A 47,369-nucleotide genomic window follows, 5' to 3' on the forward strand; every position below is an offset into this window, starting at 1 on the left:
CTACTAATAACCTCATTAAGGTCATCAAGCGCAATGCTTTTGGCTTCCGGAACTTTGAAAACTTTAAAACTAGAATCCTCATTGCTTTGAACATCAAAAAGGAGAGAACCATGTTGGTCCTCTCCAGATTATAACTTTTCATCAACCCACTACAGTTGACAAAGAGCCAAAAAACATAAACTTCTTAGTTTTTGTCTGATTCTTCGAATGGTGAAACTTCTACAACTTCTTCAGTTTCATTGATGGTTACTACTTCTACTTGTTTCGTTGGCATGGCTAACAAAACTAAAAGAACAAGAGGTCCAACCATCGGAATAAAAATGATAAAGATTAGAGCCCAGTGGAAACCAGCATCACGTAGTCTACGAACTGTCAATGCAAGTCCAGGTAAGAAAAGTGCTATACCGAAGATCATATAGATAATAGCAATTCCACCCAAGGCCATAAGAACCGCCTCATTTCTTGGATTTGCGAGTGCCTTAAAATATACTGAGTAAAAAGGGACAAGGAGAATCATATTTCCTAGCCAAATCCACCAATACTCTGAGCGTGTTGAACGGCCTGTAAAATCTACATAACCTTTAAAGAAATTCTTATATGCGTTAATCATAAGTTACTCCCTATTTTTTTAATTCATACGAAATGAAAATGAAAGAGCAAATTAGAAAGTTCGTTATAAACCATATCTAAGTACAGTCAAACGATGCAGACCTCATTTACTTTGATTTTCAAATAGTATAAATTTAATTTACCATAAATGTTCAACAATAACAAGTTTGTTCAAAAAATTGGTGAAGGAGTAGCAGTTATCAATAAAAGGTATGATTCCACTTACCTCTAACATGAAGCTAGGAATCATACCTTTTTTCTTTTTTAATGAATGTGAGTTGTTTCGTTAGCAAAACCGATAATAGCTTGCTTCAACTCTGAACCTTGCAAGGCACGGAATTCTTCAATCTTTTGATTAATGACTTCAAGTGGCATGACATTAACCTTACCAACAAAAATCTTATCCATGACTTGATTATCAACTAATTCAGTAGATACCAACAACTCCTCATAGAGTTTCTCACCTGGACGAATCCCCACTTCTACAATCGGAATTTCATTTTCAGTACGTCCGCTGAGAAGAACCATTTTCTTGGCCAAATCATAAATCTTAACTGGTTTGCCCATATCAAGGATAAAGACTTCTCCATCTTTAGCATAAGCTCCTGCATGAATCACCAAACGGCTAGCTTCTGGAATGGTCATAAAGTAACGAGTCATACGGAAGTCTGTCACAGTCACTGGACCACCCTCTGCAATCTGACGCTCAAAGACTGGAATCACACTACCACGGCTACCAAGAACATTCCCAAAACGAACCGCACAATAGGTAGACTGACTACGTTGATTGAATCCTGTAACAATCAACTCTGCCACACGTTTGGTAGCTCCCATTACGTTTGGTGGATTAACGGCCTTATCGGTCGAAATCATAACCATCTTCGGTACCTTAGCAGCATCAACTGCCTTGGCAACATTATAAGTTCCGAGGATATTATTTTTAAAGGCTTCTTTTGGATTACGTTCCATCATTGGCACGTGCTTATGGGCAGCAGCGTGGTAAACAATGGCTGGTTGGTACTGCTCAAATACTTGAAGCAAGCGATCGTAGTCTTGGATGTCTGCAATCACAGGAACATAGTCAATTCCTTGGAAGCTACGAATCAATTCATGATAGATCAGATAAATAGAGTTTTCCCCATGCCCCAAGAGAACCACGCGCTCTGGATTAAAGCGACTAACCTGACGGCAAATCTCAGACCCGATAGAACCTCCTGCACCTGTCACTAAGATAGTTTTTCCAGTAATTTCTGAGCCTAGGCGTGACTCATCTAGTTGAATTTCTTTACGTCCCAAAAGGTCCGTAATATCGATTTTTTGGAAACCACCTACCTGAGGATGCAATCCTTGTACAACTGACTCAATCTTGGGCATCTTATAACACTTCAAGCCAAGTTGGTTACACATTTTTAGGATGCGTTCATATTCTGATGGATCGAGAGAAGGAATCGCAACGATAACTTTTTCAATCTGATGACGTTTAGAGAGTTCTGGCAACTGTTCATAAGATCCTAAGACTGGGATTCCACCTAGTTTTTGACCTTTTTTCTTTTCATCATTATCCAAAATACCCACTAACTCAAGATCACTCGTAGGATGTTGGTAGCTGTTCATAAAGAGAGCTCCACCGTCTCCTGCACCAATCAAGAAGGTACGACGATGTTCCCCTTCTCCATCACTCTTTTTACGTCTTGAATAGATCAACTGCCAAGTAATACGTGGGAGCAAGATCAAGAAGGTGCTGAGCAAGATAAAGAGAACGATGAAACGCACTGAGAAAAGTGGCAAGAAGGCATAGCAAAGGAGATAGGACAAGACACTGCTGACACTTACTCCGATGAATATCTTCATAAAGTCTGTGATTTTGCTATAGCGGCTAATACTAGCATTGAGCCCCCAGAAGCCAATCATGATTTGATAGAAAAGGAAGGTCAAGCTTGTATAGATGACATAGTCCACAGGAGTTGGATTGATCAATCCATAAAACAAGATATAAGAAACAATGATTGAGGAAATCATGCTGGCAGCATCAAAAATCCCCCAAAAGACTTGTTTTTGTTGTTTATTTAACACTTCAACCAGATCAATTACATAATCTGTCATTTTTTTATTCATGTGAATGGTATCCTCCTACACAAAATCACATTTTCTAGTAATTACTAGAGGTTTTTTTAACTGATTAGCTATTTACTTTTTCTCAATAGTTTTAAAAATATAAACTGTCGGACAAATCCTGGACATAGGGCAACGACAACTTGGATTAAGACACTTTTCAGATATTCGCCATAAGAAATCTGTCCACGCGCGTGCATTCTTTGACGTGCTTGGCGATAGAGTTTGAGATAGCGAAGGCCACCACGGCGTTCAAACATCCCCGCTCCCACGCGCACCTTACACAGAATCTGATCCACATTCCCAGTTCGAGCTCCAGCGCTAATCATATTAAGCCAGAGCAAATCGTCTTCCATATAGAGCCCATCTTCGTAGTTACCTGCCTTGAGAACCATCTCTTTTTTAAACATAACCGTCATATGATTAAAGGCACTTCTCATACGTTGGTAGGCGATAATCTCTTCGTGCTTAGTCGGCACACGACGGTAAGAAACAATTTCATCAGGTTGATCGATGAATTCTGCGATATGGCCGCCTAGTAGAGCCAAGTTTTCCTTTTCCATCAAGTCAAACTGCTGTTCAAAACGATCTTCAACAGCAATATCATCCGTATCCATACGGGCAATGATGTCATACTGGCACTGCAAAACACCATACTGTAGTGCCAGGCCTAGGCCACGGTTTTGCTCCAGTGGACAACGTTTGATTGGAATACTTGACTGTGCTGCCAATTTTTCCAACACTTGATATAGTTCAGGTGTCAGTGGACCGTCTTCAACGATAACCACTTCACTAGGTTTGAGCGTTTGATGTAAGATACTTTTTACAGCATCTTCTAAAAAGACAGGATTTTCTTTGATGTAGACTGACATCAAGACGCTAAATTTCCTATTTTCAGACACAGTTTTTCTCCAATGTATATATTTTCTTTCACTATTTTATCACAAATTTCCTGACTTTCCTATTTTTATTTGAATCCCAGAAAAAAACTAGTAAATCTCTCCTTCTTTTTACCCATGATTTCACTGAGCTAAATAGCCGATTCCCTCACACCATCTTGACATCTATGGGAAAAAGCCTTAAAATAAGCTGTTATCAAAATCAGTTTATTGAGGTGCACATGAACAAACGATCACTCTTTTTTATTCTAGGAATTATCTTAATCGGAGCGGTCTTAAGAGCTCCTTTTACGGCCTTACCAACTGTTTTGGGAGATATTGCTCAAGGTTTAGGAGTTGAGGTCAGTTCACTTGGGGTTTTGACCAGCCTTCCTCTCTTGATGTTTGCTCTTTTCTCCTCTTTTGCGACGCGTTTGGCTCAAAAGATTGGACTTGAGCATCTTTTTACCTACAGCCTCCTCGTCTTAACCATCGGTTCAGTGATTCGTATCTTCAATCTTCCCCTTCTCTATCTGGGAACCTTACTCATCGGAGCAAGTGTCGCTATTTTTAACGTACTTCTTCCTAGTATGATTCAGGCAAACTACCCACAAAAGATTAGCTTCCTGACAACGGTTTATGTTACGACTATGGGAATCGCGACAGCACTAGCTTCCTACCTCTCTGTACCCATTACTCAGGCAACATCTTGGAAGGGGCTGATTCTCTGCCTGTCCATGGTCTGCCTGCTAACCTTATTGGTCTGGTTCCCCAACCATGGCCACAATCATTTTCTAGAAGGGCATGAAGAGAAAACAGAAAAAGAGAATATCCTAAAAAGCAAGCAAGTTTGGGCTATTATTGTCTTCGGTGGACTACAGTCCTTACTCTTCTATACCAGTATGACCTGGTTACCAACCATGGCCATCAGTGCAGGGCTAGCTCATACGGACGCTGGTCTTCTGGCTTCTATCTTTTCACTGATTAGTATCCCCTTCTCGATGACCATTCCAAGTTTAACAACTCATTTGTCCAATCGTCACCGTCAAATCATGCTGACAGTCATCTCTCTGGCTGGTATGTTAGGAATTGCCATGATTTTATACCCAAGCAATAGTTTCCTTTACTGGTTAGTAGCCCATCTCTTGATTGGTACTGCTTGTAGCGCTCTTTTCCCTTACCTCATGGTTTGTTTCTCCATCAAAACCAGCTCTCCTGAAAAGACAGCCCAATTATCTGGGTTTGCCCAGACTGGTGGTTACATTCTAGCCGCCTTTGGTCCTACCTTGTTTGGCTATAGTTTTGACATGTTCCAATCTTGGGTCCCAGCTGTAATGGCTCTCCTCATCATTGATATCATCATGACAATCGCCCTCTTTATGGTGGATCGAGCGGATAAAATCCTCTAATCTTCTAGTTTTTGCTAGAAGATTTTTTATATATAAAAATTTTACACATATTGCTTGACAAGGCTTACATTTAGATGTATGATGTATGTGTAGAATAATTATATATAAAATTTTTACATACTAAAAAGGAGGTGCCCCATGTATTTTCCAACATCATCGGCCTTGATTGAATTTCTCATCTTGGCCATCCTAGAACAAGGGGATTCCTATGGTTATGAGATTAGCCAAACCATTAAACTCATTGCCAAAATAAAGGAATCCACCCTCTACCCCATCTTGAAAAAACTGGATACCAACCGCTATCTGACTACATACTCTCGCGAATACCAAGGTCGGATGCGGAAGTACTACTCCTTGACAGAAATCGGAGAGGAGCAACTCTTTGTCCTTCGAGAAGAATGGACACTCTATACTGACACTATCAACGGCATCATAGAAGGGAGCATTCGCCATGACAAGAACTGAATATTTGAATCAGCTTGAAGCCTATCTGATGAAGCTTCCTCAATCTGATCGCATTGAAGCCATGGATTACTTCAAAGAACTCTTTGATGATGCGGGTCCAGAAGGTGAGGAGGAGCTTATCGCTAGCCTGGGAAGTCCAAAAGAAGCTGCCCATGATGTCCTGACTACACTTCTTGATAAGAAAATCAACGAAGAAAATTCCAGCAAGAACGACCGCCATATTTTACGCATCGCTCTACTAGCCCTTCTTGCAGCTCCTATCGGAATTCCAGTCGGAATTGCTCTTCTCATGGCTATCATCGGGATTTTTATCGCTGCTGTCAGCGTACTTATAGCCTTCTTTGCTGTATCAGTAGCTGGACTAATCCTAGGAGGCGTTCTCCTATTTGAAAGCTTCTACGTTCTAGCTGAATCGACATCTGCTTTTATACTGATTTTTGGTGGAGGTTTACTGGCAATCGGAGCTTCGTCCCTAGTTTTGCTAGCAACTTCCTATGTAGCACGTTTCTTTGGATTACTAGTCCTTCGACTTATCCAATGGATTCTTAATAGAGGAAAGAGAGGTGAAAGACATGCGTAAATGGACAAAAGGATTTCTTATCTTTGGTATTGTTACTAGTATCATCGGTTTTTCAATGATGATCATCGGCATCCAAACAGACGGTGTCAGAAGCCTCCTTGCAATGTCACAAAAACCAGTATTTGAAAGTCGAATGGAAGAGCTCGTTTTTGACCAAGATATTGAAAATCTAAACATGTCACTGAAAGAACATTCGCTCGTCATTACGGAGTCAAACGATGATAAGATTCACCTTCAGTATCACCCGACCATCTCTGAAAAAGAAAATCTTCAACACTCTATCAAAGAGAAAAGTCTTGAAATAACTGATACCAAATCAACTACACGTCGCTCTATAGGTTCTAGTATCGAAGGTATCCTCTTTATAGCAAGCGGAATTTCTAGCCGCAATGATGAAGTTGTTCTCTCATTACCAAGAGAAAGAGAATTAAAAAATCTAACTGCCCAGGTAAACCATCGTATCCTTTCAATTGCCAATGCAAAACTCAGCAATGCCAAGATTCTGTCAAATGGATATCTCCTTCGTATCACTGATAGCGAGATCAAAAATAGCCAACTGATCACAACTGGAATTGTCAATGTATTTGAAACCAGTCTAACAGATAGCCGCATCCAAGCAGACCATGAACATATCTCTGCTGAGGATATTCAAGTACATGGTAAGGTAGAGCTAGAGTCAAAAAAAGATATGATCATCAAGCTAGCTAAAAAAGAACTTGAGAGAATTAATGTAGAACTTTCTTCTGACCATGGTTCCATCTATCATCGTAGTCGGGAAGGATATAATCCAAACGAGGAAAACATGGAAGATGAAGAGTTCTCTAATCCTTACAAATCAGAGAAAAAAGATACACAAGATTTACTTGTCGCAAAAGCTGGTCAAGACATCAATCTACCAAAAGAGGATGTTCGCTCGCCATCTTATAGACATCATGAATAAAAAGTTACTAATCAAAAAGGAGGTCTCATCATGACTCAAGAATGGTTCGAAAGTGCTGATTTCGAGAAAACAGCCAACAATGAGAAAAAAGATAACCCATCTGACCCAGTCATTCCCCAAGAAGAGTTAAAAGAAAAAGAAGAGTTGCCAGTAGTTGAGGAAAATTCCCAAGCTATTCCAAAAGATAAGGAAACTAGTGAGGAAACTGTAGAGACTGAAGAGCTCGCTGAAAAATCAGAAAAGATAGATAAGTCAGAAGAACCTGTAGAGACTGAAGAACAAGAAGAACTGGCAACAAAGACAGACCAAGCAGAAAAATCAGTTAAGGAAGCACCTCAGCCTAGAAAATCTTTGGAAAGTCCATTTATCCCAGATCCTGTCCCTACAAAAACTGCAATCTTCAAAGAAGAATTGGCTGATTTTTGGGTATGGTTACAAGGTGCTCTTAAAGAGCCGACAGCTCGTTTTGATACAGATAAAAAAAATAGTTACACCGCCTTTGCCCTCCTAACTATCTTTTCTGCTACGAGTTTCCTCTTTACTGTTTACCACGCCAAGCATACCTACTACGGTCGCATGGCAAGTATCGATGCCGACTTCGTGGAACAATTCCCATCTCTCAATCTCTTCTCGGTCTTCTCCATCCTAGTAGCGACAAGTCTCTTCTTCTTTTCAATTCTCATGGGTGGATTTGTAGTCAAACGTTTTGTCGATCAGGACAGTGATTGGACATTGGAAAGAGCCTTTCAAGAGTACAGTAGGCTCTTCGCCCTTCCTATCCTACTGATAGGCGTCGCTAGCTTCTTTGCCTTCTTTAACGGCCTACGCTTTGCAGCTCTTCTCAGCCTCATTAGTCTGGGTATGGTCCTACTTGCAAACCTCTACATCATCTCAAGACCGAGTAAGGATAGTAAAACTGATCCTTTCTACCGTCTTCTCTTCGCAGTCCTCGTCAACGGAAGCATCCTATTTCTCTTCTTCCTAGCAGAAATGGCACTGATTTCTGATTATCTCCGAATTCTAGCTTTTATGTAAGATAAAATCCTGTCACTCTGACAGGATTTTTCTATGTCAAAAAAGCAAGTCGATTGACCTGCTTTACGTTTCTTGTGCTAATGCTTTAAGGATGGGTTGTATCCCTAGACTTCAGTAGTATGATAACGTTGCTATGAAGTTCGTTATTCCAAATATTATGCAAACTAGTTATATGTCAAACTAAGATTAAAAACCACCAATCTCCATTTTTTAACTTTTAATGAAATTCATCCATATTAATAACTTTGCTTGCTCTAGCAATAACATCCTTATCATGAGTCACGACAATAACAATCTTTTCCTCGTTCACTAATTTCTCAACCTCATTTAGAAATAATTCAGTTGAGTTTCTGTCCAAATTTCCTGTAGGCTCATCAAATAGATAGATGTCCTTTTCTTGCGATAAACTCCTCATGAGTAGAATTTTTTGTTTCTGACCTTGCGAAATATTGGTGGCTTTCCCATCAATCTGATGACTCAGAGCTATATTGAGGTTCAGACTATCAAGATTATTTGATTCATAGTTTTCCTTATTAAATAGGGTGAAATTAATATTTTTTGAAACACTTCCAGGGAACACATGAAATTCAGATGAATACACGCTTAAATAATCCAAAATATTAGTCTCCTCTAAAGTTGAAAAACTTTTCATCCCATTCAGTACAATATCACCCTCTGTTGGAGAAGATAATCCCTGAATAATATTCAAAAGAGATGATTTCCCAGTTCCATTACCGCCTGTAATAACGGTTAATTCACCACTATTAAACTCAAAATTTAATTTAGTAAACACCAATCTTTCATCCCATTTTTTACATAAATTCCGACATGACAATTGTTCAATTTTAGATACTGGAATAGTAGCAAGATTACTTTCCATCCCTACTTCCTCTAGTCCAATAAACTCAAAAGAATATTGACTTTTTTTCAATGCTACCCAAGATGTAATTAATGAACTTAAAATGCTGGATAACAGTAGTAGAATCAAAATACTATTCGAATACTCATATAAACGTGCATAGTCACTAATAGCATTTACAGTAGCAATCAACAATGATCCAGTAAGAGCAATAAATATTTGAGTAGAGGCTAATAATCTATTAGTAATCTGTGAAGTATCTAATTTAGTTCCTAAGAGTTCCTCTAATCTTTTATTAAATTCTTTTATAAAATCGTTAGATTTTTGGAAACTAATAATATCTTGCAAACCATAAATTGTATTTTCTACAAGAGAGCTAAAGTTAGAACTATTAGCGATGAATTCTCGCTGATTTTTTACAACCTTGCGCATCTCAAAATTGACATATAAACCAAGAATAGCTATACATAAGCATGTAACTGAAAAAATAATGATATTCAATTTTAATAGCAATAATAGTAGCAAGAAAAACACTAAAAGCTGGACCTGTAAGTAAAATTTTTGCACAATACCTGTTGCTGATAATAACAAATTCCAAAAATAACTACTAACATACTCATAATTTTTCATTAGAGAAAAATCATTTAATTGGTCCTGATAAAAAGAGGACAGAATATCATTTAAAAAATCATTTTCAATCTTTCCTTTTAATCTCGTTTCCAAAATAGAGAACTGCCAATACAAGTATGAACCTAATATTATTGAAGCTAGGATAAATAGCTGAATACTAAACTGAATGTTAAGTAGACTAGACATTGTTATTTGTAGTAAAAAAGCAATAGCAATAGGCAAACTAATTTTAGCTAGTCCCAAAAAAAAGATAGCAAATTTTTTCCTCCAACCAAGTGAAGCTATAAATCTCTGATACAACTTGTCTGCATAGCTTACAGTAACGATATCTTTTCTATCTTCTAAATTGACACATTCTCTCTTTTTTGGAATTAATACAATTCCTACACTCTGACTAAAAAGTTCTAATTTTGAAATTTTCTTAATTTCCTCATTTGCAGGATCAGAAATAGTCAATGAACTACTGTCTCCATCTAATACAACAATATAATGAGGTAAACCAGCTCTTTCTACTACCATCAAATAAGGAAACGATACGTTATTTAACAAACTAGGAGTATCAATTTGATAAGACTCTGCATCAATACCATATCTTTTTAGCATACCTTCTATTTCAAACAAAGACAGTCCTTGGTGGTTATTATTATCAAATTGTAGACTATCTAAATGTTCTAATTTTGGGAAATAATAAGAAATGATTGTCTTTACACAAGCCATTCCACAATCCAGCAAAGTTGCTTGTTTATAGTGACTAACCATTATTTTCTCCTTTTTCAACACTTATCTTACTATAGCCATCAACTTCAATGATGCTATTCGAAGTTTGATTTGTGGTAGGAACCCTTAAAATTTCTCCTGTATTGTTTGTATGTAAAGTATAAATCCCATCAAAATCTTGAGGAACTGTAATAGATACATCGCCAACAAGAGTATCTATAAATATTTTTTCGAAAGTAGCATTTTTCCCTAAGGAAATGGTTACATATAACTTATCTTTCCCTTCTGAACTCAGAGCCAAATTAAAACCATGTTGTGAAAATGGTAGATATAGACTATCTGAACTCATTTTAACGTTTTTAGATATATTATTCGCTGATTCCTCGGAAACTTTTCCTTCTATTTGAACAGTTGTTTCATCTGAGTCACTCTTTACAACTTTAACATCAATTGCTTGCTTTGAGCCATAAAACTCTAACGTCTTAATACTTTTAGCAGAAAGAGTCCACGATTGTTTTACACTGATTGTCGTCTCTCCTCGTTTTAAGGTTAATAAAACTCCAGCTACTACAAACAATAACAACAGCCCAATTACGATTCCTATTTTTTTCATCACTAGTCCTCCTACTTAAATTCTTTTTTACTAAATACAGCTAAGGCAAGTACAATCACTACTATACTTACCAATACAGGATAGCTTACATTCGTAAGGGTAAATTGACTTACTCCAGGGGAAGCTTTCAAATTTAATGTCATGAGCAAATAGTCCTTCACACTCTCACCAGAGTTTGGAAGAACATAAACCAATAGGTTATCAAACAGTAAAATATAGATTGTATAAATCATACATGATTCATAAACCTTATCAAATATTTGAAAAATTAATAACGAGATACTGATAATAACCAAATAGTAGGGCAGCTGATGTAAAAATGTCGAAACAATCAACACCAAGTCTCCCTCCAAATAGACGAGAGCTGTTAAGCTATAAAAAATAGTCACATACAGGAAAGATAAACAAATGGTTCCCAAAGTTTTATATAAAAATAACTTCCAACGTTGTTTTTCTTTTGTGAGCAGAATATTGATTGTACGGAAACTATAATCTTCTCCCCAGAAAAATAAATTGGCAGAGATAAAAAGCAAAGGAATAAAACCACTCACATTTGAAATTAATACTCGAAATGCTGGTTCATCTTCATTCGATGACTTAAAAAATAAGGAGAATAACAAAATCAATAATCCTATCAACAAACTAGGAAGTACTCCTCTTTTTTCCCAGTAAAATTTATACATATCTGCCTTAAGAGAATTCATGACTCTCCTCCTTTCTTAAATCATCAGATAATATTACGCAAATAGTAGTCCTCAAAACGTTCCTTCTTAATATAAATATCCTGTATCACTAGATTTGAAGCAACACTATATTCCAAGATAGCCATTAATTTTTCCTTTTCTGGCATAACCAGATAGTCATCCTGCTCAAAATGAACAATGTCCTCTTCTTCTAAAAACATTTTTAGAATCTGATTATCACTCGTCGTTAGGAAAATTTTTTCAGATAGATTGTTCGCTAGCATTTGTGAACTCATCACATTTAGAATCTTTCCTTGTTTCATGATAATATACTTATCTGTTATAAACTCCAACTCTGACAGGATATGGCTCGAGATTAAAAAAGTAACTCCCAACTGATCCCTTAAATTCAAAATCATTTTTCTTAAATCTGAAATCCCTTTAGGATCTAAACCATTCACGGGTTCATCTAGGATAATGAGCTCTGGATTATCCAAAAGCGCAATCGCTATCGATAACCTCTGCTTCATTCCAAGAGAATAGTTTTTTACTTTTCGATCCCATGACGGTTCAGGCAAGTGAACTAATTTCAACATTTTTATGATGTCTGTCTTTAAACCAAATCTGGTTTTATAATATTGTAAGTGTTGGCGTCCGGTCAAGTTTGGATAAAGGGCAGGTGATTCGATAATACTGCCGATCTTATGCTGAGAAACACTCTTGATTTCTCCCTTATCAGATTGAATTAGTCCTAAGAGAATTCTCATTAATGTTGTCTTTCCAGCACCATTTTCACCGATAAGACCACATATTGCCCCTTGCTCAATATCAAAGGAAATATTATGGAGAACCTGTTCTTTTCCATATGTTTTATTGATATTTTTAAGACTTAAAATCACACGATTCATCGTTTTTCTCCGTTCATTATATTAAAAAGTCTCTGACAAGGAATGAACCCTGCCAGAGATTTTTAGCTTACATTAACTCCAGCAGAAGAATCCAATACCTGTTAGCATTCCATAAATACCGAGTGGTGAAACAGCACAAAATTGACCTGCCACAATGTATTTTTTATGTTTATTACTTAGTTTTTTCATCACTTAACCCTCCTTTTAATCCCAACAAAATATACCTACTCCATATCGAAGACCGATAATACAAAAGCGACCTGCTACGATGTGCTGTTTATTTTTGTTACTTAGTTTTTTCATCACTTAACCCTCCTTTTAATCCCAACAAAATATACCTACTCCATATCGAAGACCGATAATACAAAAGCGACCTGCTACAATGTGCTGTTTATTTTTGTTACTTAGTTTTTTCACTACTTCATCCTCCTATTTAATCCCAACAAAATATGCCTACTCCATACCGAAGACCGATAATACAAAAGCGACCTGCTACAATGTGTCTTTTGACACGTCCAGTTAGTTTTCTCATCAGAAAACCCTCCTTTTAAAAAATTTTTTTATAATAACTAAATGAGATTCTCATTTCAGTTATTTATTAACTGTTTTAAATCTTTAGATAACATTTCTTCGCTTCCTTGTTCTACATAAATTTCTTTCACTATCCCATCTTTATCCACTATAAAGATAGTTGGAATAGCTTTTACATCAAAAAACTTAAAAGCTTGTAAATCTTGATCTATATAAACTGGAAAGGTAAAACCCTGATCCATTAAAAATTGATGAGAGGTTTCAAGTGTTTCACGTTCCCCATCGACTATATCCACCATAAAGAAATCAACTTTATCTTGATATTTATCATAAAGGTGCTGAATGATTGGGAGTTCTTTTTGACAATCAGGACACCAACTAGCCCAGAATACTACAACCTTTGGTCTAAATTTGTAATCTGATAATTGAACCTGTTCTCCCTCATTGGAGGTTAACAATACATTCTTGAATGTTGTATTTTTAGTTTTTGAAATATATTGTTTTATTTCCTCTTCTTTTTTTAAGAGAAGCTCTTGTTTTGTTTCTTCTTGATGATGAGATTCTTGGTTTTTATAGTAAAATCCTGCTAAAAATAAAGATGCTATCACAAGAAGAATCATTGTCTCTACAACATGTTTTTTCGACATCATGGATTGTCCTCCACCTCTGAAATTTTAAAACTTTCGATAATAGATAATTCTTCTGGTAAGATTAAAACTCGCTCTTCGCCAGCATCTAAAATTGCTAAACGGAATGGTTCCTTGTTCAACTCTATTTGTACCAACCTTTGCTCAGTCGTGTTATTTCGAATTATCAAACTGTGGCGAGTTTGTGTAAAAGTCTCTAGTGAGATACTAAAATCTTCCATTTCCATCTCCTATCCAGAAAACCAAAAACTAAGACTTAAGAATACTGCAAATCCAAGCATTTTTCTTTCCTCCTTATCTCTTGTTCTTTATGGTTAAAGTATAACGCTTTCAAAAAGAAAAAAACATGACAAAAATGTCATGTCAGCTCTTCATTTCCTCAAAAGTTTTTAAATCTCTTTCTTTTTCTCCCAATATACGCGCTTCTAATACTGAGTCCCCAAATGCTTGAGCACAAACAATAGCTCTGTCATATAATTGGATAGCTTTTTCCTTATCCTGTTTATGAAATAAGGTACACATAGCTTCTAGCATATCAACAATTGGCTTGTTTTGAAAATCCTGCGATATAGTCATCAATGCGTTCATTGCCTTAACATAAGGCTCAAAAGTAGAGTAAGATTTTTCCATCCATTGAACAGCTAAAGAATCAAGCACAGTTCTCTTTAACATATAGGCTGTCTCTAAATCTGATGAATTTGTTTCTCTCATAAGCTTTTTAGAAAGCATCCAAAATAGTTCAGGATTATACTCAGTCGGTCTTGCTAAACATGAAACAAAGTACAGCTTTATCAAAAGCAAATCATTCACCGAATAGTTTTTCCTTATCTTTACTTGTTCAAAATATTCATCAAGCAAAGCATCGCCAAACCCTGCATCCTCACTTACAAAGACATCAAAACTAGCTTGTAAGGCACTAACTGCAATCTGCTCATCCTCAGGTAGACTGTCATAATAGTGTTCGTAAACTCTGTCAAACAACTCTTCCTTAACCTGGATTCTATCATCATCTCCATAAGTTTGGAACTTAATGAGTTTATCCTTTAATATCAAGTACTCTGAGGGTAAAATTATATGATCCATATCTACTATATGTGAAATTGGACAACCTAGTTTATAAGCTATATACTCTACCTTGGGTAAACTTGGAGAAGATTGACCTGATTCAATTCGTGCTAATTGACGTACTGTTATCTCGCTTTCATCATCACAAATAGCTTCACGAGTGAGATGTTTCATCTCTCGCAACATTCGGATTCTTTTGCCTACTTCCTTCTTAATATCCATATGCTCGATCTCCTGATAGTCTTTTGACAAACAATAGCATCTCTATTTTGTTATATTATACTGTCTTTTGCTAAGATAAGCAATGTTTAAAATCTCGTATTACGAAATATCACTAAGCTACTCTATCAATAAAATAGGATTGCATTCTAAGATATACTGTGAAAACCTAGACTATGACTTTTGCCTATTTTTTCACATTTACTAAAGCTTCAAAATCTTCCCCCAAAACAGGTCCTACCACTATTTGGTTGGCATCCAAATCCTGACAAAGTTCCTTTGGAAGAACTTCTAAGAAGGTTTGATAATCCAGTCTGGCTACTGCTTCATAGTCTTCAGGCTTAGAACCATCTCCAGAGATTTTTACCAAGTCAATCTCCCAGACAAGGTTCTTACCAGCCAACTGTTCAACATAAGGAACAGGAACAACAGGACCTTTTGGCAAAATAGTCTTAATCCCCTGAGCCAGGTGATAAATGCCATGAACCTTACCCTCACTATCTGGGTAGAATTTCGCACTTGCAGGATAAGCATCTGACCCTTGAACCTTCTTAACTAACTCTTCAAAACGTGCCAAGCCATCTTCTTCTAGGAAACTTTCTAAATCCTTCTTATCAAAGTAAATAGTTGATAGAATACCCTGACAGAAACCTAAACGAGCAGCCTTATCAGCTAGATAGTTCTTAACCGTTTCTTGGAAATAGTTTTCCAAATCAAAGTCTGCCAAGCCTTCAACTGCTTCACCAACCTTGCTAGACAAAGTCCGCAAGAGCTCTTCTACTATCTCCCAGTCAGCTCTTGTAATCAAGTCAGGAATAATTACTTGATAGCCGTTTTGAGAGTCAAGGTAGCGAACTTTAAAGAGAAACTGAGATTTTCCCACAACAGCACACTCGATATACTCAAGGCGATCAAGGGGTTGACGGAGGTAGACAGCATCATAACTATGCGACTCTAGGCCTTCTACTAAGCCTAAAATTGATTTAGCTGTAAGAATCTCCTGTTGTCCTAAAATACTTTGTTTATTTGGAATAAAAAATGTTTTCACCATAAATGGACTCCTTTGAAATCGTTTACATATAGTATACACCATTTTCCTGAAAGATGCAGAAACAAATTTAAGATTTTTTGGTCAAAAGCATAGAAAAACAGCCCTTTAGGACTGTTAATGTTTATTATATAACTTCAGAATGGTCTAGGCTCTCACCAATTGCTGCTAGACGCTCGATGACTTGATCTTGTGTCAATTCATGTTCTAAAACATAACGATTACGTGGGTGAACACGACACTCATGTGAGCATCCACGAAGGTACTTGTCTTCATTGTCTTCTGATGCCAAGATACGGCGGTTACAGAAGGGATTTCCACAGTTGACATAACGTTCACATGGTGTTCCATCAAACCAGTCTTTCCCTACGATGGTTGGGTTGACATGGTTGACATCTACGGCGATACGCTCGTCAAAGACGTACATTTTCCCATCCCAAAGTTCACCTTGGACTTCTGGGTCTTTACCGTAAGTTGCGATTCCTCCGTGCAATTGGCCGACATCTTTGTAGCCTTCACGGACCATCCAACCTGAGAATTTCTCACAGCGAACGCCACCTGTACAGTAAACTACGACACGCTTGTCCATGAATTTTTCTTTGTTATCACGAACCCATTGTGGTAACTCACGGAAGTTGCGGATGTCTGGACGGATAGCCCCACGGAAGTGACCAAGATCGTACTCGTAGTCATTCCGAGTATCAAGGACCACTGTATCTTCATCTAGGAGGGCTTCTTTAAATTCTTTTGGAGACAAGTAAGCACCTGTTGTTTCAAGTGGGTCGATGTCGTTATCAAAGTTATCATCCTCTAAACCAAGGTGGACGATTTCCTTTTTATAGCGAACAAACATCTTCTTGAAGGCTTGCTCACTTTCTTCGTCAATCTTGAACCAGAGGTCTTCCATACCTGGAAGGCTGTGAACATAGTCCATGTATTTTTGCGTTGTTTCGTAGTCTCCAGAAACGGTTCCATTGATCCCTTCGTCTGCGACTAGGATACGGCCCTTGAGCCCGATAGACTTACAGAAAGCCAAATGGTCTGCAGCAAATTGTTCCGCGTTTTCGATGGGAACATATTTATAGTAAAGTAAAACTCGAATATCTTTTGTCATAAGATTGATTCTCTTTTCTAAGATTAAATTATCAGAATTTTTCATTCAACTATAACAGTATACTCCCTCAAGAAAGCGAATGCAATTTATTTGACTGAAAATTGAAAACAAGACCCATTTTCAGATCTTGTTTTAACTAAATATTCGGTGAAGAAAAGTTAACAAAAATGGCAAGGTTGCTACAATATTATTAATCACATGGACTGCATAGCCAGGATAGATACTCTTGGTATAACGAGTTAATCCAGCACAACATACTCCAAATGTCGAAAAAACAAGAATATCTAAGAAATTTGGAAAGCTAGAAAAGTGAGGAAGAGCAAACAAAACCGAAGGAAGAATCAGGTCAAGTCCAAGCTTCGAATCTTTAAAGAAGGCGTGTTGGAACAAACCCCTATAAATCAACTCTTCCATCAGAGGACCTAGGAAAAATAAGGTCAGGTAGAGACCAAACTCAGCAAAATTTGTCCCACTATAGCCGATTAGTACAGCCCAGCCTTCAGAGGTTGACTGTACATGTCTTGCCGTTTGAAAATTAAAAGATATGTAAAGTACAGTTACGAAAACTGCCAAAACTGTATACCATAGCCATTTTTTCTTTGGAATAACAAAAAGGTAGCCATGTCCTGCCTTGGCTAAAATCCAAATCATGAGGCCAATAAAGACAAGACTGATAAGATTTTTAATCCAGAAAAAATTCCCAATCTGAGAAGAAAATTGCCAGTAGTTTTGGACCACCAGTGTTAGCTGAGAGAGTCCATATACGAAAAATAAGTAAGATAAGATTGCACTGATTTTAAAGAGTAGATGGTATTTTTTCATATGTCTGTGTCCAACGTTATATGTAAGAGTAAATATCTGATTTTAAATACAGATAATTATATGCAAATACTGTAAAAAGAATCACCACCTTATCTAGAAGACTCTAGACAAGGCAGTGATTGCAATTTTTAGGAATGAATACACGAAATCAATTATTCTTATGATTTTTTGTTTTTCAAGAATTCGTCGTATTGTTTTTGCATTTCATCCAATACTTTTTGGTAAGCACCTTCAGATTTAAGTTTTTCCATCAATTCTGGAATAGCTTTTTCTGGGTCTACAGTACCAGTGTTGATAGCTGTATCGAATTGTTGCATAGTGTTAGTGATAGCTGAGATTTCAGATTTCACGTTGTCAGTGTTAAAGATAAATCCAAGCGCTGGAGATTCTTTTGCAGTTTCCAAGTCTTTCTTAGATTGTGCGATTTGCTCATCTGTAACGTTTTCGTTAATGTAAAGGATCCAGTTGTTACCAGTGTTCCATCCTGACATGTGAGTGTTTCCTTTGTATCCATCAAGGACTTTAACACGGTTTTCTTTACCTGCTACTTTTTCCCAGTTCTTGCCTTCTGGTCCATAAACAAGTCCGTTCAAGAGTTCTGGGTTAGTGTTCAAGAGGTTCAACACTTCCATTGCTTTTTCTTTGTTCTTAGAGTTGTTTGAGATTACAAAGTTTGCAACTTGAGTTGTTTGGTTTTTCTTGATGAAGTTAGTAAATGGTTTGATTTGGATGTCTCTGTTAGCAACACGAGAAAGCAAGCTGCTACCGTAGTCAGCTGGTCCTACTGTCTCTTCGCGAACAAACCAAGTATCTTGAGTAAGGTCATATGAAGTATCGCTAGTTGCCACGTCTTTTGGAATGTATCCTGCTTCATAGAATTTGTGAAGAGTCTTCAAGTGTTCTACGAAACGAGGAACTTCGTAACGGTTAACGATCTTAGTAGTATCGCCTGCAAGGTCGATGACAAATGGAAGTCCGTTTGCAACTGGGTAGTCAAAGTTTTCTGATGGGATAAAGTTTTTACCAACAGCGAATGGCATTACATCTGGAGCTTTTTCTTTGATTTGTTTCAATACTGGTTCAAGTGTTTCGTATGAAGTTACACCTGAGATATCGATTCCATATTTTTCAAGAAGTGGGCCGTTGAAGGCGAAGTTTTGTGAAGATGCAACGTTAGCCGCAACTGGAACTGAATAGATTTTACCGTTTACAGTGTTACCTTTGATGTAAGCTGGGTCAAGAGCTTTGTAAAGGTCAGCTCCTTCTTTCTTGTACAATTCTGTCAAGTCAGCATAAGCACCTTTTTGAGCGTTTACGACGTAGTTATCTGCAAATGCGATATCATAGTTTTCACCTGATGAAGTGATAACTGACATTTTCTTACCGTAGTCACCCCAACCAAGGTATTGGATATCCAATTTAGCGCCAACTTTTTCTCCGATGATTTTGTTTGCATTTTCTAGCAATTCATCCAAGTTATCTGGTTTGTCACCGATTTGGTACATTTTGATAACAGTCTTGTCACCTGAAGCTGAATCAGCAGCTTTTTGGTTATTTCCTTTAAGGTTTCCACAAGCAGCAAGGCTAGCAGCTAAAGCGACAAGGCTAGCAGATGCAAAAGCATATTTTTTCCAGTTTTTCATTATAAAAACTCCTTTTTTTATTTTTAAAGTTATTAACAAGTTGAAATTGTTGATTTTCCTTAACTAGAAAAATCAGGACTAGAGGAGAAACAAGGTTTCTCAGATTTCCTCATTCTTTAACACCACCGATGGTCAAACCTTTTACAAAGTAGCGTTGGAAGAATGGATAGAGAATCGCAATAGGTAGGGTTGCAACTACAACCATGGCCATACGACCTGTTTCCTTTGGTAGGGCAACTGCAAGTTGTCCTGACATACCAACTGACTTGGCAATGTAATCCATGTTGTTTTGAATTTGCATGAGCAAATATTGCAATGGATACAAGTTGTCACTCTTGATGTAAAGAAGGGCGTTAAACCAGTCATTCCAGAATCCAAGTGCTGTCAATAGTGTGATCGTTGCGATACCTGGTAGTGAGAGCGGCAAGCAGATTTGGAAGAAGATACGAGCTTCACTAGCTCCATCGATACGAGCTGATTCGAGGATTGCTTCTGGAATGGTCTTCTTGAAGAAGGAACGCATCAACATGATGTTGAATGGTGATAGAAGCATCGGAACGATCAAGGCCCAAATGGTATCACCAAGGTGAAGCAATTGTGTCACCACGATATAGCCTGGTACCAAACCAGCGTTGAACAACATACTAAGGAGAGCGAAGATTGTAAAGAATTTACGATACTTAAATGTTGAACGTGAGATGGCGTAGGCGTAAGTTGTCGTGATAAAGACGTTTGTCAATGTCCCAACTACTGTTACAAATACTGAAACAAAGAGCGCTTGTAAAATCTTATCTTTGAACTGAGTCAAAAACTCAAAACCATCTAATCCAAATTGTGATGGGAAGAAGCTATATCCATGTTGAATGATACTCTTCTCATTTGTAATTGAGATAATGATAACAAAGATGAAAGGCAAGATACAAGAGAAGGCTAGCAAACCAGATATGATACTAAAGAAGATATCTGCTTTCTTGCTGAAGGAGTGTATGCCAACATTATCAATTTTTGCTTTTTGAACTTTTTTTGCCATATGCTCCTCCTTTCTAGAATAGGGCAGAGTTAGGATCTACACGTCGTGCTAGTAAGTTTGATAGGATAACCAAAATCAAACCAACGACTGACTGGTAGAGACCTGCTGCTGAAGCCATACCGATATCTGCTGTCTGAGTCAAACCGTTAAAGACATAGACGTCCAATACGTTTGTTACGCTATAGAGCTGACCAGCGTTGTGAGGGATTTGATAGAAGAGACCGAAGTCTGCTCGGAAGATGTTTCCGACTGCAAGGATGGTCAATACTGTCACAAGTGGTGTTAACTGAGGGATGGTTACATTGCGGATACGTTGCCATTTGCTAGCACCATCCACTGTTGCTGCTTCGTAGTAGGTTGGATCGATACCCATGATTGTTGCATAGTACATAACACTGCTATATCCAAAGCCTTTCCAAATACCTAGGAAGAGGAGAAGATAAGGCCAGATACTGATGTCAGCGTAGAAGTTAATCCCCTTCATGCCAAGAGCTTCCAAGGCGTGGTTGATAACCCCTTTATCGATGTTTAGGAAAGCATCTGTAAAGAAACTGATGATAACCCAAGATAAGAAGTAAGGGAATAACATAGATGTTTGGTAGATTTTAACCATTTGCTTAGAGCGAAGTTCACTAAGGATTATGGCGATACCAACTGACACAACCAAACCGATAAAAATAAATCCAAGGTTGTAAAGCACAGTGTTTCGAGTGATGACAAAGGCATCTTTCGAACTAAACAAGAATTTAAAGTTATCTAGTCCAACCCATTTACTATTTATAATACTGTGGATGAATCCTTCACCAGTCATATGGTAGTCTTTGAAGGCAACCACATTTCCAAATACTGGGATGTAGAAGAATAGAATCAACCAAAGTGTCCCTGGTAAAACCATTAAGAGAAAAATCCAGTTATCTCTCAAGGTTTTTGAAAACTTGTTCATAATTTCCTCCCTTTTTATTTTTCTAAAACTTAATAATCTCACAATTTTTAGTTTTGATAACGTTTACAAAAATAGTATACTCTTATTTTTAGGATAGTTTAAACTACTAATTATAGAAAAAACTCCACAAATTATTTTATGTGGAGAATTTTTTATATAAGAAGGATGTTTCACGAGAAACGTCTTGCTTGCAAGAGGTGTTGCCCATATTTATTACTTGAAAACTTGTTCTAAAATCGGTTGGTGAAATTCAACAAAATGAACCTGAGCATCTATAATAGCACCTGCTTCACTTTTATCAATCTCCGGTTGCCCCTCAGTATGTAAAATAGTAGGGCGACCATCCATGTAGCCAAAAAGAATCACTTCTGTCCCCGCTTCATTCACATAACAGGCCAAGATTTCAAAGCGTTTTTCTCCAACACCAGCAGTATAACCATGCCATTTAAAAGTATATTTGACTCCATCGACTTGTCCAAATTGCATCATCTGATCCGGAACTGCAAGCCCATAATAACGACCGTATGTTGCTAGGCTAGTCGACTTAAATCTTTCACCTCTACTATCCGAGTAGGATTCCATGGCTATTTTTATATTGTCTGTTAGAGAACTATTGTCTATATCGGGCTCATTCTCTGTAGTGACACTCGTTTTTAATAGAAACTCCTTAAAGCCTTGTGCTAAATCTGTGTTTTCAGTCTCTTCAAAGTTTGCAGTATTGATAGTTTCTAGCGTCTTATCGGTATGCAAGACCTGTGCTTGCCCATCTTTCAGTGTAAATAAGTAGAAATGTTTGTCCTGATTGTCATAGTAGGCATCCAAAACCAAGTAATCATAGGCGTTGTCACTGGACACCCCGAAAATATTCCATCTGACTTTTTTCTGAGAAACAGTTGTTGTTTCTAATTTTTCAATGAGTTCATTTTTTTCATCAAAATTTCTATGCTCTAGTCTATGATAGGACTGCCCCATAGAAGAAGCCCAGCTTGCAAACTCTTCCTGCCATTTTTCGGTATTGTACTGGACTAGCTTCTGAAAATCCGAGTAGTTCTTCATAATCAAGGCTTGGTCAGTCGGATTAGATAGTTGAAGTTCTTCCATGGCTACAAGAGTAGCAGCCATAGGTGATTGAACAGTTGCGTCCTTGACTTCTTTTTCGTGCGAAAGAGCCTTCTGATAGGAATCTGCTAGGTAGTGAAAATAGTTGGTTACTTCCTTGGTTTGTTGGTTTTTTGGTGTTAACGAACTAGTTGCGCTATCTTCTGTCGTCTTTTGACAAGCAGATAAAACTAGCATACTCGCACCTAGGACTAGTAGTAGCTTTTTCATGGTTAGACCTCCAAACTATCCTTATACTTTCATTATACTCCTTCCCTATCCCCAAATCAAAAAACATCTCCATTTATTTAAAAGGAGATGTTTGGCTATCTGTGATAAATTTCTAGGTCGTATAAATGGTCGAAGCTGTCGCAATGGTATGCCATTGGTTGGCTGTTGTTGCTGCGAAGTCCTTGTCTCCGTAGAAATCATTAAATGGCAAGATGTCTACTTCTAGTTCTTCGATGCGGTCAATTTGACCAGCAAGATAAGCCTCAATACGACTTTCTGCTCGCTTGATCCGCTGCAAGAGTCCTCCCATACGGATGTCTACGGTATCCAAGCCAAAGACCTTGTTTTCTTTCAACCATTGGTGGCTAAAGAGAGCATGGAAGTGTTCAATCTGGCTTCTTAATTTTGGTAATTCTTCTCTAGCGATTTGTTGCAAGCTCTCTTTATCACCTGTTTGATAGGCTTGACGAATGCGTCGGCCTACATCCACTTTACTACTTAAAATAGCATTCAACTGTGCCTGAGTTTCAAAGAGATAAGCGTAGATGCCTGCTTTTTCTTTGATAGCAGTAAGAGTCTCAGCTGCTTGGGCAAAGTGTGGTTTGTCCTGCTCAGGAGTCATGTGCTTGTCAAGAATTGGGCAGAGAACATCCTGATAAAAGACATAGCGGTTGGGGTTGATACCATGTATATTACCTGGTAGGTCTGGCAATAGGTTGGCAAGATCAAGTTGCATAAAGTCCTCAACCGATAGGCCTGTATTGGTCTTGAAATGAGCTAACAGACGTTCTAAATCATTGCGGTAGCTGAGTTCTGCCCAGATTTGTAAGCTCGGTAGGATCGAGAACTGGGCTGTTTCACCACCATTATCTCCCCAACCAGTCACGATGACTTCTTTGATCTGATTGGCACGGCAAGCTTTGTTAGCTTCGACAGCAATGAGACGACTGAAATGATTGTGTGGTGTGAAGCCAATCCACTTCCAAGCACCACCTGCAAAGGCGATATCCTGGCTAATTTTGTGGTGGTTATTGAAGTTACGATTGTATTTTTCTTCGCTATCCTGATAATAATCCCAGTAAACCAAGGTCACACGGTCTTTGAGACGGTCTAGGTAAACACGAGTCTCTTCTGGAATTTCCACATCACGGTCATACTGTCCGTCTGCTGACATGAGCTTGAAGAACATATCGCTCCACATCTGGCAGTGGAAACCGTATTTGTCTGCAATATCCAGCACGCGCTCCAAGTGTTGGCACATGAGGAGACTACGATCCACAATACCGTTTAGGATAAGGTAACGTCCCAAACCAACCAGGTGGGCTTCATCCATTCCGATATTGACCTTGCGAGTTTGTAGTTTAGACAACGTCGCAAACATACCGTCAATCAGATCGTAGACTTTTTCTTCGCCGATGAGGAGAATGTCCTCTACATCGCGGAGTTCTTGCACTTCTTTGACGCCCCATTTGACAAAGGCTGACAAGTGGGCCAAGGTCTGGATGCATGGGACAAAGGTCATGTCAAACTGCTGGGCGTATGCTTCAATTTCCTGTAACTCTTCAGCTGAATAAGCCCCGCGGAAATAACCAAAATAAGGTTGCCCTTCAATCTGATAGGTGTCTTCCATGTAGAGCTCAAAGGTTGAATAACCCATGAGAGCCAAGACTTCAATCATCTGCTTAGCAGATGCAACATTTAGAACCGCATTTCGCGAACAGTCAGCCATGTAGGCTAAATCTTCATAAGCCGCTTGCTCCTCAATCTCCACCTTATCACCTTCTGCTAATGCTGTTGCGAGAACAGACAAGGCGCGATAGAGTTGGTGAGGTTTGCGATAAGTCAATTGATATTCTCCGCCCTCACCCTTAATAGAGATAGAAGCTTGGTCAGACTGGGTGACTGCCACTTCTACATCTGGTAGAGAAATGTGCTTTTGAAGTAAGTCTATAGCTTGCTGTTGTTTACTGCTAATTCCGGTAAAATTTACCATTGGTTTTCCTCCTGTAACCAGTTGACAAGGGCACCGTAGAGATTGGCATCTGCCTGATAGGTGCAAGCTTGAATCACTGGAGCAATTGTATATTCTTCATAATTTTCGACAAAAGCATCTACCGCTTTTTGCACCCCTTTGATAAAATCTGGGTTCTGACTGATAGAGCCACCTAGGCTAATGACATCTGGGTCGATTAGATACTGGATATTGAGTAATCCTTGAGCTAGATTACGATTCATACGCTCAATGGCTTCTTGGCAAAGGGCATTGCCTGCTGCAGCCTCTTGATAAACCTTTCGGCCATCCCAGTCTGACTGACCTGATTTTTCAATCACATAACGAACCATGTTTCCTGTAGAAGCTAGTTGTGACCAGTTATTGAGTTTTTCTGCTGGTTCGATAATTGTCATGTAACCAAACTCTCCACCCAAGCCATGGCGACCACGGTGAATTTTGCCATTGATAATCATGGCTCCACCGATCCCTGTGCCAATGACAACACAGGCTGCATTTTCAATCTCAGGATGAGCTAGCAGTTCACTAAGTCCAACACAGTTGGCATCATTTTCTAGATGGACAGGTAGCTGGTGAGGAGCAAGGGCCTCATACCATGAAAAACCATGGATATAAGGAATGGCACTAATTCCCTCAATCACTCCTGTTTCTTGATTGACCGCTCCTGGAACACTCATAGCAATCCCACGATAGTCCTGTTCTGACAAGCGTTGGTCCAACCAAGCTAGCAACTCTTCCAGAGTCTCTGGAGTTGGGGTGCTAGTCTTATCTAAAATCTTTCCATCAGGAGTTAGACTAGCAAACTTAATGCCAGTCCCTCCGATATCAATCGTTGCAATGGTCATTGCTTTCACCTGCAAAAGGAGCGAATCAGCAGTTGGTTCTTACTTTTTCGCTCCTCCTTTCTGTTTATGTTTACTTTTTAAAATTAAATTTCTTCTTTTTGAATGAGTTCTGTACGAATTTCCTGTGGTGCCAATAGTCCTGAATGGACTGGGTATGGGCGTTCCAACAAGTCAAGAATAGTTTGTTGTTTTTCAGACACACGGATATTTTCTTGACTCATGTTGTAGTAACGAAGGACATAACCTTCTTCATTCTCAGCCACCTTAAAGGCTGTTGGGCAGACTTGTGGCAAGTTCAGTGCCGGATGGTTAAAGAGGCTACCCGTTGCTGCAACGCTACCCTCTTGTTTTGCAACTTGAAGAGCTGTAAATGGCACCTGGAAGGCTTTGGCACGACGGAAAGCTGAGAAGCGTTCCCCTGCTTGGTGACATTCTACTGCAAATTCAACTTCGATATCACGCAAGCACTGAGCTTCCGGCGTTGGGAAGTAGCCCCAGTCACCAAGTTCGCCTGAAGCACGAAGAAGGGTTACAGCCATGGTGTCATCTCCAAGAATTTCATACTCGTGCAATCCTTTATTGGATACTGTCACTCCTTTAACATCATCATACAAGCTGACAAAAGCTTGTTGGTGTTGTGGATTTTCAGGATTTTCCCAAGAAGCTGCTGGTTTATTTGGTCTTGTCACAACTTCATAAATGCTTTCAGAATCATTGCTTGGACGAGTGTTATGAGTTTTTACCAAGAGACGAATGCGGTGATCCTTGGCTGTGTTGGTAAAGCGAGTTTTAAAGCGAATCTGTGGATTGTCCACAAAGACGGTCATCTCAGTTTCAAGAGAAATAGTTGTCAACTCTTCTGAACGACCTGCGTCTCGTTTCATAAACTCAATAATGCCTCTTTGCTCCGCATCCAATTTTTCATCTGCGCTAACTGGAATAGTCAAGTCATGTTTGAGCAAGATTTTGGCATAGCGAGCATTGTTTTCTAAGACTTCATAACCTTTCAGTTGAGCATAAATTGGCTCAGTTCCTTTCGGCTGGAAGTAAATGTACTCGTTACCAATATCTCCACGGTCCTCGAATTGGATGAAATCTTCGTAGGCTTCATTCGTAGTCTTGTCGTAAACTGTAATTCCTTGGTCTACACTCACTGTTACGAATGGTGTATCAATGACTCCATTTTGATAAATACCATCTCGGTAATCTACTTGACCTTCAACCAATTGGAAACTTGCCCAAGAAAGAGGAGCAAGGTGAACTGGGATTGTCACGCGCACTTGGCGTGCAATATATGGTTGGCGGAATTTATCCTTAGGCAAAGTATAGCCAAAACTTGCTCCCAAGTCTTCAATCTTGGCTTCAAGGACATGGCCATCCAAATCTTGAACATGGTAATCTGGCAAACTCAAAGCTGCCATTTTCTTGAAGCCTTCTGTCGGGTGCAATTCCTTGAAATCACAAGTCACAACATCCACTACAACACTGACTGTATCTACCTTGTCATGTAATCCAGTGTTGATAACCGTAAATAGGTGGTCACTTTGCGCTTCCTGAGTTGCTATTTTATGTTTCCACTCATTGAGAAGGTTGGTCTTGACAAAGTTTCCAACTTGATTAACCTTGGCAAAACGAACTTCCATTTCACGATGAACTTCGTCAATACTACAACCACAGATACTATCGTGCGGTGCATTTTGCAGAAGTACTTTCCAAGCATAGGTCAATTGATCCTTGTGGTTATGTCCACCAGTGATGATGGTCAACGGTTCCACAACCTGCTCTAACAAGTTGCTATTTTCTTGGAAGGCTTGTTTGAGATAAATACGGGAAGAAGAGGTGTTAGCAAGAGTATACCAACCATCAGTTTCCTGGCTAGTCAACTCACCTGTAACCGTTGATAGGTGTTCAGGAAGTGCACTTTCCACTGCTTGCACATATTCGTCAAAAGAACTGTGAATAAAGGTCACGTCAGGGAAGAGTTCGTTTGCCACACGAATCGCTTCACTAATATTTCTCTGTACAGGCTGGTGGTCACAGCCGTTCATCATCAACCATTGGTTGGTCGATGCATAGTCACGAACGTCTGCTAATTTTTGCTTCCAGAAAGTCAAGGCTTCGTCTTTATCCACTGGAATTTCATTCCCGTTACTGTACCAGTTAGCAAAGAGAATACCGAGTACACGGCTACCGTCTGCCCCTTGCCAGTACATTTCAGAAAATTGAGAGGTGAATTGCTCATCTTCGAGGACTTGGTTGTCAAATCCGATTGGTTTAACACCGCGACCAAAGGCTGCTACGTGAATACCTGATTTTTGAAGAATTTGAGGAGCTTGCCCCATATTTCCAAAGGTATCTGGGAAGTAACCAATTTGAGTAGATTTGCCCCATTTAGCACATTCAGCTTGACCAATCAAGGTATTACGGACATTGGCTTCACTGGAGATCAAGTAATCATCCTGCAAGATGTAAAAAGGACCAATCTTGAGCTTACCTTCGTCGATATAACGCTGCACCTTGTCACGGTTTTCAGGACGAATTTCTAAATAGTCATCGAGGACGATGGTTTGTCCATCCAGGTGGAAACTCTTGAACTCAGGATCATTTTCAAAAAGATCAAAAAGATTGTCAAAAAGTTCCACCAACTGCATACGGTGACTTTCAAAAGGTAGATACCACTCACGATCCCAGTGACTGTGAGAGATGATATGTACAACAACATTTTCCATGAGTAAAACCTCATTCTAACTTAAATTTAAAAATATATTTGTGATTCTTTACAAGAATCAGTGAAGCTAAAGCGTGCTCCTTATACTCAATGAAAATCAAAGAGCAAACTAGGAAGCTAGCCGCAGGCTGCTCAAAGCACTGCTTTGAGGTTGTGGATAAACTGACGAAGTCAGTAACCATACCTACGGCAAGGCGAAGCTGACGTGGTTTGAAGAGATTTGAATATCTAGGTAATCCAAGACTAATTCACAGAACATCATGTTGGCCCATGAGAACCATTCGCGTGAGTAGAGTGTCGGGTCGTCTACGTGGAAGCTTTCGTGCATCACACCCGTTCCACCATCGCAGGCAACCAACTGATCTAGCAGATGTTTCTTCTCTGCCTTATCCGTCGTTGTCAATCCTTGGATAGAAAGGGCAATCGGCCAGATATAGCGGTAGAAGGTATGAGAACTTCCAAGCCCACTTGCGTACTCTCCTTGGTAGAAGTATGGATTTTCAGGGCTCAGGATAGTGCGACGAGTAGCTTGATACACTTCATCATTGACATCACAGTAACCAAGATATGGAGCAGCCAACAAACTTGGTACGTTAGGGTCATCCATGATACTAGCATTTCCTAAACCATCTACCTCAAAGGCATAGATTTTCTCGCCCTTGCTGTTTGTTGTGTAGGCATAATTTTCGATTCCTTCTTGAATCTCAGCTTGGAGTCGTTTGGCATCAGCAATAATACTTTCGCTATCTACTAGATTTAATTCTGCAAAGATTTCCTGCACATAACCCAAGACAACTACTGCAAACATATTTGATGGAATCAAGTAGCTATACTGACAGCAGTCATCACTTGGACGAAAGGCTGACCAGGTCATCCCTGTCACAGCAAAGTCTGGCCCAAAGCCGTCATTTACCAAGGTATCTTCCTTACGATCAGTATCACGGACGAAGCGATAAGGCGAGTTCTTATGATCTTGTTCCACCGTCCAGAGATGAAGGATTTCCTTAGTCGCTGTAACAAAGGTTTCATCAAATTGGCTAGTCTCACCAGTTTCTTTCCAAAGGAGATAAGCCAATTGCAATGGATAACAAAGCGAATCTACTTCATACTTACGTTCCCAAATCCAGCCATTGAGGTCTGTATGGTCTGTCTCATGATGACCCTTCCAGTTCTCCTCAATATTAAAAGAGTTGGCATAGGGATCCTTGAGAATCAAAGTCATCTGGCGTTTAACCAAGCCAGCAATGGTCTGGCGCAAACGAGGGTCTCTTTTTGCCACATGAAGGTATGGTCTAAGCTGGGCAGTCGAGTCACGAAGCCACATAGCTGGAATATCTCCCGTCAATACAAAGGTCGAGCCATCTTCTAAAATCTCAACTGTATTGTCCAAGGTGTCTGTATAGCAACGTTCAAAGACATCAACCCACTCAGGATGCTCCTTGGCACGCTCTGCTACCTCATCTAGCCACTCTCTGACAATTTCTTTTGAATAAACCATAAACTATTTTGCCTCTTTCAAACAAATTTTCATTTTCAGTATATAGCTTTTAGTCCAGAAAATATATACACAAATGTTAGTCATTATTCTACAAAATTGTTATATTTTGAAGTCATTTTCTAAAAGTATCCTTTTTCTGATATAATGTAGAAAACTACTGAAGGAACTACTATGAAACCTATACTTGAAACCATAGATACACGTTTTGGAACAGCTAGTAAACATGCATTTTCACGAGGCAATACCCTACCTTACACAGGTGTTCCTTTTGGAATGAATTACTTTGTCCCCCAGACTAGTGACCAAGAAGGTTCTTGGTTTTTCGATCCCCATCTACCTATCTTTCAGGGGATTCGACTAACCCATCAGCCTAGCCCTTGGATTGGCGATTATTCTTGGTTACTACTGACACCTGTTACAGGAGAAATCAGCGGCGATACTCTCTTTCATCGTCAATCTTCTTATAATCTTGAACGTGCTATTTTTAATCCTCATTTTCTAAAGATTTTTTCTGAGCGTTATCAGATTGAAACGCAGCTAAGTCCTACTTGCTATGGAGCTTCTATTCAACTAAGACAGATACAAGGAAAAAAACTTTCCCTCTATCTTCACGCGGCGGATAAACTGACAGTCGAACAAGTCGATAAGCGAACTCTGGCCCTGAGACAAGAAGGAGAAACTGAAACCAATAAAAGTCCTCTCGTCATGTTTACTGCTCTTGCATTCTCTACGGATATTGAATCTATCAATCAAGAGGGACAGGACTGGCGAATTGACTTGGCTGGAGCAGAAGCCCTCATTCAACTGGCAACTTCTTTTATTTCCAAAGAACAGGCCCTCTTTAATCTTCCTAAACAGGATTTTGAAGAAACAAAACAAGACGCCAAGACAAATTGGGAAAATCTTCTAGGCCGTTTTGATGTCGTGGAAACTGGTCCAGTAAACCGAACATTTTTTGATCACTGTCTTTATAGACTCTTTCTCTTCCCGCAAACCTTCTATGAGGTAAATGAGCAAGGTGAAAACATCCATATAGACCTAGCTTCAGGTACTATCAAACCTGGTCTACTCTTCACCAACAATGGTTTTTGGGATACTTTCCGCACTTCATTCCCACTCTTCGCCTTGATTATTCCAGAGTACTATCGTCAGTTTCTCGAAGGCTTCCTCAATAGCTACCGTGACACCGGATACCTCCCTAAGTGGCTGGCTCCTGACGAACGAGGCATGATGCCTGGTACTTTGATCGATGGCCTTATTGCAGATAGTGCTTGTAAAGATATGGCGCCTGATCTTGAAGAAGAATTTCTCAAAGCTATGCTTGAAACTGCGACCAAGGCAGATCCAAAAGCTATCAACGGACGACACGGTCTAAGCCAATACCAAGAACTGGGCTATTTATCCACAGACCACCACGAAAGTGTCAGTCACACACTAGACTATGCCTATAGTGATTTTTGCATCTCTACTTGCGCAGCAAAATTGGGTCATGAAGAGCTAGCCCAAACCTATTCCCAATATGCTAAGAATTATCAAAACCTCTTTGACCCTGAGACAGGATACATGAGGGCGCGTGATGTAGATGGCAACTTCCGCCCTGACTTTTCTCCTTATAGTTGGGGCTGTGATTATGCTGAGTGTTCCGCTATTCAAGCCAGTCTCGGTGTATTACATGATATTTCCGGGCTTAGCCAACTAATGGGTGGAAAAGAAGCCTTTAGCAACTATCTTTTGAAAGCTTGTCAAAGTCTCCCACTCTTTGAAACGACTGGCTATGGATATGAAATTCATGAGATGAGTGAGATGGCAACAGCACCATTTGGTCAACTAGCCATTTCAAACCAACCAAGTTTCCACATCCCTTATCTTTTCCGCTACAGTAGTTATCCCCAATATACCAGCCTCTTAATCAAGACTCTTCGTCAAAAAGCCTTTCGAGCTGGCTGGGATGCCTATCCAGGAGATGAGGATAATGGTAGTCTATCGGCTTGGTATGTATGGTCTGCTCTCGGACTTTACCCAACCTGCCCAGGAAAAGCAAGTTATGACCTTGGAATTCCACTCTTTGACCATCTTCGTGTCTATTTGACAGAAAAAAATCAGTGGTTGGATGTTCGTACTCAACAAAATCATGAACACTTCCACTTTGTCCAAGACTGTCAGCTGGACGGGAAGGAAGTTCAAAGTATTCGTCACAATGATTTACTAAATGCTCAATCTCTCGACTTTACCCTCAGTTGGTTGCCAAAGCATTAATAACCTAACCCCTTTGCCCGGCTCAAAGGGGTCTTCTTATCCATATAAAGTTATCCACAACTTGTGAGTAACTTTCAGCTTTTCTTCGGAAAAGATTTTCAAGTTTTTCCAAAGTACCTTTCCAATCCAAGCTTCTATGATTTACAATAGGAATCTTGTTGGAATCCTTGCCCCATATGGCTTTATAACAGGCTCCCCTCTCTTGTAATTCCTACATTTCATCTCTTCTTCTCATATCAAAACTATAAAGAGACAGTTGTTGTTGACACCTTGAGTTATCCACATGTTGTGGATAACCTTTTCTCAACTAAACAATCCTAGAGCTTATCTGTTAGCTGACTTTTACAATTTTTATTGTAAATTTTAAATTTTGTTAGGCGCTTTCAAAAAAACATGATATACTAAAATTATCAGAAAAGGAGACATTATGAAAAAAGATCAACACCAACTTAATTGGCTGATGGTATCTCTGATTGCCTTCAACATGGTTTGGGGGCTAGGAAACGTCGTCAACAACTATTCTCAACAGGGAATTTCAGTCGTCGTATCTTGGATTTTAATCCTCGCACTCTACTTTATCCCTTATTCCCTCATCGTTGGACAACTGGGTTCTACCTTCAAGGAGAGCGGAAGCGGTGTTAGTGACTGGGTTGAAAAAACATCAACCAAACGTCTCGCCTACTTTGCTGCTTGGACCTACTGGGTTGTGCATATCCCTTATCTCGCACAAAAACCTCAAGGAATTCTAATTCCGCTTGGTTGGGCCTTGCAAGGTAACGGACAATTCCTTAAACAAATCGACATCCACTGGATCGTTATTCTCTGCTTGCTAATCTTTGGACTTTTCCTCTACCTTTCTACAAAGGGATTGGCAACTCTAAAAGTCATTGGTAGCTTGGCAGGAAGTGCTATGTTGATTATGTCTTTACTCTTTGTGCTTTTGGCTGTCGGTCTGCCTTTCATCAAGCCAGATATTCAGTTTGCGACACCACACATGGATCAACTGAGCACCTACATTCCAAACTTTGATTTTTCTTACTTTACAACGATTTCACTACTAGTCTTTGCCGTTGGTGGTTGTGAAAAAATTTCCCCTTATGTTAATCAAACCCGCAACCCTGCGAAAGAATTTCCAAAAGGTATGATTGTCATGGCCATCATGGTCGGACTTTCTGCTATCCTCGGATCAGTTGCCATGGGAATGCTATTTGATGGCAATAACATCCCTGAAGACCTCATGCGTAATGGTGCTTATCAAGCCTTCCAAATGTTAGGAAATTCTTGGGGAGTTGGAAACCTCTTTGTCGTGATCTACGCTCTTACAAACATGGTCGGACAAATCGCAGCACTTGCCTTCTCTATTGACGCACCATTGCAAATCCTTCTCAATAACGCTGATGAAAACTACATCCCAAGCTGGCTTCGCAAACGTACTGAAAAAGGCGTCCTCATTAACGGCTACCTTCTTACAGGTGTCCTCGTTAGCCTTATCATCATCCTTCCAATTTTTGGTATTCAGGAAATTGACGGACTTGTAAAATGGATGACCAACCTCAATTCTATCGTAATGCCAATGCGTTACCTCTGGGTATTCCTTGCCTACATGATGCTTAACCGTGCTTGGAAGACATACAAAAATGCCGAATACAAGTTTGTGAATAATCCTAAACTTGGCTTTATTATCGGTACTTGGTGCTTCCTCTTTACTGCCTTCGCTTGTATCCTTGGTATGGTTCCAAAAATTAGCTATGCTGAGAATCCAACTGCTTGGCAATTCTCTCTTCTTACAAACATCTTAACCCCAATTATTCTGATTGGATTAGGTGTGATTCTACCAGTACTTGCCAAAAAAGAACAAAAGAAACAAATCAAATAAATTCTACTACTAGCTAGATAAAATCGATTTTATCTTTGCTTACAAAAATTTTCTCAGCAAAAATCCCCTTTGAACAGTAACGTTCAAGGGGATTTTTTTGTCTATTAATGTATTTTTTACTTGGCCTCATACCAAGTTGCGCCTTCATTTTCATCAGCAATGAGGGGTACACTGAGTTGAATAGCTTCTTCCATGATTTGCTTGACGAGTTTTTTGATGGCGGCTAATTCTGACTTAGGAACTTCAAGAACAATTTCATCATGCACTTGTAACAGCATCTTGGTCTGATAGCCGCCTGCAACTAGAGCCTTGTCTAGCTGAATCATAGCGATTTTGAGAATATCTGCAGCCGATCCTTGGATAGGTGAGTTGATGGCTGTACGTTCCGCAAAACCACGAATGTTAAAGTTGCGCGAATTGATATCTGGCAACTCACGACGACGTTTGAAGAGAGTTTCTACATAGCCCTTATCACGCGCCTCACGCACCACTTCATCCATGTAGTTTTTAATACCTGGGAAGCGTTCAAAGTAAGTATCAATATAGGCTTTTGCTTCCTTACGGCTGATGCCCAGATTATTAGACAAGCCAAAATCTGAAATCCCGTAAACCACTCCAAAGTTAACAGCCTTGGCATTACGACGGTCATTCGGAGTCACATCCTCAGGACGTTCAATTCCAAAGACACGCATGGCTGTCGAGGTATGGATGTCAGCTCCTTCTTGGAAAGCCTTAATCAAGTGCTCATCCTTAGAGATATGTGCCAAAACGCGCAACTCAATCTGTGAATAGTCCGAGCTGAGAAGGACACTGTCCTCCCATTCTGGCACGAAAGCCTTACGAATGAGGCGCCCTTGTTCCAAACGAACAGGGATATTTTGCAAGTTTGGATCGACACTAGACAGACGACCTGTCTGAGTCAAATCTTGCACATAGCGCGTGTGAATCTTGCCATCAGCTAAAATCCAGTCCTGCAAACCAATCACATAAGTGGATTGAATCTTAGCAATCTGACGGTAATCGAGAATTTTCTTGACGATTGGTGCAATCGGAGCTAGACGCTCCAATACATCCACGGCTGTCGAGTAGCCCGTCTTGGTTTTCTTGGTATATTCGAGAGGGAGACCTAGCTTTTCAAAAAGCAATTCGCCAAGTTGTTTAGGCGAGTTGATATTAAACTCCTCACCAGCCAACTCATAAATCTCTTGCGTCAGCTTTTCAATGACAAGTTCATTTTCAGCTTGCATCTCAAGCAATGTTTCTTTTTTGACCTTAATCCCAGCACTTTCCATCTTAGCAAGGACAAAGGCTAGAGGTTGCTCCATGTCATAAAGGAGATCTAATTGCCCATTTTCGCTTAATTTTTCAAATAAGACAGGCTCTGTCTCAACCAATACAGCAACCTTGCGAGCTAAGTGCTCCAAGAATGTTCCTCTCTCAGGGATAGCTTTCTTGACACCCTTACCATAGAAGGTTTCATCATCGACTAGGTAAGTTTGACCATAGAGACTAGCAATGGTTGAAATTTCATTATTCTCGACAGTAGAGAGAAGATATTTAGCCAAACGGCTGTCAAAAGCAGGCACCTGCAAATCCACATCAAAGCGATTTAAGAGAACTTTAGCTTTCTTAAAGTCATACACTTTCAGAGCTGTTTTTTCTAGAAAGTCCTTGAAAATCAGATCCTGCAGAAGTTCCAGCTTATCTGTAGCATAGAGCTTGTCTCCACAAGACCAAGCAAAACCAACCAAATCATCTGTATGGTAATTTTCACCAAAAAGTTCAAAGTGGAAGATAGAGTCGGCACTCAGCATGTCTTCACTCACTTTGTCCACCACGGTGAAATTCAAAGTCTCAGCTTGATTCGCCTGAGAAGTATTCAAAGATTGCTTGAGCTGTTTAAAGCCCATCTCATCGTAGAATTTCCCAAGATTTTCCACATCTGGACCGCTATAAACCAAATCATCCAGGCCAATCTCAATCGGTGCTTTCGTATCGATCGTTGCTAGTGTTTTAGATAGGAAGGCTTGTTCCTTGTCGTTAATGAGATTTTCCTTCATCTTAGAAGCCTTCATCCCATCGATATTTTTATAAATACCTTCGAGCGAGCCATGTTCTAACAAGAGCTTGATACCAGTCTTTTCACCAATCTTGGTTACGCCAGGGATATTATCTGACTTATCTCCCATGAGGGCCTTGAGATCGATAAACTGAGTCGGTGTAATGCCCATCTTTTCCATGAGATAGTCTGGCGTAAAGGCCTCAAACTCAGCTACACCTTTCTTAGAAATTTCAACCACAGTATGCTCATCTGTCAACTGAATCAAGTCCTTGTCTCCGCTGACGATAGTTACATCAAAAGATTCCTTTTCAGCCAAGCGACCAAGAGTTCCAATGATATCATCCGCCTCATACTGGGCTAATTCATAGTGGCGAATCCCAAGATGGTCTAGCAACTCACGAATGAAGGGAAATTGCTCACGAAACTCATCTGGAGTCTTAGCACGACCACCCTTATAATCAGCGTACATCTCTGTACGGAAAGTCGTTTTCCCCGCATCAAAAGCAACCAAGATATGACTCGGTTGAACACGCTCCAGTAGGTGATTTAGCATCAGGTGAAAACCGTAGATAGCATTGGTATGAAGTCCGTTAGCATTTTTAAAACGATCCAGTTGCTGATAAAGTGCAAAGAATGCTCGGAAAGCAACTGAAGAACCGTCAATTAGTAATAATTTTTTCTTGTCCATACACCCATTATAAAGGAAAGCAGGGAAAAATACCATTAGGAAGAGCCCAAATACTGAATAACACTTATGATGCTGGATTTTCTACTCGCGCACCACTGCTATCAACTTGGAAACCATCGATAGTCGTATTGACTGCTAAAGCTCCCGATGAATTTACATAGTAATATTTCCCTGAAACCTGAAACCACTGGCTAGCCTTCATAGCACCTGAGCTTTCAAGATAGTACCATGTTCCATTATCCTTTAACCAGCCTGTCTGCATTTCGCCAGACGACTTCAGATAATACCACTTAGAACCATCTTTTAACCAGCCTGTCGTCATTGTACCATCAACTTGCAAATGATACCAGTTTCCATTAATCTTCTTCCAACCGACTGCTTTCTGACCATTTTCATAATAATACCAAACAGTTCCTTCTTTTTCCCAACCATTTTTAGAGCTACTTGTTTTAGTTAAGGGGATATAACGTCTGTTCCCGCTTCGTGAAATATAACTAATCCATTTATGCCCATCTTTTTCAAGGGTTTGATCATAATGAACACTTTCTCCCGCATAGTAATAATCGATAATCGTTGCTGTTAGTGATGGCTGATCCATAATGGCTGCTTTTTCTGTAAAAATATGTGTCCCGCTAGATACGAGTGATAACTGATAATTTCCTGAGCTAGCATTCCCCACATCTTTAAAATGAATAAATCCAGTCATAGAATTGGCCTTTACCGTTCGTCGATTGTACCTTTCTCTGACTCCATAATTGTATTCTTCAATTTCAATCATATCACCAAAAACATTGGATACCCAAGCGACATGACCATACTGTCCACTCGTATCCCAAGCGATAGAACCAATTGCTGGGCGCTGATCTACGCGATAACCTTCTCGTTTAGCACGATATCCCCATTCATTAGCATTTCCATAAGCCGCCGGAATTTCAAAACCATTGACATTACTCAAACGAAAAGCAGCAAAAGAGGTACACTGTCCTGAGTACATGCGCCACTTATCAATTTTTTGACTTCCATTTTTATAATAATAGGGATAATCATCTCCACGTGCCTGTGATCCATTGTTTGCCTGATTGGCATGAACAGTTCCTCCACCAAATAAAAAAGCTCCTGCTAGTAATAGTGAAGCTGATCCTACAGCTGTCTTTCTGAGAAAAGTTCCCTTTTTATGTCCTGCTTTAGTAAATGTCATTCATTCTCCTTCAAATAATTAGATTTTTGAGGTTGACCTCATCTATATCATTCGAAAGAAAATAAAAAAAGTGAGAAATCTTCTCACTTTCATGATTATCCTTAATCCAAATAATGAATTAAGTTCTTTTCTGTTAAAATATCTGAATAGGTGAAAGATTCAACATAGACATTAGCCTGTTTGTCTCCTTCAACATTTCCAAACTCAACGATGAAGAGCGATGGATAAACCTCAATTAGTTTTCCCAAACGATTCTTTTGGCGTTTACGACCATTTTCTAAGGTCATTTCTACCACTTGTCCCTCATGCGCCTTAATTTCTTCTTTGATTTTTTTCATTTTAGCCACATCTGTAAATGCGTCTGTCATCTTGGTTCCTCCATCTTCGAAATACTTGAAAATTTATTATATTCTTTTTGGAAAATCAATTCTACCGTTCCGCGAGCACCGCTACGGTTTTTCTCGATAATCACTTCTACTTTATTATTTGGAATGCCTTCCTCCTCTTCACCACCGCGCTCATAATAGTCATCACGATAAAGAAAGGCTACAATATCAGCATCCTGCTCAATAGATCCAGATTCACGAATATCAGACAAAACTGGTCTCTTATCTTGACGTTGCTCTACACCACGAGAAAGCTGACTAAGAGCTATAACCGGAACTTTGAGTTCTTTTGCTAAGATTTTCAACTGACGGGAAATCTCAGATACTTCTTGTTGACGATTTTCTCGACCAGTCCCTGTGATCAGCTGAAGATAGTCAATCAAAATCAAGCCTAGATTACCTGTTTCTTGAGCTAGTTTACGGGAACGAGAGCGAATTTCTGTGATCCGAATTCCTGGTGTATCATCGATGTAGATACTTGCATTAGCGAGATTACCCTGAGCAATCGTATACTTGCGCCATTCTTCCTCAGTCAATTGACCTGTACGGATAGAATGCGACTCTACCAAGCCTTCCGCAGCCAGCATACGATCGACCAAACTTTCAGCACCCATTTCCAGAGAGAAAATAGCAACTGTCTTGTCTAATTTGGTTCCGATATTTTGCGCAATATTCAAAGCAAAGGCTGTCTTACCAACCGCAGGACGAGCTGCCAAAATAATCAATTCTTCCTCATGCAGACCTGTCGTCATGTGATCTAAATCTCGATAACCTGTCGCAATACCCGTGATATCTGAAGTCTGTTGCGAACGAGCTTCTAAATTCCCAAAGTTGATATTCAATACATCGCGAATATTTTTAAAGCCATTTCGATTGGCATTCTCACTAACGTCAATCAAGCCTTTTTCTGCACGAGCAATAATCTCGTCAGCAGGTTGAGAAGCTTCATAGGCTAGGTTTACAGACTCTGTCAACTTAGCAATTAGACGTCTAAGCATAGCCTTTTCTGCTACAATTTTAGCATAGTATTCCGCATTGGCAGAGGTTGGCACCGAATTGACAATCTCAACCAGATAAGACAAGCCTCCAATAGTTTGTAAATCACCCTGACTATCTAGTATCGTCCGAACTGTGGTTGCGTCAATAGCATCTCCACGATCAGACAAATCAACCATAGCTTGAAAAATCAAACGGTGAGCATACTTAAAGAAGTCCTGTGAATCGATATATTCTCGGACAAAAACGAGTTTAGTCTCATCAATAAAAATGGCTCCTAAAACAGATTGTTCTGCTAGGATATCTTGAGGCTGAACACGCAGTTCTTCAACTTCTGCCATCAGACTTTCCTTCCTTTTACAATATTGTCAACCAATCGTAAATTAAGCTTCCTTGACACGAAGATTGATTACACTTGTTACATCTTGATAAATCTTAACCGGAACATCAATCAAACCAACTGCTCGGATTGGTGATTGAACTTGAATGTGGCGTTTATCAATTTTAATACCAAATTGTTTTTGCAATTCTTCTGCAATCTTCTTGTTAGTAATTGACCCAAAAGTTCGTCCATCTGGACCAACTTTTTCAACAAATTCAACGATTGTTTCTTCTGCTTCCAGTTTTGCTTTAATTTCCTTCGCTTCTGCAAGCATCTCTGCATGTGCTTTTTCTTCTGATTTTTGCTTACCACGCAACTCACCAATGGCTTGAGCTGTAGCTTCCTTAGCAAGGTTTTTCTTAATTAAAAAGTTTTGTGCATATCCAGTTGATACTTCTTTAATTTCACCTTTTTTCCCTTTACCTTTAACATCTGCTAAAAAGATTACTTTCATTCTTCTGACTCCTTTTCTTTTGTTTCATTAAAAATAACTGTTTTCAGTTTGTCTCCTGCTTCTTGCAGACTCATATCTGTCAAACGTGCCGCAGCTAAGTTAAAGTGACCACCGCCACCTAACTCTTCCATAATTCGTTGGACATTGATCTTACTTCTGCTTCGCGCAGAAATGGAGATTGCTCCTTGACTATTCTTAGCAAGTACAAAGCTAGCCTCTATACCAGACATGGCAAGCATAGCATCAGCAGCCTTACTAATAACAACCGTATCGTACTCTTTATCCTCCAAAGCTTGAGCAACCAGGATTGATGGCTGTACCATTTGCCCTTGTAAAATTAATTCATTTACCAATCGATATTCTTCAAAATCAGTGGCTGAAATTTCCTGAATGACAATGCTATCACTCCCTCTCGTTCTGAGATAACTTGCAACATCAAAAGTTCGACTAGTTACCCGAGAGGTGAAATTTTTAGTATCCAGCATCATCCCCCCCATAAGAACACTAGCCTGAATACGACTCAAACGTTTCTTCTTAGAGTTTTGAAATTGAATCAATTCTGTTACTAGTTCACTAGCACTACTAGCTCCACTCTCGATATAGGTAATGACCGAATTATCTGGAAAATCTTGGTCACGACGATGATGGTCAATGACAATCGTCTGGGTAAACAAGTCATAAAACTCTTTGGATAAGGTTAAAGCTGTCTTAGAATGGTCAACCATCACCAGTAAGGAGCGTTTGGTAACCATTGTCATCGCTTGATTTAAAGGAAGAAGTTTTGAAACACCCTCATCTTCCAAATAATTGACCGCTCGAGCGATATCTGGAGACAGCTGTGTAGGATCATAAACCACATAACTATCTTCTAGTACATTACTCGAAAACAACTGCATTCCAACTGCTGAACCAAGAGCATCCATGTCAAGATTCTTGTGACCAACAACAAAAACTCGATCGACACTTTTAAGTTTATCTGAGATAGCTGTCATCATAGCACGAGTTCGTGTCCGAGTTCGCTTAACAGATGCCGCTGAACCGCCTCCAAAGTAGATTGGATTTTTGGTTTCATCATTCTCTTTTACAACTACTTGGTCACCACCACGAACTTCGGCTAAGTTGAGATTGAGGAGAGCAACCTTCCCAATCTGGTCGTGATTCCCATCACCATAGGAAACTCCTATACTCATCGTTAGTGGTAAATTCCGTTGCTTAGCTTCCTCACGAAAGGTATCAATTACAGAAAACTTATCCTGCATCAAGTGATCAAGTACAGTGTAGTCAGTAAATAGATAAAACCGATCCATACTCACTCTACGAGAAAACATGGCATGTTTCCCAGCAAATTCTGAAACAAAATTTGCAACAAAGCTATTAATATGACTAATGTCTGATTCAGACGTTTCATTTTCCAAATCATCATAGTTATCAACTGAGATAATTCCAATTACAGGACGACTTGTTACCAATTCAGCAGTCGCCTCATACTCACCAGAAACATCAAAAAAGTATAAGACACCCGAATTTCTATCCAAATGCACTGCATAACGTTTCTCCCCAACAATGGCATAAGCCCCTGGGGAAGAAATCGAACTCTTTAAAATCTTTTGAAATTGAGGAAAATCAATTTCTCCATCCTCGGTTGTCAAAATTAACTCCGCATAGGGATTGAACCATTCAATCTCACTGCTGTTCATATTTAATTTAACAACCCCGACAGGCATTTGCTCCAACAGAGCACTCAAACTATCCGTAGCCTGATGATTGACATACTGGATTTGCTCGATATCTGTTTTTTTGTAATATTTTTTCTGGAAATTAAATAGCAAAACATAGAATACAATAAATAAAAATAGACTTGCTATAGTGATCAGATTATCCTTTACTAACACAATCAAAATGGTCATAATCGTAAAGGTTACCATAGCAATCAGATACATAAAAAAGGGATTTATTTCATTTTTTTTCATTACAAACCTCTTGCGCATTATTATACCACAAATGTAGCCAAAAAGCGACTTTTAAAGAGGGAACCCTATATTCAGATAATCGTAAAATATCAAAACTAAAAAGTGGTTTACACTAGTGTAAACCACTTTTACAAACTAATTATTAAGATTATTTAACTTCTAGAAGACCGATATCTCCATCTTCACGACGATAGATAACATTTGTTGTTTCATCTTCAACATCTACATAGATAAAGAAGTCATGTCCCAATAAATCCATCTGTAAGATAGCTTCTTCCAAATCCATTGGTTTCAAATCAATTTGTTTTGAACGAACAACTTTTGGTTGTGCTACATCTAAGTCCTCAACTAAAGCATCTGTAAAGAGTTGACTTGTTGATACTTTATTTCTGTTCTTACGTTCAATTTTAGTTTTGTTTTTACGAATCTGACGTTCAATCTTATCTGTCACCAAATCAATAGAACCGTACATATCTTGAGAAATATCTTCTGCACGAAGAGTAATAGATCCAAGCGGAATGGTTACTTCAACTTTAGCAGTCTTTTCACGGTAAACTTTCAAGTTAACACGCGCATCCAATTCTTGGTCTGCTTGGAAGTATTTTTCGATCTTTTCGAGTTTAGAAACTACATAATCACGAATTGCTTCTGTTACTTCTAGGTTTTCACCACGGATACTATATTTAATCATATAAGTACCTTCTTTCTAAACATATTTGTTTTTCTAACTATATTATAACGCTTTCATATTTTTTTTGCAAACTTTTTCCTCATCTTGCGAGGGAAAAAGTTTTAATATTCTGACAACCAGCCTCTAATAGCATACTTTTAAGACGATTCAAGGTAGTTCCAGTTGTATAAATATCATCAAAGAGTAAGATATTTTCTGGGGGCTTCACGCCATCTTTCAGAAAAAATGGAAACTCTGTAAGTAAACGATCAGCTCGATTTTTTGAAGAACTAGCCTCCACTTCTTTTTTAACCAAAATATCCAGATATGCTAACCCAGTATCCTTTATCAAACCCTCAACTTGATTAAAGCCTCTGCTTTTTAAACGCTCGTCACTCAGAGGAACAATCACAATCTGATAGTCCTTATACTTCTTTAACTCTTTTTGCAATATCTCAGAAAATACCTTTCTAAGAAGATAATCACCATCAAATTTATAGCGACTAAAATATTCTTTCATGGCCTGATTATAGGAATAAAGAGCCACATGATCAACCTTTACACCTTGTTTACACCAAAATTGACAATCTTGACAATTTGTTGACACATTTTTTTTAAAACACCTAGGGCAATGGTTGTCACCGATACTCTCAAAAGACGAAATACAGGATTCACAGACTAGTTCCTCCTCCTTTTTCAAACAGAGCAGGTTAGTAAAAGTTATCTCTGTTTGCAAACTTTTACCACACAATAAACACTTCATACTCCTGCCTCCTGATTCATTTGTTTAATCTCCTTTATGGCTCTCTTAATGGACTGATTGAGGCCGTCATGGAAAAATATCAGTTCTCCAGTAGGACGCTCCATGCTTCTTCCAACTCGTCCACCAATTTGTACTAAACTTGACTTGGTAAAGAGTTGATGATTGGCTTCCACCACAAAAACATCTACACGAGGGAAGGTAACTCCACGCTCTAATATAGTTGTGCTTATTAATATCGTTAACTCTCCATCTCGAAAGGCCTGTACCTGCTCTAATCTGTCTTCTGTGATTGAAGATACAAAGCCTATTTTCTCATTCGGAAACTTCTCCTGCAAAATTTCTTTTAGCTTTTCTCCCTTTTTTATCTCAGAGGCAAAGATTAGTAAGGGATAGGCCGTCTTTCTCTGTTTCTCAATGTAAAGTTTTAATTTTGGAGGTAAGCCATTTTTTTCTAAATATCTATTAAAATGCGATAACCAGATTGGCTTGGGAACAATGAGAGGATTTCCATGAAAACGACGAGGTAAACTGAGACGCTTTAACTCCCCTTGTTTAACTTTTCTATCTAACTCGTCAGTTGACGTTGCTGTTAAAAATATTCTCAATCCATTTCCCTTTACACAATTGTTGACAGCATGGTAAAGTACTGGGTTATCAACATAAGGAAAGGCGTCCACTTCATCCACAATCAATAAATCAAAAGCTTCATAAAATTTTAATAGTTGGTGAGTGGTTGCTACAACTAAAGGTGTACGAAAATAGGGATCCGACTCCCCATGTAGTAGCGCAATATCACATGCAAAATCATTTTGTAATCGTTTATGGAGTTCTAGGCAAACATCAATTCGTGGACTGGCCAAACAAACAGCTCCACCTTGATCAATCACCTTAGCAACAACTTGGTAGATCATCTCAGTCTTACCAGCTCCTGTCACTGCATGTACCAAGGTAGCCTCCTTCTTATCTACCGCCTGAAGGAGTCCTTGTGATACCCGCTCTTGAAATGGAGTCAGTTGACCTGACCATTTGAGTACATCTTGTTTGGGAAAACATTCTTGCGGAAAGTAATAGAGATTTTGATCACTTCTTATTCGCTTCATAATCAAGCATTCTCGACAATAAAAAGCACCAATAGGCAAATGCCATTCTTCTTCTATCTGACTACCACAACGCTGACAATATTGTTGACCCTTTTCTTTTTTCATGGATGGAATTTGTTTTGCTTGTTGTCTCTCCTCATGACTTAATTCTTGCTCGGTATAAAGGCGACCGAGATAATTTGGATTTACTTTCATATTTCTTTATTCGTAAAATGTAGAACTTTACGCTATTTTTTAGTACAATAAAAATATGGAATACAGAACTATAAAAGAGGACGGACAAGTCCAAGAAGAAATCAAAAAATCACGCTTTATCTGTCATGCCAAACGTGTCTATAGTGAGGAAGAGGCTCGTGATTTTATCACAACTATTAAAAAAGAACACTATAAAGCTACCCACAACTGCTCTGCTTTTATTGTCGGTGAGCGTAGTGAAATCAAGCGAACTAGTGATGATGGAGAACCTAGTGGGACTGCTGGCGTTCCTATGCTAGGAGTTCTGGAGAATCACAACCTTACTAATGTCTGTGTTGTAGTTACTCGTTATTTTGGTGGTATCAAACTAGGGGCTGGTGGTTTGATTCGCGCTTATGCTGGTAGTGTTGCTCTAGCAGTTAAGGAAATTGGCATTATTGAAATCAAAGAGCAAGCAGGGATACAGATTCACATGACCTATGCCCAGTATCAAGAATATGGGAATTTTCTTAAAGAGCATAATCTCATAGAATTAGAGACAAACTTTACAGATCAAGTTGACACTATGATTTTCATTGATAAAGAAAAGAAAGACGGTATCAAGGCTGATCTCATTGAATTTTTCAATGGAAAAGTTACTCTAACCGACAAAGGTTTACGTGAAGTTGAAGTACCTGTAAACCTATCGTAAAGAAAGGAAATATCATATGGCTTTTGGAAGATTAATTCAGGGACTCGCTGGAAACTTCAGTGAGCAAAGTAAAGAAGCTCTTACCAAGGAGTTTGGACAATATTTATTAGAAAATGAAGAAATTCAAAGCGGATATAAACTCATTCGTGACTCAATTATCTTTACAAATATCCGAATCATCTTTACAGATAAACAAGGGGCAACGGGACGGAAGATGTCTATCAAATCAATTTTCCTCATGAACATTGTCAATGTTGAAATGGAAACTGCTGGACTTGGGATTGATGATAGTGAGATTACGATTACTTATTTAGAAAATGCCTTTTTAAAATCTCACAATGAGCATTTTAATTCTCACAAATTTGAATTTCCAAAGAAAACAGATATCGTACCTCTTTACACTTATCTATTTGAATTAGCTTATCACAATCGTTTGAATATGAATGGTTTGAATCACTGATATAAAAAAATCCTATCACTCCGATAGGATTTCTATATTTTACAAAAGTCAAAGTTAGCGTTATACTAGAAGCATCTTATATAAAGAGGTGCTAACATGGTTATTTATAACAACATCACAGAACTCATCGGTAGAACACCGATTGTTAAATTAAACAACATTGTACCCGAAGGTGCAGCAGATGTTTATGTAAAACTTGAAGCTTTTAACCCAGGATCATCCGTTAAAGACCGCATCGCCCTAAGTATGATTGAAAAAGCAGAACAAGAGGGTAAATTGAAACCAGGTTCTACTATTGTGGAAGCAACAAGTGGAAATACTGGTATCGGACTTTCATGGGTTGGTGCTGCTAAAGGCTATAAAGTTGTTATCGTTATGCCTGAAACCATGAGCGTGGAACGTCGTAAAATTATCCAAGCTTATGGAGCTGAACTAGTCCTCACTCCTGGTAGCGAAGGAATGAAAGGTGCGATTGCAAAAGCGCAGGAAATTGCTGCTGAGCGTGATGGTTTCCTACCATTACAGTTTAATAACCAAGCTAACCCAGAGGTTCACGAAAGAACAACAGGAGCTGAAATTCTAGCTGATTTCGGAGCTGATGGTTTAGACGCCTTTGTTGCCGGTGTTGGTACTGGAGGAACTATTTCTGGTGTTTCTCATGCTCTTAAAACTGCCAACTCAAACATTCAAGTTTTTGCTGTTGAGGCAGGCGAGTCAGCTATCTTGTCTGGTGAAAAGCCAGGTCCTCACAAAATTCAAGGTATCTCTGCTGGATTCATTCCAGATACACTTGATACAAAAGCTTACGATGGTATCGTTCGTGTAACATCAGACAACGCTCTTTCACTTGGCCGTGAAATCGGTGGAAAAGAAGGATTCTTAGTCGGTATTTCTTCTGCAGCAGCTATCTATGCAGCAATTGAAGTCGCTAAAAAACTTGGAACAGGTAAAAAAGTCCTTGCGCTTGCACCAGATAACGGAGAACGTTACCTATCTACAGCACTCTATGAATTCGAAGTGTAGTCTCCTAAATGCACTAAGCCCTTGTATAGGGCTTTTTGTTTACCTTTTAATACTCAATGAAAATCAAAGAGCAAACTAGGAAGCTAGCCGCAGGCTGTACTTGAATACGGCAAGGCGAAGCTGACGTGGTTTGAATTTGATTTTCGAAGAGTATAAAATAAAAAAGGCTCTATAATTTCTGTAGTGGGTAAAACCACCATAGGAATTATGGAGCCTTTTTTGTTGTAGAAAAAAAGTCCCATAAGACCTATAATGAAAAGCGACCAAACCATCATTAGAAAGAATCTT

42 protein-coding genes are annotated in these 47,369 nt (G+C 39.1%); 11 read left to right on the forward strand and 31 right to left on the reverse strand.

Going from position 1 to position 47,369, the window contains the following annotated elements; all coding sequences use genetic code 11:
* Window positions 1–134 (forward strand): transposase (locus tag QM877_RS08980; protein WP_414317776.1); only part of this gene is annotated, 134 nt, incomplete at its 5' end.
* A 50-nt stretch (window positions 135–184) separates the two neighbouring features.
* On the opposite strand, the gene QM877_RS08985 is transcribed toward QM877_RS08980, so the two are convergent.
* From QM877_RS08985 to QM877_RS08995, 3 genes are all read right to left on the reverse strand, one after another.
* Window positions 185–610, reverse strand: coding sequence for a DUF805 domain-containing protein (locus QM877_RS08985; RefSeq protein WP_414318192.1), 426 nt, complete (start codon window positions 608–610; stop codon window positions 185–187).
* Window positions 611–873: 263 nt separating this feature from the next.
* Window positions 874–2,724, reverse strand: coding sequence for a polysaccharide biosynthesis protein (locus tag QM877_RS08990; RefSeq protein WP_414318193.1), 1,851 nt, complete (start codon window positions 2,722–2,724; stop codon window positions 874–876).
* A 68-nt stretch (window positions 2,725–2,792) separates the two neighbouring features.
* Window positions 2,793–3,593 carry a glycosyltransferase gene (locus QM877_RS08995; RefSeq protein WP_414318194.1) on the reverse strand — a complete coding sequence of 267 codons (801 nt, stop codon included), beginning with the start codon at window positions 3,591–3,593 and terminating at the stop codon, window positions 2,793–2,795.
* A 248-nt stretch (window positions 3,594–3,841) separates the two neighbouring features.
* Here QM877_RS08995 and QM877_RS09000 point away from each other — a divergent pair, with 248 nt between their 5' ends.
* The 5 genes from QM877_RS09000 to QM877_RS09020 all read left to right on the forward strand — a co-directional run bounded on the left by QM877_RS09000 (window position 3,842) and on the right by QM877_RS09020 (window position 8,028).
* The gene (locus QM877_RS09000; protein ID WP_414318195.1) at window positions 3,842–5,008 is read left to right on the forward strand and encodes a CynX/NimT family MFS transporter; all 1,167 of its coding nucleotides are present in this window, start codon (window positions 3,842–3,844) and stop codon (window positions 5,006–5,008) included.
* A 138-nt stretch (window positions 5,009–5,146) separates the two neighbouring features.
* Complete coding sequence (locus QM877_RS09005; RefSeq protein WP_000273853.1) at window positions 5,147–5,473, forward strand: PadR family transcriptional regulator; 327 nt, start codon at window positions 5,147–5,149, stop codon at window positions 5,471–5,473.
* Entirely contained in the window at window positions 5,460–6,053 is a 594-nt protein-coding gene (locus tag QM877_RS09010) for a DUF1700 domain-containing protein (protein ID WP_269797844.1), read from the forward strand. Before QM877_RS09005 ends, QM877_RS09010 begins: the two co-directional genes overlap by 14 nt.
* Window positions 6,046–6,993: a DUF4097 family beta strand repeat-containing protein gene (locus QM877_RS09015; protein ID WP_414318196.1), complete on the forward strand. Its 948-nt coding sequence runs from the start codon at window positions 6,046–6,048 to the stop codon at window positions 6,991–6,993. The genes QM877_RS09010 and QM877_RS09015 overlap by 8 nt, the downstream gene beginning before the upstream one ends.
* Before the next feature lie 30 nt (window positions 6,994–7,023).
* A complete protein-coding gene (locus QM877_RS09020) occupies window positions 7,024–8,028 on the forward strand; it encodes a DUF6574 domain-containing protein (RefSeq protein ID WP_414318197.1) in 1,005 nt (334 codons plus the stop codon).
* Window positions 8,029–8,245: 217 nt separating this feature from the next.
* Here QM877_RS09020 and QM877_RS09025 read toward each other — a convergent pair whose 3' ends face one another.
* From QM877_RS09025 to QM877_RS09110, 18 genes are all read right to left on the reverse strand, one after another.
* Entirely contained in the window at window positions 8,246–10,276 is a 2,031-nt protein-coding gene (locus QM877_RS09025) for an ATP-binding cassette domain-containing protein (RefSeq protein WP_414318198.1), read from the reverse strand.
* Window positions 10,269–10,847 (reverse strand): hypothetical protein, encoded by a 579-nt coding sequence (locus tag QM877_RS09030; RefSeq protein ID WP_414318199.1) that lies wholly within the window; start codon window positions 10,845–10,847, stop codon window positions 10,269–10,271. Before QM877_RS09030 ends, QM877_RS09025 begins: the two co-directional genes overlap by 8 nt.
* An 11-nt stretch (window positions 10,848–10,858) precedes the next feature.
* Entirely contained in the window at window positions 10,859–11,551 is a 693-nt protein-coding gene (locus QM877_RS09035; RefSeq protein ID WP_414318200.1) for an ABC transporter permease, read from the reverse strand.
* Between the two features lie 23 nt (window positions 11,552–11,574).
* On the reverse strand, window positions 11,575–12,438 hold the full coding sequence (locus QM877_RS09040) for an ATP-binding cassette domain-containing protein (RefSeq protein WP_414318201.1): 864 nt from the start codon (window positions 12,436–12,438) through the stop codon (window positions 11,575–11,577).
* A gap of 587 nt (window positions 12,439–13,025) precedes the next feature.
* Complete coding sequence (locus QM877_RS09045) at window positions 13,026–13,619, reverse strand: TlpA family protein disulfide reductase (protein WP_414318202.1); 594 nt, start codon at window positions 13,617–13,619, stop codon at window positions 13,026–13,028.
* Entirely contained in the window at window positions 13,616–13,837 is a 222-nt protein-coding gene (locus QM877_RS09050) for a hypothetical protein (RefSeq protein ID WP_414318203.1), read from the reverse strand. Before QM877_RS09050 ends, QM877_RS09045 begins: the two co-directional genes overlap by 4 nt.
* A gap of 142 nt (window positions 13,838–13,979) precedes the next feature.
* Window positions 13,980–14,903: an XRE family transcriptional regulator gene (locus tag QM877_RS09055; protein WP_414318204.1), complete on the reverse strand. Its 924-nt coding sequence runs from the start codon at window positions 14,901–14,903 to the stop codon at window positions 13,980–13,982.
* A 184-nt stretch (window positions 14,904–15,087) separates the two neighbouring features.
* The gene (locus QM877_RS09060) at window positions 15,088–15,951 is read right to left on the reverse strand and encodes a DUF4299 family protein (protein ID WP_414318205.1); all 864 of its coding nucleotides are present in this window, start codon (window positions 15,949–15,951) and stop codon (window positions 15,088–15,090) included.
* Window positions 15,952–16,075: 124 nt separating this feature from the next.
* Window positions 16,076–17,062 (reverse strand): rhodanese-related sulfurtransferase, encoded by a 987-nt coding sequence (locus QM877_RS09065; RefSeq protein ID WP_414318206.1) that lies wholly within the window; start codon window positions 17,060–17,062, stop codon window positions 16,076–16,078.
* A 132-nt stretch (window positions 17,063–17,194) separates the two neighbouring features.
* Window positions 17,195–17,884 carry a lysostaphin resistance A-like protein gene (locus tag QM877_RS09070; protein ID WP_414318207.1) on the reverse strand — a complete coding sequence of 230 codons (690 nt, stop codon included), beginning with the start codon at window positions 17,882–17,884 and terminating at the stop codon, window positions 17,195–17,197.
* A gap of 158 nt (window positions 17,885–18,042) precedes the next feature.
* A complete protein-coding gene (locus QM877_RS09075; protein ID WP_414318208.1) occupies window positions 18,043–19,527 on the reverse strand; it encodes an ABC transporter substrate-binding protein in 1,485 nt (494 codons plus the stop codon).
* Between the two features lie 109 nt (window positions 19,528–19,636).
* Window positions 19,637–20,557 (reverse strand): carbohydrate ABC transporter permease, encoded by a 921-nt coding sequence (locus QM877_RS09080; RefSeq protein WP_414271082.1) that lies wholly within the window; start codon window positions 20,555–20,557, stop codon window positions 19,637–19,639.
* 13 nt (window positions 20,558–20,570) lie between these two features.
* Window positions 20,571–21,500 (reverse strand): ABC transporter permease, encoded by a 930-nt coding sequence (locus QM877_RS09085; RefSeq protein WP_414318209.1) that lies wholly within the window; start codon window positions 21,498–21,500, stop codon window positions 20,571–20,573.
* Between the two features lie 213 nt (window positions 21,501–21,713).
* On the reverse strand, window positions 21,714–22,829 hold the full coding sequence (locus QM877_RS09090) for a DUF4767 domain-containing protein (RefSeq protein WP_414318210.1): 1,116 nt from the start codon (window positions 22,827–22,829) through the stop codon (window positions 21,714–21,716).
* Window positions 22,830–22,941: 112 nt separating this feature from the next.
* On the reverse strand, window positions 22,942–24,822 hold the full coding sequence (locus QM877_RS09095) for a beta-N-acetylhexosaminidase (protein WP_414318211.1): 1,881 nt from the start codon (window positions 24,820–24,822) through the stop codon (window positions 22,942–22,944).
* The gene (locus QM877_RS09100) at window positions 24,816–25,685 is read right to left on the reverse strand and encodes an ROK family protein (protein ID WP_414318212.1); all 870 of its coding nucleotides are present in this window, start codon (window positions 25,683–25,685) and stop codon (window positions 24,816–24,818) included. The genes QM877_RS09095 and QM877_RS09100 overlap by 7 nt, the downstream gene beginning before the upstream one ends.
* A gap of 83 nt (window positions 25,686–25,768) precedes the next feature.
* Window positions 25,769–28,414, reverse strand: coding sequence for an alpha-mannosidase (locus QM877_RS09105; protein WP_414318213.1), 2,646 nt, complete (start codon window positions 28,412–28,414; stop codon window positions 25,769–25,771).
* Between the two features lie 183 nt (window positions 28,415–28,597).
* A complete protein-coding gene (locus QM877_RS09110; RefSeq protein ID WP_414318214.1) occupies window positions 28,598–29,911 on the reverse strand; it encodes a glycoside hydrolase family 125 protein in 1,314 nt (437 codons plus the stop codon).
* Between the two features lie 171 nt (window positions 29,912–30,082).
* Between QM877_RS09110 and QM877_RS09115 the strand changes: the two genes are divergently transcribed.
* Window positions 30,083–32,167 (forward strand): GH92 family glycosyl hydrolase, encoded by a 2,085-nt coding sequence (locus tag QM877_RS09115; protein ID WP_414318215.1) that lies wholly within the window; start codon window positions 30,083–30,085, stop codon window positions 32,165–32,167.
* 427 nt (window positions 32,168–32,594) lie between these two features.
* Window positions 32,595–34,043: an APC family permease gene (locus tag QM877_RS09120; protein WP_414318216.1), complete on the forward strand. Its 1,449-nt coding sequence runs from the start codon at window positions 32,595–32,597 to the stop codon at window positions 34,041–34,043.
* Window positions 34,044–34,159: 116 nt separating this feature from the next.
* On the opposite strand, the gene polA is transcribed toward QM877_RS09120, so the two are convergent.
* The 9 genes from polA to QM877_RS09165 all read right to left on the reverse strand — a co-directional run bounded on the left by polA (window position 34,160) and on the right by QM877_RS09165 (window position 44,907).
* The gene (polA, locus tag QM877_RS09125) at window positions 34,160–36,793 is read right to left on the reverse strand and encodes a DNA polymerase I (protein ID WP_414318217.1); all 2,634 of its coding nucleotides are present in this window, start codon (window positions 36,791–36,793) and stop codon (window positions 34,160–34,162) included.
* 64 nt (window positions 36,794–36,857) lie between these two features.
* Window positions 36,858–37,991, reverse strand: a complete 1,134-nt coding sequence (locus tag QM877_RS09130; protein WP_414318218.1) for an SH3 domain-containing protein — start codon at window positions 37,989–37,991, stop codon at window positions 36,858–36,860.
* Between the two features lie 101 nt (window positions 37,992–38,092).
* Complete coding sequence (locus tag QM877_RS09135; protein ID WP_000128621.1) at window positions 38,093–38,359, reverse strand: Veg family protein; 267 nt, start codon at window positions 38,357–38,359, stop codon at window positions 38,093–38,095.
* Entirely contained in the window at window positions 38,356–39,714 is a 1,359-nt protein-coding gene (dnaB, locus tag QM877_RS09140; protein WP_000852500.1) for a replicative DNA helicase, read from the reverse strand. Before dnaB ends, QM877_RS09135 begins: the two co-directional genes overlap by 4 nt.
* 42 nt (window positions 39,715–39,756) lie before the next feature.
* Window positions 39,757–40,209: a 50S ribosomal protein L9 gene (gene rplI, locus QM877_RS09145; protein ID WP_414318219.1), complete on the reverse strand. Its 453-nt coding sequence runs from the start codon at window positions 40,207–40,209 to the stop codon at window positions 39,757–39,759.
* Entirely contained in the window at window positions 40,206–42,179 is a 1,974-nt protein-coding gene (locus QM877_RS09150; RefSeq protein ID WP_281335417.1) for a DHH family phosphoesterase, read from the reverse strand. Before QM877_RS09150 ends, rplI begins: the two co-directional genes overlap by 4 nt.
* Window positions 42,180–42,327: 148 nt before the next feature.
* Window positions 42,328–42,870: a ribosome hibernation-promoting factor, HPF/YfiA family gene (hpf, locus tag QM877_RS09155; RefSeq protein WP_045762429.1), complete on the reverse strand. Its 543-nt coding sequence runs from the start codon at window positions 42,868–42,870 to the stop codon at window positions 42,328–42,330.
* Between the two features lie 79 nt (window positions 42,871–42,949).
* The gene (locus tag QM877_RS09160; protein WP_414318220.1) at window positions 42,950–43,612 is read right to left on the reverse strand and encodes a ComF family protein; all 663 of its coding nucleotides are present in this window, start codon (window positions 43,610–43,612) and stop codon (window positions 42,950–42,952) included.
* A complete protein-coding gene (locus QM877_RS09165) occupies window positions 43,609–44,907 on the reverse strand; it encodes a DEAD/DEAH box helicase (protein WP_414318221.1) in 1,299 nt (432 codons plus the stop codon). Before QM877_RS09165 ends, QM877_RS09160 begins: the two co-directional genes overlap by 4 nt.
* 55 nt (window positions 44,908–44,962) lie before the next feature.
* Between QM877_RS09165 and QM877_RS09170 the strand changes: the two genes are divergently transcribed.
* The 3 genes from QM877_RS09170 (at window position 44,963) to cysK (ending at window position 47,081) form a co-directional block, all read left to right on the forward strand.
* The gene (locus QM877_RS09170) at window positions 44,963–45,598 is read left to right on the forward strand and encodes a YigZ family protein (RefSeq protein WP_049526161.1); all 636 of its coding nucleotides are present in this window, start codon (window positions 44,963–44,965) and stop codon (window positions 45,596–45,598) included.
* Between the two features lie 16 nt (window positions 45,599–45,614).
* Complete coding sequence (locus QM877_RS09175) at window positions 45,615–46,058, forward strand: PH domain-containing protein (protein WP_414318222.1); 444 nt, start codon at window positions 45,615–45,617, stop codon at window positions 46,056–46,058.
* Between the two features lie 96 nt (window positions 46,059–46,154).
* Window positions 46,155–47,081 carry a cysteine synthase A gene (gene cysK / locus QM877_RS09180; protein WP_414318223.1) on the forward strand — a complete coding sequence of 309 codons (927 nt, stop codon included), beginning with the start codon at window positions 46,155–46,157 and terminating at the stop codon, window positions 47,079–47,081.
* 83 nt (window positions 47,082–47,164) lie between these two features.
* Here cysK and QM877_RS09185 read toward each other — a convergent pair.
* Window positions 47,165–47,369: hypothetical protein (locus QM877_RS09185; protein ID WP_414318224.1), on the reverse strand; the 205-nt coding region annotated here is incomplete at its 5' end.

It is taken from the genome of Streptococcus infantis (assembly GCF_047463655.1).
Taxonomy (GTDB): Bacteria; Bacillota; Bacilli; order Lactobacillales; family Streptococcaceae; genus Streptococcus; species Streptococcus infantis_Z.

Bases quoted from the DNA above. Each gene is read 5' to 3' on its own strand.
- QM877_RS08985 (WP_414318192.1), bottom strand. From the start codon at position 610: ATGATTAACGCATATAAGAATTTCTTTAAAGGTTATGTAGATTTTACA.
- QM877_RS08990 (WP_414318193.1), bottom strand. From the start codon at position 2,724: ATGAATAAAAAAATGACAGATTATGTAATTGATCTGGTTGAAGTGTTA.
- QM877_RS08995 (WP_414318194.1), bottom strand. From the start codon at position 3,593: ATGTCAGTCTACATCAAAGAAAATCCTGTCTTTTTAGAAGATGCTGTA.
- QM877_RS09000 (WP_414318195.1), top strand. From the start codon at position 3,842: ATGAACAAACGATCACTCTTTTTTATTCTAGGAATTATCTTAATCGGA.
- QM877_RS09005 (WP_000273853.1), top strand. From the start codon at position 5,147: ATGTATTTTCCAACATCATCGGCCTTGATTGAATTTCTCATCTTGGCC.
- QM877_RS09010 (WP_269797844.1), top strand. From the start codon at position 5,460: ATGACAAGAACTGAATATTTGAATCAGCTTGAAGCCTATCTGATGAAG.
- QM877_RS09015 (WP_414318196.1), top strand. From the start codon at position 6,046: ATGCGTAAATGGACAAAAGGATTTCTTATCTTTGGTATTGTTACTAGT.
- QM877_RS09020 (WP_414318197.1), top strand. From the start codon at position 7,024: ATGACTCAAGAATGGTTCGAAAGTGCTGATTTCGAGAAAACAGCCAAC.
- QM877_RS09025 (WP_414318198.1), bottom strand. From the start codon at position 10,276: ATGGTTAGTCACTATAAACAAGCAACTTTGCTGGATTGTGGAATGGCT.
- QM877_RS09030 (WP_414318199.1), bottom strand. From the start codon at position 10,847: ATGAAAAAAATAGGAATCGTAATTGGGCTGTTGTTATTGTTTGTAGTA.
- QM877_RS09035 (WP_414318200.1), bottom strand. From the start codon at position 11,551: ATGAATTCTCTTAAGGCAGATATGTATAAATTTTACTGGGAAAAAAGA.
- QM877_RS09040 (WP_414318201.1), bottom strand. From the start codon at position 12,438: ATGAATCGTGTGATTTTAAGTCTTAAAAATATCAATAAAACATATGGA.
- QM877_RS09045 (WP_414318202.1), bottom strand. From the start codon at position 13,619: ATGATGTCGAAAAAACATGTTGTAGAGACAATGATTCTTCTTGTGATA.
- QM877_RS09050 (WP_414318203.1), bottom strand. From the start codon at position 13,837: ATGGAAGATTTTAGTATCTCACTAGAGACTTTTACACAAACTCGCCAC.
- QM877_RS09055 (WP_414318204.1), bottom strand. From the start codon at position 14,903: ATGGATATTAAGAAGGAAGTAGGCAAAAGAATCCGAATGTTGCGAGAG.
- QM877_RS09060 (WP_414318205.1), bottom strand. From the start codon at position 15,951: ATGGTGAAAACATTTTTTATTCCAAATAAACAAAGTATTTTAGGACAA.
- QM877_RS09065 (WP_414318206.1), bottom strand. From the start codon at position 17,062: ATGACAAAAGATATTCGAGTTTTACTTTACTATAAATATGTTCCCATC.
- QM877_RS09070 (WP_414318207.1), bottom strand. From the start codon at position 17,884: ATGAAAAAATACCATCTACTCTTTAAAATCAGTGCAATCTTATCTTAC.
- QM877_RS09075 (WP_414318208.1), bottom strand. From the start codon at position 19,527: ATGAAAAACTGGAAAAAATATGCTTTTGCATCTGCTAGCCTTGTCGCT.
- QM877_RS09080 (WP_414271082.1), bottom strand. From the start codon at position 20,557: ATGGCAAAAAAAGTTCAAAAAGCAAAAATTGATAATGTTGGCATACAC.
- QM877_RS09085 (WP_414318209.1), bottom strand. From the start codon at position 21,500: ATGAACAAGTTTTCAAAAACCTTGAGAGATAACTGGATTTTTCTCTTA.
- QM877_RS09090 (WP_414318210.1), bottom strand. From the start codon at position 22,829: ATGAAAAAGCTACTACTAGTCCTAGGTGCGAGTATGCTAGTTTTATCT.
- QM877_RS09095 (WP_414318211.1), bottom strand. From the start codon at position 24,822: ATGGTAAATTTTACCGGAATTAGCAGTAAACAACAGCAAGCTATAGAC.
- QM877_RS09100 (WP_414318212.1), bottom strand. From the start codon at position 25,685: ATGACCATTGCAACGATTGATATCGGAGGGACTGGCATTAAGTTTGCT.
- QM877_RS09105 (WP_414318213.1), bottom strand. From the start codon at position 28,414: ATGGAAAATGTTGTTGTACATATCATCTCTCACAGTCACTGGGATCGT.
- QM877_RS09110 (WP_414318214.1), bottom strand. From the start codon at position 29,911: ATGGTTTATTCAAAAGAAATTGTCAGAGAGTGGCTAGATGAGGTAGCA.
- QM877_RS09115 (WP_414318215.1), top strand. From the start codon at position 30,083: ATGAAACCTATACTTGAAACCATAGATACACGTTTTGGAACAGCTAGT.
- QM877_RS09120 (WP_414318216.1), top strand. From the start codon at position 32,595: ATGAAAAAAGATCAACACCAACTTAATTGGCTGATGGTATCTCTGATT.
- polA (WP_414318217.1), bottom strand. From the start codon at position 36,793: ATGGACAAGAAAAAATTATTACTAATTGACGGTTCTTCAGTTGCTTTC.
- QM877_RS09130 (WP_414318218.1), bottom strand. From the start codon at position 37,991: ATGACATTTACTAAAGCAGGACATAAAAAGGGAACTTTTCTCAGAAAG.
- QM877_RS09135 (WP_000128621.1), bottom strand. From the start codon at position 38,359: ATGACAGACGCATTTACAGATGTGGCTAAAATGAAAAAAATCAAAGAA.
- dnaB (WP_000852500.1), bottom strand. From the start codon at position 39,714: ATGGCAGAAGTTGAAGAACTGCGTGTTCAGCCTCAAGATATCCTAGCA.
- rplI (WP_414318219.1), bottom strand. From the start codon at position 40,209: ATGAAAGTAATCTTTTTAGCAGATGTTAAAGGTAAAGGGAAAAAAGGT.
- QM877_RS09150 (WP_281335417.1), bottom strand. From the start codon at position 42,179: ATGAAAAAAAATGAAATAAATCCCTTTTTTATGTATCTGATTGCTATG.
- hpf (WP_045762429.1), bottom strand. From the start codon at position 42,870: ATGATTAAATATAGTATCCGTGGTGAAAACCTAGAAGTAACAGAAGCA.
- QM877_RS09160 (WP_414318220.1), bottom strand. From the start codon at position 43,612: ATGAAGTGTTTATTGTGTGGTAAAAGTTTGCAAACAGAGATAACTTTT.
- QM877_RS09165 (WP_414318221.1), bottom strand. From the start codon at position 44,907: ATGAAAGTAAATCCAAATTATCTCGGTCGCCTTTATACCGAGCAAGAA.
- QM877_RS09170 (WP_049526161.1), top strand. From the start codon at position 44,963: ATGGAATACAGAACTATAAAAGAGGACGGACAAGTCCAAGAAGAAATC.
- QM877_RS09175 (WP_414318222.1), top strand. From the start codon at position 45,615: ATGGCTTTTGGAAGATTAATTCAGGGACTCGCTGGAAACTTCAGTGAG.
- cysK (WP_414318223.1), top strand. From the start codon at position 46,155: ATGGTTATTTATAACAACATCACAGAACTCATCGGTAGAACACCGATT.